Genomic DNA, 57,671 nt, shown 5'->3' on the forward strand with positions numbered 1-57,671 from the left:
AATTGAAAAATCAAGCAGTTACAATAAATTCCCGTCGAAATCAAAGGACAAGGAGTGTGCTCTATGTTTTGCTGACCATTTTTTTATTGTTCTCTTCCACCGGAGCCTATACGGAAGTTTACCCCTGGGTTTGGCTTGGCAAGAATGACATCCAAGTGACTGATCATGCAAAAGTTGAAGCCGAATTTCGACTTTATCTCATCGCAACCGCCCAAGAATCGATTGATATTGCCACCTTTGATCAACGACTCGATGAAGCCGTAGGATTACCTTTGCTTCAAGCGCTAGAAAAGGCAGCTGAGCGAGGAGTGCGAATTCGTTTTGCGGCTGCATGGATTTCAGCGTTGTTAAATGACCCGAGCAGGAAGACGGAGGAATACTTGAATCGAATCGCAAGGCATTACCCCAATTTTAAATTTATTTCAGCAGGTGGCCCCTCAATGTGGAAGAAAGGCTGGGGAGTTTTAGACGGAATTCATGAAAAACTATTTTTAGTCGACAATAAGATTGCTTTATTAACAGGACGGGGACATGCAGGAGAATATTTAAATTGGCTTGATACTGCTTTCTTTTATAAAGGTAATATGGTTAATCAAAGCCTCGATGCTTTCGAGCAAATGTGGCAGACCATTGAGAGAGAAAATGGATTGCAACTTCAGCATGAAGAATTAGGGTTGACAAATGCTGTACTGTCAGCGAAATCCTCCCAGCAGAAAAGTGTATCCAGTACTCTTCCTATAAAGCTAAGCGCTGAGGAACAGCAAGAATTAGATACCCTAAAAACATGGGCTGAAATCCCCGCTTCTAACGATCATGATTATCAAGCACGCTCCATTTATTACAACTTCCTTGAGCAAATGAGAAGAGAGGCTGATCTCCAAGGGCGAACGCCGGGAAGCTTCAGCTACGATGAAAGAGAGAAATTTCTTCAAGACCCTTTTGTCGATACCGTGCTTTTACTTCTTCCTCAGACACATCGTTTCCAAATGAGCATTCTTGCGACTATTCTAGAAGATCGGATTGTCGAGGCGATTTTTAGTGAGAGGCAACGAGGTATGGAAATGGAGCTTATTACTAACGGAAAGAAAGCCCACTCCGTTTTTCCTACAGCTCCGGGCTGGTACGCAGGAATTCATACACTGGATGATCTATTACAAGTCGGTGTAATAGGTCACGAGTTGAAACAAAGAGGCGCTGGAACTAACATTTACCTCCATCGAAAACTCCTTATTTTGGATGATCATGTGTTCTTTGGATCACACAATCTTACTAAAGCCAGTACGCTGACCAATGACGAATACAGCATAGAAGTCGTCAGTCGGGATTTTGCTGATAAAATGGAACAACTTTCACGCCACAGCATCGAAGTCAATACGGTACCTTTTAATATCGAGGCAGTGCATTGGGAGCGTTTAATCACGCCAGTACGGCAATGGTTTGCGAGTTTCTTTGAAATTCTTTATCTGCAGCAGCCTCAGAAACATTAGGCCGAAGATAAAAGAAGGAAGAGCGACTCTGAGCAATTTTCAACGTTATTACTCCTATTTATTTCAGGTTGGAATAGGCCAATATCAAAAATATTAGCCTATCTGACCATCTCTATTTTAATTCTGCTTCAGCAAATACCTTCATACTGCTACTATAAATTCAAGCAATTTAGCATAATGCCTGCGAACCAAAACTTGAACCTCCTTGGGTGAAGGGCTCATCAAATGCTGATAAAATCGCTAAAGGCTTTAAGCGATTATTAAGAGGGCAACTGAGTTTTCGATTAAACTCAATAGAGTCTTACTGTAAAAGAAATTACCGAAAAAACTGAATGTCCGCTAATGTGCCATTCAGCGCCGCATAAAAAATACCCAACAAAATAAGAAGCGTGGAGATCTAAACATTAATGAGCAATCAATTGCAAAAATGGATTTTTTTAGTGGTGCTCTTACTTACTTATGGTTTGCTTTTTTATTTTTTCGTCAATCTCGAGTTAAATTCTGATTTCACTTCTTTTTACGCCTCAAGTTTGGCTTATACTCAAGACAGGAATCCTTATCAAGGAATACCCAATTCTTTTTTACCGCATTCTACTCATTTACTCATCGATTTAAACCCACCTTTTTTCTTGGAATTATTTGCGCCTCTTACTCATCTTACCTTTGTTACGGCTTCCATCTTATGGTTTTTCACTTCATTAATTTTAGGAGGAATTGGAGCTGCACTCAGTTTTTTTATTTTTTCTTCTTCTGCAATGTTTAAAAAATATTGGGGTCATTTTATTCTATTTTATTTAGCAATGTATCCGACAATGATAAATATCATTTTCGGCCAATTGGGTAATTTTTTATTATTTTTTATTGCGCTAGGTTATTACTTTTTTGCTCGCAAAAAGAGAGATTGTTTAGCTGGTTTTTTTTGGGGAATTATCGTTGCTATTAAGTTATTTCCTGCCTTACTTTTTTTCTTTGCCTTGGTACAAAACCGGTATAAACTTTTTTGGGCCATGTTACTTACTGCGGTCTGTGCAAGTCTTATCCCTTTATTGACTCATGGATTTAAGATCTACACGCTTTATTTCAAAACGCTTCACGATGTTTTATGGTTCGGCAATAGCTGGAATGCATCCATTTATGGCTTTCTCTATCGTTCTTTTATCAATGTGGATGCTCAGCCGAATTTTTTACTGATAAAAATGGCTTATCTAATTATTTTTATAGGTTTATTGATCTGGTACATAAAGAAAATTCATTTTTTCCAAAAAATTGCTCAGCCCAATTATGCCTTTTGTTTGACGGTAATCATGATGCTATTGCTGAGTCCTTTTGGCTGGCTTTATTATTTTCCACTGCTGCTCATGCCTTTAATGCTTGTCGAACAAGGTTTAAGCTCTGCTGTATTTTTTAGAAGCCATAAGAAGGTAAACTCATTGTATAACCTATGGATTTTATGCTTATTCTTAATTTGCTTTCCCCTGGGTAATGTTCAAGCCCGTTATATGGGGTTATTCATCTCCAAAATAACAATCTATTCTATTTATTTTTATGGGTTAGTATTGCTTGTGTACCTTTTGAACACCACTTATCATTTTACGCCCCATAAGCGAGAACCACACACTCATGTCGCGGCTCTTTTTCCCCTGAAAATTTTTTTATCGCTGGGGTTAGGCGTCGTTTTAATCATTTTTATCATGCATTTTTATCACATCATCATTTAGGCTTGATGTTTACATTTGATAAGGCCTACTCATTATGTATCAATGGCGATACGAGTGTTCCCTTAAGTACTAAGTTTCATTTTTCACGACAGGTAAATCTGCCCACCGTGTGGTATAGGCAGGTGATTTTAGTTCAGCCCGCATGGCCCAAGGTTTACTGAATCCCTCTGCTGCCAAACGAATTGTCTCATGACCATATCGCTCATTAATTGAATCCAGCACTTGCATTAACTTATCTTTTTTCATTAAATCGCTGTCTGCGGGTTGATTAAATAAATCCATCTGCCTCGGGTTTTTAGGAATAAGACCCTCAAGACAAACCCCTACTTTCTTATAGCGACAACCTTCTCTAAACAATTGTTTTAGGCACCGCTTTGCTACTTTAGTTATAAGGATTAAATCATCAGTAGGATTAATGAGTTTAAATTGGATGCTTTTACAATGCTGCGGTAGATCTTCCCGAAAACGATTCGTTTGTACAAACACATCAACATACTGGGCAACTAAGCGTTGACGTCTTAGTTTTTCGCAAGCCCTCGCGCAATGGGAACTAATGGCCTGTGCAATGAATTCGTAATCCACCTGCATAACACCAAAAGATTTTGATGACATGATTGATTGCTGTGGTTCTCTCTCCTCAAGCCCTGCGCAAGAGATTCCGCGAAGCTCCATCGCTATTCTCATCATCACCACGTTATATTGCTTTCTGAGTAAATGGGGATTTAAATGGGCTAAGTCAAAAGCGGTATAAACACCTTGTCGTAGTAATTTGCTGGCCCATTGCCGCCCAACGCCCCAAACATCCCCCACCTCAATGCGCTCTAGCCATTGGGGTTGATGGGTTATATTGAATACCGGAATCATTAATTCTTTCTTAGCAACATGATTGGCAATTTTTGCTAAAGTCTTTGTTGACCCAATACCAATTGAAGTAGGAATACCAATTTCTTTTAAAATCCGTTTTTGTAAAGCAGAGCAAAAATCATCATGCTGCTCCTTAGGCAGAGAGGATAAATCCAAAAACGCTTCGTCAATGGAATAGATTTCAACGTCTGTGCAGTGATCTTGAATAACCGACATTACCCGATGAGAAATATCCCCATATAAAGTATAATTTGAAGAAAAAATACTCACATTGTGTTCGTCGCAAAGCGCCTTGACTTCAAAAAAAGGGCAACCCATTTTTATTCCTAACACCTTTGCTTCATTAGAGCGGGCAATCACACATCCGTCATTGTTGGACAGCACGACAATGGGCTTATTTCGCAAATCAGGTCGAAATAAGCGCTCACAGCTTGCATAAAAATTATTGCAATCGATTAAAGCAAACACTTGCTTCATCCCAAGGTATGAATAACGTGTTTTACCACTCCCCAGATGACCACATCTTGTTCGTCTGTAATATCGATGGCGGGGTATTTATTATTTTCAGGCAAAAGCTTTACGCGACCGTTTAATTTTGAAAGCCGCTTAACGGTAAGCTCACCATTAATAGCAGCAATCACTATTTTGCCGTGAATGGCTTCAAGACTACGGTCCACAATTAACAAATCACCGGATTGAATGCCTACATCAGACATCGAATCCCCTGACGCTTTCACAATGAAAGTAGCTGCAGGGTGATTGATGAGGTGCTCATTTAAATCGAGAAAATCTTCAATGTCACCCTCCGCAGGCGAAGGAAAACCGGCTCGTACAGAACTGGTATAAAGCGGTAGTCGAGAGGTTGCAGAGTTACGCCTCATTGTGCGCAAAATATTTTCCCTAACCTTATTCTGCTCTTGTCTTGTCTTTAGCCCTGCCTCCCCTATTCTCATGGTTTTACCTTTTGATTTTTGTACCTCATTCAATGATAGAGTTAAAAGGGCTACCCTGTAAATGCAAAAATGGAGCACAAAGAGTAAAATTTAGATAACCATAAGACACAAAAGGCATTTTTCCTACAAAGAAATCCGAGCTAGGAAATGAAGTCCTTGTTCTCTTGTTTTTTTAGTAAAAGCAGTGCTGAAATAATCAATAACCCTCCCCCTATAGCAATCAACCCAGCACTGGATAGAATGGATAATAAATTGGAACCAAACCCCGTGACCATCCAAGCAAATGCCATTACAGCACCTGAAATTCCCATTACCCATCCTTGTGATTGAGCGTCCACGGCATTGGAGAATAACGTTAATAAGCAGGCAAAAGCCATAATATCAAAAACGGCGATAACCACTGCTAAGGGCCATTGCCATAAAGGACTAGGCATCACATAAACCAGTAGTTGCCCTAGACCAGTCAGAGTAAGGGTGGTTAGTGCAATGTGGTGTACTTTATAGCGGTTCACACAGAGAGGCATTCCAATCAGGATGCCAATAGCAAACCCCAAACCAATCATGCCTTGCACTGCCCCCAACTGCCAATTGGTGTAATTATAAGCAGTTCTCATGTGCACAATGATGAATTGAAAGTAAAGACTAAATCCCATTTGCATCAATAAAAACACCAACGCCAGAATGCGGACTGATTGATGCTCAAAAGCTTCAATGAAAATTTGAACAGGCCGGAAAAAAGATATTTTCTTATGCGACAGCGCTAAAACGGTATCTTGATAGCCCAACTTTATCCAAACCCACGCACCAAATGCAAGTAATGCGGCCATCAAAAAGGGGGTAGTCAAAGTAAACCAAGGCAGTAATTGTTGATCCGACATGACACCGCCAAGTAAAGGACCAAGAACAGATCCCAAACTAAAGCTCATGGAAATCAAACTCATGTTTAATGCCTTGGTTTCAGGCGTGCTTAAATCGGCAATAGAAGCTTGAGCGATGGGTTGGCTACCTGCCATTAAACCAGAAAGCGCGCGACCGAGAAGTAATAAACTCAAGTAAGAAAAAGCCACGCCAATCCCCATTAATAGAAAACTCAAGGTGATTCCTAACATGCATAGCAACAATACTTTTTTTCGCCCCCAAACATCAGATAAATCCCCCATGAATGACGTACCAAAAAACATGCATAAAGGATAAAGAATGTAACTTAATCCCAAATAGAAATGTTTCACTGCCAAACTCGCATCTGCACTTAACACTGGGCTATGATCAGCAGTAAAGATGGCAGTCATTACTGGATAAACAAGTCCAAACCCTAAAGCATCAATGACCACTGCAAAGAAACAAGGCGCGGTTTTTCGGAACATGGTTGTCTCTTCTGATGAAGGATATAGTTTTCAATATATTGTTATCCTAGGTGTTTTGTCTACTCTAATGCCACAGTCAAACTTTATCCCAGGTCTTTCTTCAGGATGAAAAAAGCATAGGAAGTCACCCGCTACTTGGAAGTGGACCATCGACTACAAGAGCTTAAATATTTGCTGGGAGTTTTCACTTTTTAATTTAAATTCCAAAAAGGTATAGCATTGCAAATGCTGGGTCAGGGGTGTGATAGTGTCCACTTTTTGAAGTTTAACTTCATTGTGTTTTTTCTCATTAATGCCTATCAATGTGTTGTATGCCGGAGTTCTTTCTACCTTTACAGTAAGAGTCCCTGATAAAGGAAGGAATTGCACCTCAGGGAGTTTGTCGGCAACAATGATATGCGCATCAATTTTAGTGATGTCATTTGCCTCCATAATTTGATTTTTATAATTGTCCAAACAAATTTCGACGCCAATAGTTAGTCCATTGATGGTGATGATATTGCTGTCTTTATGCCCTTTTTTAAAAAAAACATGCTGCCCCAATTTACCCCCTGAGAATTCTAAATCAAAATTTTGGTGGGGATTGCTTTTTCTGTACTTCATCACAGCACCTTGATGCACAAAATAGATCATGTTTCGATAGTAAGTTTTTTGATTGTCTTTACTGTTTTTCTGCCAACAAATTGTTCCCGGAACCAGAATTAAGTCAGTATTTTTAGAGAGTTGCATAAGGGACTCTTTGAATTTATTTTTTTGTTCCGCTGAGAAGTATCTGTCTTTGCCACTTTTAGAAAAATCTTTGAACAAATATTCGGGTGCAATAAAAAGGGCTTTTATTAATCCACTGCTTTGTGTATCTTGCAAATCTTTTTTGACCAATTCAATTTGTTTCTCTAATTCTTTTAATCGATCATCAAAAGGACTTTCATAAAAGCAAGCATCCGGTTGAAAGAAGTAAACTTTAAATTGGGTACTGATAATAGGCAAATTATTATTAAATTCTGCTCTGGGATGATACATCGACTACTCCGCATTGTTTGTGCGCAAATTATACCTTTATTGTGCATTAATGCCACACGTAGCAATAAAATGGGTATTTTTTTACTCCAACTGGCTACCTGCTAAAACTGAATTAAATTTGACGCCAAAGATCATAAAATAAATGCTTTGTGCTTTTTTTATCCATACATGATATAATTTAATTGTTTGCTGCACCTTAATCCATGCAAAAAACGAGCTGTCCTTATTACGTTGTGTTGTAAAATGAAATATGTCCTTGATTATCCTAATATAAACGATCGCACTGCCTTCTTAGATTATGTAAAGCATGATGATGCTATGGCAGAGATTTATTTTGATGATGAGACGGAACAATTAAGTCATCAAACGGAAAAATTATTTGAGAGCAGTGGAAAACGGTTACATCACAATACTCATCAATGCGATTTAATGTTGGTCTTACGCGAAAATGAGAAAATCATTGGCTTTATTGAATTAAGGCTAACCAAGGACCCTCATATGATGTCGCAATTATTTAGCTTATTTGTCGATAAAAACCATCGCCTTAAAGGACTAGCTAATTTAATGATGTTTTATTCCCTTGATTTTTTTGTCAACAGCAACCAAACGACTTTAACAGTAAGCCCTACGGCTGAATCACTTGTTGTTTATAATAAATTTGCTTTTTATCCACCAGATACCACGGAAGAAAAAGATTTAGCCGCTTGGTTTAAACAAACCGAAAAAACACGGCTTGAGCATCTGCAGGACTCCCCTTCAGAATACCTTGTGATGAATTTAGAATCCCCGTCTTGCTATGAAGCGTTTAAAAAACATTGCGATAAAACGGTACAAAATTTTCCTAAACATGAGATTTCTCAAAGGCTAGCGACTGATTTAACCACTGATGTGTTCAATTGGAGAAAGAAAAGCTCGGCTTCGTTAACGGATACGGGTTTAAGCGTTCTCAATACTGAAAAAACAGATAAAAAAAGAAAATTTGAGGATCCTGTGGTTGAAAATGAACAAAATAACACCCCTTGCAACTAAGAACACAGCTGTTGTCGATAGCTATGGCTACATTTGCTTTAGTAAAACTATTACGCCCTGGCTCATCTGCTTTCCAAACCCAAACGAGCACACCCCTCAAATGAGGGATAATTTTATTCTCTAGCAATGGTCTAGAGTTTATGCTAACTTGCAATTGAGCAAAAGAGGCCTCTTCAAGCCTTAATATTTATTATCACTCACCGCTCCTCCAGCAGCTAAAAAAGTTGCTATAAAGCTAAAGTTATGACGAATAAAATTGAAAACGCATTAATCATTGGTTTGCAGATGTGCCTAAGTGGCCTTATCTGCTTGACTATTTCACAATATTTTCATTTTCATGAAGGGTTCTGGTCCGTTGTAACGGTGTCCTCCATTGCTCGCCCTAATTTTTCAGCCACATTTGTTAAAGCATTTCTGCGATTGACAGGTACTTTGTGTGGTGCATTAGTGGGTTTTATCCTCGCAATGCAAATAGGTTATTCACCTTTGGCATTATTTTTTGCCGTTTTACTTTTTTCCACAATAACCACCTATATTGGTTTACAGACAAGACCTTATAACTACTTATCTGTGGTTGCTGGGTTCAGTGCTGTTATTGTCATTCAATCCTTCTTGCTCAATAACATAAAGGCGGTAGCACTTTATCGTACACTTGAAGTCTGTTTAGGAATCATTGTGGTCGGTGTAGTGAGTTGGATCATGTCTAAATTGACTCCCGCAAAGCAGCAGCTGGTTGATCACGAAGCCGCAAAAAAAATAAAATTAGCGTTTAAGAGCATCCATTTTTCTAAAGCGGATTTAATTGATTCCTTTATTATTGGTATTACTGTTTCGCTCACCTTTCTTTCCTGGATGATTTTTCGTTACCCACAAGGCGTATGGGTAACAATTACCTTATTTGTTATCCTCGAAAATACCGTCAAAGGGACTCACGAAAAAGGTTTAGCGCGCTTCTTAGGGCAGTGCTTTGCGGCTATTCTAGGTGGCTCTGTAGCGATCTTATTTCCCAATAGTCTAATAATTATCGGCGCAGTGTTAGCGTTGGGATTTTTCTTGTGCGGTATGTCAATTGGGTATGAAATGAAATTTTCAGCAACCGGAAACCACGCAGGCAGTGCATTAGCCATTATGCTATTGGCCGGATTACCTGGCGATGCAACCGAAGTGGTTATCGGCCGATTTTTAAATGTACTCGCAGGGATTGTTATTGCAACGTTTATCAGCTGGTTAGTTTTTAAAGAGTAGTCGCTCTTTGAGATAGCAAGCTCTCGTTGGTTACTGATTCTTTTTCCGTGGAAGAAGGAGTCAGCAAAGTGAAGGAATTGGAATCCTTAAGAAAAGCATACAGAGTATTGCCTGCAACCCATTAGAAAACAACAAATTGCTTTTCCACATTTTAAAAATTGATTGGGAAAATCGTATAACCATAGCTAAACTTAATTTAATAGGCTTAATAGGGAGTGTTACGGTGAAATTAATCAACGCTTTTATTATGGCCCTTGTTTGTTTTTTCGGTTCCACTCAAAGTTTTGCTGCTAAGAAAATATTAACTTTAGGCCCACCTCCTCGAGGGCTAGAGTGCCAAGAAATTTATGAAATAGCCTCTCCACCTAAGTCAACACAAGAGATTTTCAATTCAACCCAATCTATCTGTACGCAGAAAGGCGGATTAAATGTGCTCAGTGAAACCTATGGGGATTTAAGGCAGCCTCAAGGCGTCATTTTATCTTGTGTTGGAGATACCCCTAATAGAGTCGTTTTTGCCTGTTATTTCCCTGCAAATTAAGACTACTCTTTATTTCTGACTTCAGATTCAGCCGGGCGAGACTTCATTAATTGGTTTTTTCCTTTTAATAATCCGTGATTTCGAGAATTCGATGAAAAAGCTGTTAGAATAATTAAAGCTGCTTGTTAACTTCTATTGCCCACTGCAAATGAACCAGTCGTTAATTGAAAGCGTCCGCAAAAGTCATTGAAATATTGGAGCTAAATGTCATGAACAATTCTGTATTAAACAAATACCAATCGGTTAATGAATCAGAATTGGGTAAAAAATCGGCTTACGATTCAACCTATAATCCTGATCGACTCTACCCTATTCCTCGAGCAGGCAAGCGGCAAGAAATCGGCATTGATCCAGCCAATCCTCCCTTTGTTGGTTTTGATTGCTGGAATCATTATGAAGTCTCTTGGCTCAATGAAAAAGGGAAACCGTTGGTTGGGATTGGTGAAATTTTTTATGATTGTAATTCACCGAAACTTATTGAATCCAAATCATTGAAGCTTTATTTTAACTCTTTCAATAATACCCGAATAAAAAACATTGATGCGTTAGAAAATACAATCAAAAAAGACTTAGAAGAACGTATCGAAGCTCCCGTTTTAGTTAAAATTTATCCTTTGGAGCAAGCTAAACAATCCTCTATTTCTTCAGCGCTTAAGGGCGAGTGCCTTGATCATCTCGATGTCGAATGTTCAATTTATTTAATTGAACCCGCATTTCTTAGTGTTGATGATATCGTGGTGGAAGAAGTTTTGTATTCTAACTTGCTCAAATCAAATTGCTTAATCACCCATCAACCCGATTGGGGGAGTGTACAAATTGCTTACAAAGGGAAAAAGATTAATCGAGAAGGATTATTAAAATACCTTATTTCCTATAGAAATCATAATGAGTTTCATGAACAATGCATTGAACGGATTTTTGTGGACATTATGAATTACTGCAAACCCGAGCAATTAACCGTTTATGGCCGTTACACTCGACGAGGAGGATTAGATATTAATCCTTATCGAACAACGGGGAATACAGCATTTGATAAGGAAAATAACCGATTAGTTCGTCAGTAAGAGATAAACCTCATGTAGCTATTTCCTCAGTAATATTCATTTTTTAATTGTGAGAAAGCATATATTTATTCCCGAGAGGGAATAAATATGGTGTTTCTGCCAAGAATTTTTGTCAGGTTCGAAAAAGAAATACTTCAATTCTTAGAAGATAAGCAAGCGCGATAAAATCCATAAATTAATCAATTTGGCTAAAAAGAATCTATACTATGGATTATCTTACCATGAGTTTATTTTTATGCCTGAAGTAGACGTAATTTTATCTAAAAAAGATAAAAAAGATAAAAAAGAACTCTTCCTTTGCTTAACAGATAGATCAATTCATTTTGAAAAAATTGACGACGCTGTTTGCACATTGAACGAAAATAATTACAGGCACTCTTCAAATAATCAATCGGAATCAAAAAACCCTCTTATTTCCGCAGAATGTGCTGTGTTCTCAGGAAATTTATTAAGGTTTATTCTAGGGGAGTTTCAACCTGAATATTACTTAACAATCAATTCAAACGATAAAAAAATTTATCGCGTGGGTACCGAAGTAAAAAATTACAAAGATTGGTGTGAAGTAATTCGTGTAGATAACACTCAAGAAGGCAGTTTGTTTTTACAATGGGATAATGAAGGTGAACAGAACATTTTAAATTTAAAAATATGGGGTCTGACAGCCATGTTAGTCGCCTGTTATTTTGTCGGCGAAACCGATTGGGCTGATACTAATTTTGGTTTCGCAAAAATTAATGATGGGTTTATTGTTGTAAGACTTGATCCAGGCTATAGCTTTAATTCATTCATTATTAACAATTGCACAGTTAATCTAAGCGATTTTATGAATGATTTGCTGCTGAACTTCATTGGCAAAGAAATAGGAAATGAAAACCCAGAATGTGAATATTTATCTGAACTTATCGATTACGAGCGAGGAGAACTTCGCAATGCTACAGCTAAAACCGTGTTCTCCAACCCAGCTGAAATAGCATTTACTGTTCGAAGAATAGTGCAAATTGAAGCAGAAGACTTACATCAAATAAAAGAATGTTCTTTTGTCAAAAGACATTATGATTTCGCAGATAAATTAATTGATCGATTACTTCAAAGACAGTATCTATTTAAACGATTCCTTTGCCATCTCGATAGTGCACAGGTTCCTCCACTGGTGAGTGGAAATAAGACATCAGCACCAAATAATCCAAGCCAGGAAAATGCACCAAATAATAGCAAAATTTCTAACATCCCTTTTAATTTTTTTCCTAGCGACACAGGTCAAATTTCACATAAACGTAGAGAAGGTGATGCGTCCTTGAGCAATACTGAGCCTCCTAAGAAATGGAGAGGCTAATGACTGTCTAGATGATGTGTTAGTTTAAGCTTATTCTTCCCGAAAACCGCTACTTGCTAACTGCAGACTGCCCAATCCAAATCTTCAATTTCTTAGCCAATCGGCCCTTTCCGCGCAACTGAAGTGATGCGGCTGGATCAATACTTTTGAGTAGGCGATATTCACCTAATACAGCATGAATAGGCCAACATTGCTGAATAAGGGCAATGATTTCAAACAAATGGCTTGGAGACTCCAAAGAAAGCCAATTTTTAAAGGATTTTTCTTGCAATTGCCTGTGTTGGCTCGCTGTCAATGACAAATTTTCTGTCACTCGATGCAAACAATCGACGAATGAAAAGAAAGGATGTGTAATGACGACTTCGCCTAAATCAATCAGCGTAGTTTGATGAGTATATGGATTAACCAGGATATTTTTATCATGAAAATCACCATGCCCAAACGTATCAGGAATTTTATATTGTGCTAATTGATCACAAATCGACAACAGCTTTTTCTTTAGGCTTTGCAATATTTTTAATTCATCAACCGTTAGACCCTCTTCAATTAATAACTGTTCTTCTGCAATCAATTCTTGGTAGAGCGTGGGCAATTTTTCCAAACGCCAATCAGGAACACCCAGACTAAAAAAGAGATTTATTTTATTGACTGCCATAAATTGGAGTGCGGTGTATTGCTGTATCGCATCAATGAATACCTGAGTCTTAAATCCTTGTTTAAAAAAACCATGTAAAGAGACACCTGCATCTTGCATCAAAAAACAATGGTCTTCCCTGTTGTGCGCTAAGACATGAGGAACATTGGCTTGAAATTGTTCTTTCAGTAGCTTGATGACGTTGACTTCCAACGACAAAGCCTGAGGTACTTTTTTTAAATAAATGAAGCCTCGATTCGTTTGAAAACGACAAACGTGAGACCAAGCCGTTTCCAGAATTTTTTCAGGGATAGGATGGTCAACGCAATAGCCCAAATCGTCTAAAATTTTTATAGCCCAGTGGATATAAGGAAGAGTCATGTTTGGGAGATCTATGCTCAAGAAACTTCCAATTTAGCACACCTTTTTAATTGAGCAAAAATCAAAGATAGATTAATGTTGGAGGGGGCAGAAGGGCACTGCTATTCAATGATGAGTATGCCTGTCTATGTCCTGCGACGTAGCTAGGATCAAAAGCCCTAACTTAATGCAGAGGGAGCGGAGTGCACCCAATAACCGAGTAGAAATAAACGGAGTGAAAATTGAGTAGACAACGAGTAGCAATTACAGGCATCGGAATGGTTACGCCACTTGGATTGACCGCTGAAGAAACTTGGAAAAATATTTTAGCAGGCAAAAGCGGCGTGCATAAAATTACTGAGTTTAATGTAACCGATTACTCCACTCAAATATGGGCCAAGGTGAAGAATTTTAATATTGAAAACTACGTTTCCGCTAAAGATAGCCGTAAAATGGATTTGTTTACTCAATACGGTATAGCAGCTGCCGAAGAAGCCATGATTGATTCTGGTTTAGTGATTGATGAGCCTCTGTCTTTGCGGGCTGGAGTCGCTGTGGGTTCAGGCATTGGTGGTATAGACACCATTACTGCTAATTTTGAAAAGTTGCTGCAGGGTGGTCCACGTAAAGTTTCTCCTTTTTTTATCCCAGCTGGCATCATCAATATGGTTGCAGGCCAAATTTCAATTAAGCATCAACTCAAAGGCCCTAATATTTCTGTGGTGACCGCATGTACGACGGGAGCACATAATATAGGTCTTGGCGCACGCCTAATAGCGAGTGGCGATGCAGATGTCATGCTTTGTGGGGGCGCAGAAATGACATGCACCCCCCTTTGTCTCGCTGGATTTGCTGCAGTAAGAGCTTTATCAAAACGCAATGATGAACCTGAAAAAGCCTCCCGTCCCTGGGATAAAGATCGAGACGGCTTTGTCATGGGAGAGGGTGCCGGTACTCTTGTTCTTGAATCTTATGAGCATGCAAAAGCACGTGGTGCCAAGATCTATGCCGAATTAGTCGGCTTTGGAATGTCTGGCGATGCTTTCCATATCACCGCCCCTGACGAAGACGCTGACGGTGCTTCCCGCTCCATGCTTAACGCCCTTCGTGACGCGCAAATTGAGCCTCATTTAATTGATTACATTAATGCGCATGGCACCTCAACTTATTTAAATGACTTAAATGAGACAATTGCAGTCAAGCGGGTTTTCGGTACACACGCTTATAAGTTAGCAATGAGCTCGACTAAATCCATGACAGGGCACTTAATTGGTGCGGCTGGAGCGGTAGAGGCTATTTTTTCAATCTTATCAATACGCGATCAAGTAGCCCCTCCTACTATCAATCTTGATAATCCCGACGAGGCTTGTGATTTGAACTACGTGCCTCATCAACCTCAAGAAAGACGAATTGAGTATGTTTTGAGTAATTCGCTAGGGTTTGGTGGAACAAATGGGAGTTTGGTGTTTAAAAAAGTGTAGTTAGGTGAATATAGGAATTAGTGGGACTTACGACCGAACTCTTATGTACAGGTGGATGTCGGATAATGAGCGTTAGGCGTCTTCATCTAAGTGAAGCTGGCACACGGCTTATTAGTGCTGACCTCCCTTCTGAGATTGTAAGTTGTGTAAGCCCAGCTAATTCTCTAACTTATAATTTAATGCAGGAAAAGATTTTTTTCAATGCATTTTGTTATTTTTTTACACATTTATTACCGCTTTTTTCTTTGCTGTATTTAAATGTTTTGAGACATGATACTTTATAAGGTGTCAATAGAGTACTAAGGAGGGTTTCGATGAACAGCGTTAAATTACTACTAATTTCATTATTGCTGTTTAGTATTAGTGGGGTGTCTCTAGCCAACGATAACAATCAATCTAATGCGGTGGTAATTCCCCAGATTTTTGAGAAAGCCAAGCAAAATGATAATTGGAAACTTGCTTTTTTAACTGCAAAAAATGCTCAAATTGTTTTCATGAACGTTTCACCTGCTACTAACCCAAATAACGAAATTGGCAAAGAAACCCATCCATTTGATCAAATTATTTTTATAGCTAAAGGCCAAGGTAAAGCAATCTTGAACGGCAAAAGCATCATGATTAATCCAGGTGATATTGTTTTTATTCCGCAAGGAGTTGAGCATAATGTTGTTAATCTAAGCACTAAGAATCCACTTAAAATTCTTAGCGTTTATTCGTCAACTGACATTCCTGCAAACTCAACCTATAAGACCAAAGCAGATACTCAATGAGAGAATAAGGCGGATTCAATTTAGCGAATCCGCAACCGCACAACCCATTTATTTTCAGATTTAGATCAATAAGTAGTATAATTACGCTGTAGAAAGGTGTAATTAGGGATATTGATGCGCTCCACTATGATGTTATTTCTTACAAATACGCGCCATTTTATGCTGAGCGCGATCCAAGAAATGTCGTTAATATAGACCCAGGTGAAGGCCACGGTATTTTTACTTCAGGCATGACAGAATGCGTGTCATTTGCCTTTCATGAAACGTTTAGAAGTATTGCATTACGACAAAGATTTTTCTCAAGTCAAAGCAATGCCTTTCAAATTGGAAAAAGAGAATTTTCCTCTTGATGAAACTGCTCAAAGTGATCAGGATTCTTCATCAATCAATTCTGAATCCTCTGATTCCGAATCTCCTAATGGCCCCTAAAGAGCCATTTTACCTCATCTTGTAAGCAAAAATTCGTGAATCTCTCAAAAATACTTATTCTTCACCATGAGTAATAAAGGAATAGCCAATAATTGAATCATCACTGAAAAAATAACAAGTGCCAGCACTGAGATATCGTAAAGCATGCCCATGGATGCACTTCCTAAAAACCAAAAAACACCAAATCCGGTGTTGAAAATACCATAAGCAGAGGCGCGTTGCTCTTTGGGTATCATTTTGGCAACAATGGCACGCATGAGAGATTCATGCGCACCAACGCCAATGCTCCATAAAATAACGCCTAATAAGGCTAGACTGAAATTTCCCAGAAACACAAAAGGTGCAAACAGACAGGAAATCAAGCTGATAACAATTAAAACACTAAAGCCTTTGCGATCATAAAGATGCCCGAGTAACGGTGCACTCATGGTATTAGCCCCCATGGCAATTGAATAAGCAATCGGAATCCAAATGAGTGATAAAAGTCCAGTTTTTTGAAAATGATAAGCCATTAATGGAAAATCAGCATACCCTGCTGCAATTAACGCGGCCCCAGTTAAGTAAAGCCAAAAAGCGGCACTCATCGTTGAGGTTTGCAAATGACTTTGCTCTATTTCCAAATCTTGTGGTCGGGGATAAAGCCATCGTGCAAACAGTAAAGTGATTAAAGCCAGCAAAGCAGGAATCAATAGAATTGCAAAACTGAATTGATACCCTTCTTTAAAATAAAGAGCGATTGCAATGAGGAGAGGCCCCACCATTCCCCCAATTTGATCAAGCGCTTCATGTAAACCAAACGCCCACCCCATGCCCACGTGATTTCCTGCGTGAGATAACATGGCGTCTCGAGCAGGAGCACGTATCGCTTTGCCTACACGCTCTACGAGTATCAGAATCGCAGCAACCCACCAATGCCCTACCAATGCCAGCAAAGGAACCGCTATTAAGTTACACGTATACCCTAGGATAGTGATGGTCCAATATTTTTTTGTTCGATCAGCAAGATAGCCTGAAGTGATACGTAAGACATACCCAAGTAATTCCCCTAATCCAGAGACAAAGCCCACGATGGCCGCATTAGCGCCTAATAACGCCAAATAAGGCCCAATAATGCTACGTGCTCCTTCGTAAGTCATGTCCGCAAATAGGCTGACAACGCCTAAAAGGAGAATAAACTTAAATGCTTTTTTACAGGGAAGATCTGCTTTGTGTTTGAGATTCATGAAAATAAGGCATGGATTTCTTTAGGCTCATCATCACTGACTGGGTATAAATGTGAATCCATTTTCTTATTTCTCCTTGTAACAACGTAACTCATTGACAATATAATTTTTATGCGACGTGCGTTAGTCTTCGTAAGCTTTTTGAAACTTTCTCACGATTTTATTAGTGGTATTATCAATGATTTCTCCGTGGACATCTCCGAAATTTCCATTGGCTTGCAATACCATCCACGCATAGAGTTGATCAATGTCATCCCCCTCTTTCGTTGCAATTTTTTCTTCATTGCAATAGGCATTCGCAGTGTACTGTTTTCCCATGTTATCCCTCCTTTCTAAAGGGGCTTACTACAAGTCTAGCTAGTTTAAGCGAATTTGCTACCTCTTTTTAAGGCGGAGAGCTCCGATTTCGCTATAATTAAGCAATATCGCCTAAAGGAAAATGATTGTGCAGAAAAATGAGCATTATGATTTTGAAATACCCGAAGAAGGATTAGACTACGATATTCTTGATCTCACCTTTAATCCAACAACTCAATCTTTTATCGAAGCGCATGGCATTCAACCCGGAATGCGCCTCTTGGATGTAGGCAGCGGCTCAGGAGTAATGACGCATTATCTTGCTCTTCAAGTGGGTGATCAGGGGCATGTACTGTCGATCGACAACAGCACTGAACAATTGGCGCGCGCAGAGCGCTATTGTCAACAACACGGGGATAAGAATGTCACTTTTAAACCACTTTCTGTCTATGATCTTGATTCCTATCCTGAGACCTTTGATTTAATTTACTGTCGTTTTGTTCTGCATCATCTACACAGCCCAAGACTAGCCATTCGCTTATTTTATGAAGCCTTAAATAAAGGTGGAATTTACATCGCTGAAGAAGGAATTATAAGTGCTGCATTTTCCTACCCACCCTCTCCAGCCTGGCAGTACAATCGTGGCCCTATTCTTTCTCCAGATAAAGAGCAGGACGGTTCCGAGCGAGACGGTGAATTCGGCATGAAACTCTTTTATTGGATGAAAAAATCAGGCTTCACTATACAAGACACAAAGCTCATTCAACCCGTCCTCGTCACTTCTGAGCAAAAAAAGAAATTAGTTAATGGGCACGATGCATTTAAAAAAACAGCGCTCCTTCAAGGTAAAAGTGAAGCCGAATGGGAGAGGGAACGACAAGAATTAATTCGTCTCGCTAAGGATGACTTTTCCATTGTGGGTTTTTATCAATCTTGCCAAGTATGCGGGGTTAAATAAAACATAAACTACTTCCTTTTTATTCCTAAGTCTCGTGCCCAAATGGAAGCTCAACTACCCATCGTGGTACTTACTGAGCGCTTTGACAATTCGCAGCAGTTTAAACCTCTTTTCGACTTTAAAATGACATGTCAGTTTTATTGCATTAAGATCTAATCAGTATCGACTCAATGATAAAACGGTAAACCCCAAAGATGAACTCATTCATGAAAGAAATCATTTTAGCCACTTCAAATAAAGGTAAAATTGCTGAATTAGAAGCCATCCTTTCGCCCTGGCATTGCATTCCCCAAACCAGTTTAGGTATAAAAGACGCTGAAGAAACGGGATTAAGTTTCGTTGAGAATGCAATTATCAAAGCACGACATGCCAGCCAACTTGGTAATAAACCAGCTTTAGCCGATGACTCAGGCCTTGTCGTTCAAGCGCTCAATGGTGCGCCGGGCATTTATTCTGCGCGTTATGCAGGAATGGAGGCCAGCGATAACGATAATATTCAATTGCTATTAAACAATCTTGCTGCAATCCCTGATTCACAGCGCCAAGCCTTTTTCTATTGTGCCATTGCCCTAGTTAAACATGCCGATGATCCGACTCCGCTCATTGCCATAGGCCGATTAATGGGAAAAATCACTCACACGCCAATGGGTGATCAAGGGTTTGGTTACGATCCCATTTTCTATATTGAGAGTCAGCAATGCACAGCGGCTCAATTACCTGCTAAGATTAAAAATAGCATTAGTCATCGCGCGCAAGCTTTAAATCAATTGCGCAAGCAACTTGAAAGCATTTTGTAATTATGTCCACAAATAACTGGCAAGAGGCATTATTTGCACAAGCTCTTGAACTACAACGCAAAGGCGAATTTCGCCAAGCTATTAATCTTTATGAGCAACTATTGAGTGCTCACCCTGAAGACGGTCAAACCTTGCATTTTCTCGGCTTGGCACACGCGCAGCTTGGTGATATGCAACAGGCCATCCTATGGATGGAAAAAGCGCTAAAATCCGACCCTAAAAATGCTGGTTTACATAATAATTTAGCTAACGCTTATAAAAATACTCAACAAATTGACAGGGCTCTTGAACATTATCAAATTGCCATCCAGCTTGCACCGGATTATGCACAAGCCCATCACAATCTTGCCGCAGTTTATGCTTCGCAAGATAAGTATAAGCAAGCACTTCATCATTATCGCCAGGCGGTGCATGCTTCACCTGATTTCACAACGGCTCATTTTAATTTGGGCCTTTTACTGCTGAAAAACAATCAACTGGCTGCGGCTAAAATGCAATTTAACAACGTCCTTACCCTGAATCCCGGTAACCCTGATGCTGAATTTTATTTAGGGTTGCTTCATTTAGAAGAAAATCAATTGGAAGATGCCGAAAGGCATTTTCAAAACGTTTTATTACACCACAGCGAGCACGTACAAGCGCTGACTAATTTAGGCGTGATTGCTTTAAAACGCAATGAGGGACAACTTGCGGTGGATTATTTTACCAAAGCCTTAGCAATTGATAATAGTCATCTGGAAGCGCGTAATAATCTCGCAGCCACCTTTATCCACCATGATCGATTTGAAAATGCATTGATGCATTATGACGTGTTGCTTAAACAAGATCCCAACAATATCGAATACCTGTACAATTCTGGTGTCGCTGAAATGGCTCTGGGGCATTTAAGTGAGGCGATTGTTCACTTTGAAAAACTCTTAAGTTTGGAGGAGCATCATTTTGCGACACTCAATAATTTAGCCGCAATTTATATTCGCCTTGAAGATAAAGAACATGCACGCCATTTACTTCAACGCGCTATCGCCGCAAACCCTAACGATGCATCAAGTCGCCATATGCTTAATGCGTTGACGGGTGAACAGACTAAAGCGGCCACATGCCCTGACTATGCGATGAATTTATTTAATAACTATGCGCTCTATTATGATCAACATATGCAAAACCAATTGCATTACAACTTACCGCAACATATCGCCCGATTAATTCATCAACTTGAGCTTTTTCATATCGAGAATGCAATTGATTTGGGCTGCGGTACGGGTCTAACTGGTGTCGTACTGCGTGAGGTTTGTCGCCATTTAATTGGTATTGATATTGCCGCTAAAATGCTCGCTCAAGCGAAGAAAAAAGGGATTTACGATCAAGTGGTGGAAGCTGACATTATTTCGTTTTTAAAAAAAGATAAACACGACTATGACCTTGTGGTTGCGGCAGATGTTTTACCTTATTTTAGTGATTTAAACAATATCTTTGCTGCTGTGGCAAAACACCTCAATAACAAGGGATATTTTATTTTCTCTACTGAAATTAGCCAGGATGAACCCTGGCAATTACAACCCACGGCTCGTTTCAGTCATCATCCCAACTACATTCAAGAATTATGCACTCAGCATGATTTAAAACTTGTTCATCAAGAACAGGTGATTGCGCGCAAACAAGATCAACAAGCCCTTCCCGTCCTGCTTTTTGCTGCTGAATATGTGGGAACGCCAATTGTTCTCCATTAGTCCTCTTTAGGCAATGCGACCCAGCCGTAAATCACAACGTGACGATCTGATTACGCCCGTTTTGTTTAGCTTGATGCATCGCCTCCTGTGCTCTGGCAAAAAAAGTCTCTAATGTATCCCCATGTTTCAGTGCAGTAAGTCCGAAAGAGAGAGTCAGGTTTATTTTTGTGCCGTGATAATTCAATTCGCATTCTTCGATTGCCGTGCGGAGATTCTCAAGGACTATCGTACCATGGTAGACGGAAGTGCGCTCAAAAATGAGTACAAACTCTCCCCCGCCATACCGCGCAATGAAATCCGCAGCCCGAATAGACGACTTTAGAACAGTGGCTACTTTCTTTAATGCGCTATCACCAATCGAATGTCCGTACTGATTATTTATTTCTTTTAAATGATCGATATCCGCTAACACCAACGACAATTCCCCAAATCCTCGCTGCCATCGATGAAAAGCACCTAAAATGTATTCCTTATACGCCGTTTCATTAGGCAACCCTGTTAACAGATCGTGATTGATTCTGACTTTATGAAAGGACAAATGATTCCGTATTCGCTCAGCGCCACATTCTGCTTCTTCCAATTTATTCTGTAAAATCATGATTTTTTCATTATATTCTTTCGCTCGACTTTGCTCCTCTTCACGGTAAATGCGAATTTGCTGTTCCATTTCTTCCAAGTCATTTTTAACCTTACTGGACAATTCTTCGATTGTTTTTGCTTCCTTAAGATAAGCTTTTATTTGTTGAATACGATTTTGCAATTCTATTTCAAATGCATCAGCCTCTTGTTGAGACTCCGAATTATTGCTATTCGTAAGATCAAGGTACTTACTAAAATCATGTAAATAATCAGCAAATCGATTTAAAAACCCTTTAAATTGGTCATGCTCTAAATTAAACGCTTCAATAACCAAATCCGTTAATGCATCCACAACCTCTGTCAATGAGCTGGTAGTTAATTGCTTTTTTAAATGCATTTTCAGGGCTTGCAGTTTATTAGCCAAATCTTCCGGAATAAGTATGTGTTCGAGCAATTGATTAAGACGGCTGTTAATTTGAAAATCAATAAAGGGTTGGGAAGGTTTGTGAAGTTCTGCGACTTTTCCTAACTGCAGAGAAACTTGCTGATAATTGGTTAATTGCTTAGTAACCCAATTGATCGCATCTTCGAGCAATTTATTAAATTTTTCAATCAGTAAATGCTCATCATCCTCTTTTTTAATGGACTGCGCAGCCTGTCTAAATGCCTTTTTCTCTTGCTCCGTAATTGCTATACGACTTAACAAATCCGTCTCTTGTTTAATAAAATCAGTGAGGTTTGCTTGCGTGAGTTGCTTCTTTTCCTTCAAATTAGACATCGCATTAACCAGCAACTCAACACTTTTCTTAATTTTTTTACTGTCCTTATTTTCTTTAAGATTGGTTCGCAAGTTATGGATCTGTTTATCAAGACTGACATGAATGCCATGAGGAAGGAGACTTAATTGATAAATGGCACTTTTCAGCACATTAATCTCATCCTCTAACTGATGACATTTCAATTTATACTGATTAACAGTATTCGCAATTTTACTTTTCAGTTCTTGTTCAAGCATAGGCCAATTCCATTTAAGTGAATCCAACTTTGCGAAACTATGCTAACTAATCCATTGCTTAAGGTTGGTTATAACATAAGTATATACTATTCACTCTTTTCCTGGCGAAAGGTCTCTGATATAGGTTAGATAACCTGGAAAATCATCCCTTTCACCTTGAACAAGCGCTAAATAGGCTTTTTTTATGGCAGTGGTTACTTTTCTCTCATCTGCCTGAGCCAATTTATTGTCATTAATCGAATTGATCGCGGTTACTTCAGCGGCAGTTCCTGTAAAAAATGCTTCGTCAGCTTGGTAAGCGTCTTCTAAAGAAAGATCTTGCTCAATGACATTGAAACCCATATTGCGCGCCAGCTTGACCACCGTGTCACGCGTAATTCCTGAAAGTATCCCTCCTAATTTGGGGGTATAAATCACGCCATTTTTGACGATGAAAAAATTCTCTCCTACCCCTTCGGTAATATACCCGTTGCTATCCAGAAATAAGGCTTCGTGGTAATGCGTACCTTGCAATTCGAGAGAGGCTAAAATGCCATTGATGTAATGTCCGCATAATTTGGCATCAACAACGGTAGAATCTGGATGAATCCGAATGTAACGACTAATTTTTACATCAATACTGTCGTGCGGGAGATAAGCGCCCCAGGGCCAACAGGCAATGACAAATTCAATCGGATTGCCAATAGGGTTGACACCCATCTTACTGTAACCATAAAAAGCAATAGGCCTTATATACCCGGCCTCCAGGTTGCTATTACGTACGACCTCTTTGATAGCTGAAATAATTTCCTCTTTTGAGTAAGCCAACTGCATTTTTAAGGTCGCAGCGGAATATAAAAAACGATCAACATGATCAATTAAACGAAATATTGCCGGCCCTTGAGCAGTCTTGTAAAAGCGAATACCTTCGAAAGCCCCGCCTCCATAATGTAAGGTATGCGACAACACATGAATTTTCGCATCGGCCCACGGTACAAACTTTCCGTTTTGCCATATTGTTTCTGTCGTTTGCATCATGTCTTTCTCCTAATCAGCCATTCCTGCGCTGAAGAATAAGGGCCGTGTTGGCAATGAATTCCCTTAAAAAGAAACAACTAAATTTTTATCGATTTCTTGTAATTCTGATTTAAACAAAATTTGAATTTGCTTCAGACTTTCGTGATCTTTTGCTTCAAAACGAGCCACTAAACAAGGCGTTGTATTCGAAGCTCGCAATAATCCCCAGCCATGTTGAAATTCAACACGCAGCCCATCGATAGTAATAATATTGGCATTAGGAAATTTAGCCTGTTCGCTAAAGCGTTGCATAAATGCAAATTTTTCCTCTTCAGCGATAGGGATCTTAATTTCAGGGGTATTGACACTATTAGGAATCGTCGCAAATTGTTCACTAACAGATTGTTCGCTCAAGCTGATAATTTCTAATAATCGGCAAGCACTGTAAAGGGCATCATCAAAACCATACCAGCGATCTTTGAAGAAAAGGTGACCACTCATCTCCCCAGCCAATGCTGCGTTTTCCTCTTTCATCACGCCTTTAACAATGGAGTGGCCCGTGGGACACATTTTAGCTACCCCATTAGCATCCTCAATCACCCGCGCTAGGTGACTTGAGCATTTCACATCATAAACAATGGTTGCTCCCTGATTGCGCTTTAGCACTTCGCGCGCGTAGAACATCAGTAAGCGATCAGGCCAAATGACTTCTTCCTGATTTGTCACAACTCCTAAGCGATCTGCATCACCATCAAATGCTAAACCAATATCTGCTTGATGATGCACAATCGCTTTTTTCAAATCAATCAAATTGGCTTCAATAGTGGGATCAGGGTGGTGGTTGGGGAATCGCCCGTCCACATCACAATACAGCGGAATAACTTCGCAACCCAATGCAGCAATCACCTCAGGAACGACTGGTCCGGCAATACCATTGCCACAATCGACAACTACTTTGAGCGGACGATGTACTTTAATATCCCTTATGATGCGGTTGACATAATCGGGGATAATATCAAATGAACGGGCCATCCCTTGACCATCTTGAAACTTTCCAACCACAATGAGCTCGTAAAGCTGCTCAATATCAGCTTGTACAAGCGTTTTGCCAGCCAAAACCATCTTAATGCCATTATAATCGGCAGGATTATGACTACCGGTTACCATTAAACCCGAATCGATTCCTTGCGTGTTCGTAGCATAATACATGACTGGTGTGGCCACGGCACCTAAATCAATCACGGTAATGCCACTATCAAGCAAACCCTGCTTCAGCGCAGCAGCCAAATTATCACTGGTAAGTCGACCATCACGAGCGATAAAAATCTCATGCCGTTTTAAATCGCGAAGACGACAACTGATTGCTCTTCCAATGGTATAAAAATCATCTTCATTTAATTGTTTCCCAATGACGCCACGAATATCGTAAGCTCTAAACACAGAACGCTCTACTTGTTTTTGTCGATAAACCATTTATTCTCTCCCTGAACTACCAAAGCCACCATGCCCGCGGCTCGTTTCTACAAAGCTGTCAACGACTTCAAAAGCAGCCCTCACAACAGGCAAGAAAACCAATTGGGCAATGCGTTCACCAGGGTTCACCGTAAAATGCTCTTGATTGCGATTCCAACAGGAAATTTTTAGTTCGCCTTGATAATCTGAATCGATCAATCCCACCAAATTTCCCAACACAATGCCATGCTTATGCCCTAAACCAGAGCGAGGAAGAATGACTGCTGCCAAATGGGGATCAGCAATATAAATGGCAAGCCCGGTGGGCAATAAAACCGTTTCTTGAGGTGCAATTTGTAATGGCGCATCAATGCAAACGCGCAAGTCAAGACCGGCCGAGCCGGAAGTGGCGTAAGTTGGCAATGGGATTGCATCACCTACGCGCGGATCCAGTATTTTTAGTTGAATGGGTTGTTCCATGCTACTCCCCTGATTTTCGATGGTCGGTATTTTGAATACTTGCAGCGAGGATTGCAATAATTTGGCCCGCCAGCCTTACTTTATGGGTCAAATGAAGCTCGACTTGTTCATTTTTAGTTAAAACAGTCACCTGATGAGTATCCGTATTGAAACCCAAGCCATGGCCAACTTGATTAGCGATGATCATGTCCAGCTTTTTAGCAAGTAGCTTATCTTTTGCATTTTTCACGACGTGAGACGTTTCTGCTGCAAATCCCACCACATAAGCGCATCGGCCACTGGTCGCCACATCGCTAAGAATATCCGCGTTAAGAGCGAGTTTCAGTGTCAATGCGGAGTGAGTTTGTTTCTTTATTTTTTCGCTGGAAGGCGCTTGGACACCATAATCAGCAACAGCCGCTGTGCCTATAAATATCATTCCTTTGTGCAGATGCTGCATGACAGTGTCATGCATGGCCTTCGCCGAATCGACTTGATAACACCTCACACCGATAGGCGGAGAAAGTGCTGTGGGGCCGCTGACAAGAATCACTTTAGCACCGGCTAAATGCGCTGCCTCGGCTAAAGCATACCCCATCTTACCTGAGCTGTTATTACTAATAAAACGAATCGGATCGATAGGCTCACGTGTAGGTCCTGCTGTGATCATAACTGTTTGACCGGCCAAAAGCTGGTTCACTTCATGTAATCTTAGCGCATTAATTATAGAATGAACCTCAGCCATGCGACCAAAGCCTTCTTCTCCACACGCTTGCGAACCCTCCCCCGGCCCGAACAAAATAACGCCTCTTTTAGCAAGGAGTTCGCAATTCGCTTGCGTAGCAGGATGTGCCCACATTGAACGATTCATTGCGGGGCAAACAATAACCGGAGTCTCTGCAACCAAATAAAGCGTCGTTAAGAGATCATCGGCCAAACCGTTCGCCATCTTTGCAATACAATTAGCTGTCGCAGGCGCGATAACGAGATAATCTGCCCATCGGGCCAATTCAATATGTCCCATCGCGCGCTCAGCTTGCTGATCAAACAAATCAAAGCGTATATCTTCCGCTCCCAAGGCTTGTAATGTGAGTGGGGAAATGAATTGTTGCGCGGACTTCGTCATCACTACGCGCACTCGAGCTCCCAATTGGGTTAGCTCACGGACCAGATAAGCTGTCTTATAAGCAGCAATGCCACCACAAATACCGAGGAGAATTTTTTTATTGATGAAATCTTGCATGGTCTCTCGTTTTTGATAAGAATAACTGCGATCAAACCACAAACCTCGTCATAAAGGAATAACGATGACTTTCTCGCAAGCAATTCGCCCCTTGCGTCTACGTGAGAAACTCCTCACGCAAGGCGTGCAAAGCCTTTCCGATATGGAATTATTGGCTGTCTTTATCAGCTCTGGTAGCGGTAAAAAATCGTGCCTGCAATTAGCCACCGATCTAATGAATTACCTTGGTGATTTACGTGCTATTTTAAATGCCGATCAACAAGCCTTTATCCAAGTGTCAGGTCTTGGACTAGTTCGTTATACGCAATTACAGGCCGTGCGCGAAATGTGTCGTCGCAGTGATTTTATTTCTCTGCAAAAAGAGATTCAATTGACCAATTCACAACAAACCCATGTTTATCTTAAACGCCAATTGCGCGATAAAAAAAACGAAACGTTTGTTGGCTTATTTCTTGATAATCAGCATCGCGTCCTCGCGTATGAGGAGTTGTTCACGGGTACAATCAACGCAGCCAGCGTTTATCCGCGCCCTATTGTTGAGCGCGCTCTTCAATTAAATGCCGCAGCTTTAATTCTCGCACATAATCATCCGTCCGGATTAGCGGATGCAAGTGAGCAAGATATTGCCATCACCCAACGGCTTACTCAAGCTTTACAATTAGTGGATGTCCGTTTACTGGATCACCTCATTATTGGTGATAACGAGGTTTATTCCATTACCAGTCAAATAAAATGGGGTTGTCATTAGAGGCTTTAGCAGCTCTGCAAATATTGATCCATACTTCTAAAAGAAAGATTTTGGCGATTAAGGAAGATCTATGCGGATTAAAAGAACGATTTTCTTCTTAGCAAGCGTCTCATTAATTGGCCTAGTGCTTACCGATTTCATCAAAAATAAACCGCTATTTTCTATCACACGCTCAGAGGCAGCAACTCAAGCTGAAGAAATAACTCCATTGGTCACCCCTTCTGTTTACGCCAATGCAAATGCTGGAATGCTTAGTGATGCCACAAAAGACGCACTTCCCCGTGTCTATGTTCCTAATAGTGAAGAAGGGACTGTTTCTGTCATTGATCCCGCTACTTACAAAGTGGTAGACACGTTTAAAACCGGCACACTGCCTCAACATGTCGTTCCCTCTTATGATCTCAACACCTTATGGGTGCTCAATAATCACTCCAATACGGTCACACCGATTAATCCCACTACGGCTAAACCTGGAAAAGCTATTCGCGTTACTGATCCATATAACCTCTATTACACCCCTGACGGACGGTTCGCTATCGTGGTTTGTGAAGCCCATCGCCAGCTGGAATTTCATGATCCTCAAACAATGAAATTAGTGGAAATCATGCCGGCTAAGTGCAAAGGGCTAAATCACATGGATTTTACCCAAGATAACCGTTACGGCGTAGTCACTTGCGAATTTTCAAGCCAACTGATGAAATTTGATGTCGAAAAACATAAAGTGGTCGGTTATTTATCACTAGGCACGCGTAAAACCAGTATGCCTCAAGATATTCGGCTTTCTCCAGATGGGCGTACTTTTTACGTTGCAGACATGATGCGCGACGGTGTTGTTTTGATTGATGCCGACAGTTTCCGTGAAATAGGATTTATCCCCACGGGGAAAGGCACTCATGCTGTTTACCCTAGTCGCGACGGCCATTATTTCTACGTATCTAACCGGGGTTGTCATCAGTTGCATTGTCCCCCCAATGGACCAGGTAGTATCACTGTGATTGATCCTAAAACGCAAACGATTGTTACCAATTGGCCTATCCCTGGTGGAGGCAGCCCAGACATGGGCAATGTGAATGCTGATGGAACAGAGCTTTGGCTCTCTGGTCGCTATGACAGTGAGGTTTATGTGTTTAACACCGCAAATGGAGTGCTTACTCATCGTATTCAGGTAGGTGAAGGCCCTCACGGCCTTACAGTTTGGCCGCAACCAGGGCGATTCTCACTGGGACACACGGGGAATATGCGTTAATCAATCAGCAGGATCATTAAAGCCACAAGTTGACTAATTACAAATCTCCTCAGTATAATCCCGAATTTTTTAGGGGCGTCATTGTGAAGCATCATTTAATCTCAGGGGCTGCTATTTTTCTAGCCTATGGCTTAGCCCAAGCGAATGTTTCTACCATTCTTATAAAAAATTCAGGTGACGATAACACCAGTCAAATCCGCTTTACATTAAACAATCAAGCCAATGCCGACATCCTGTCTGATTCAACGCTAGTTCCGTCCTTCGCTAGAGTGGTTGCTGCTCAAGAAGCTGTCACTTTTAATGTTGAAATCCCTGAAGAAGTGGGAACCCAACGCATTCGCTATTCTAACGGCAAGTTAGGCTGTGACTTTTATATTGATACCCAGAGCCAAAATTCAGGACCCGGTTTTCCACCCGTCTTTTTCTCCTACGTTACAGCAGTACCCATTAGTTTTGACTCACGATGCGATGCAACTTCTATTGGCGGAGTAAACCATCTAGCAGTTTCTTTTATGAAATTCTCAGGGAATGGCCAATAAGAAGATTCACCCCTTATACATTGCATAGGAGTGTATCACTAGAGCAAAAAAGAGCTTTGTTTTTTCAAGCACTTTTCACTGCCACAAAGTGTCTAAAATCCTCTAAGGTGGAATGATTGACATCTTCTGGTCTGCATTAAGCGCTGGCCCTTGACGCGCAGAACAGTGGCTCACTTTCAATGTCTTTTGCGCAGATACCGCGCAAGTTATGAGGTAATCTGACCCACTCGCAATAGTGAGCGTTGCTTCACCGGGGATATCACCCTCAACAAAAATTCGATAATTAAAAGGATTCATCATATTCTTTTTAAACATGTCGGACATGCATTTCGCGAACTCCGCATTCGCCGTATGTTTTACCTCATAGCAATCACGCATAACTTGAATAGCCGCGTTCAAAACAGCCGCGTTTAACTCGTCGGCAGGAGATGCTAGACTACACAATGGGAGAAATAATAAGACGCCCAATAATCTCGCTTTGGCGTTAAGTAGAAGCACAGTCGTCCTTAGCTTAACGGAGAGAATGAATTAATTATAGTTGCTAAATCATTGAACGATCCCATAATTAATTTAAGTGCTTGAGATGCTTAAAGGAAAAATAGGATGACTGCAAAGCAAGTTTCTTTTGAAAATCAAGAAGGTATATTACTCCAAGGGATCATGGAAACCTCAGACAAAAACACGCCTATCTATGCCATTTTTGCCCACTGTTTTACTTGTTCCAAAAACTCGATTGCCGCCTCGCGAATCAGTCGCTCTTTAGCCAAAAAGGGAATCAATGTGTTGCGTTTTGATTTTACTGGCCTAGGTGATAGCAGCGGAAATTTCTCTGAGACGAATTTCACCTCTAACATTAATGACCTAATGGCGGCTTTCCGTTTCCTGCAAAATCAATTTTATGCACCCAAGGTGCTTATTGGTCATAGTTTGGGTGGTGCCGCTGTTTTGGCTGCTCTTAATCATCTACCGACGATTGATGTTACGGTGACGATTGGTGCTCCTGCTTACGCCGCGCATGTGACGCATAATTTTAATGATAAGCTTTCCGAAATAGAGCAGCAGGGTAAAGCAGAAGTTAATCTGGGCGGCAAACAACTGACACTCACCAAACAATTTCTTGATGACTTAGCTCATTATCACAGCCTTTCATTTTTGGGAAAAATCAAAACAGCATTGCTCATTTGCCACTCACCGCTGGACCAGATTGTAGCCATTGAAAACGCACAGGAAATTTTTAAAGCCGCAAAACACCCTAAATCTTTTCTCTCATTGGGCCATGCCGATCATTTAATCAGTAAACAAATTGACGCTACCCTTTTAGCAGAGGTAATCACTGCTTGGAGTACTCGTTGGGTTCAATCGGTCGAATAGACCATTGGTCCTGTTGCGTATTAAGATACATCATTAGATAATCTAGTCTATCTTGACTTGCATCAGCGATTTACAGATATGGAGATTCTAAATGCTCAGACGCCTGATTTTCATCCTATTTGCTTACCTACTTATCCCACCTCTGCATGCTGGAAAAGAAACCATACGCATTGCCCATCAAAATAATTATCCACCCTTTGTCTACGTTAAAAATGGCAAATCAGTGGGTCTGGTGGTTGACATTCTCCAGGCGGTCGCTACAAAACAAAAAATGAGCATTCACTTTGTCCCCGTTCCTTTTGCGCAAGTACAAAAGGCACTTACAGAGGGACAGGCAGAAGCCATCATGCCTCTTGCAATTACTTCAGAACGACGAAAATTGTATGACTTTAGCACACCCTTGGTGATGACCGGTGGCGCCCTTTTTGTGAAATCACCAGAACCTACTCCCACCACTCTAGCTGCTTTGTCAGGTAAGATTGTTGTTACACCCAAAACAGGCCCTTTTGCCAGTTATATTCAGGAAACTGCCCCAGATATCAATCTCGTTATCACCGAAAATTATGAGCGAAGTTTCGATTATATTCTCAGCGGAAAAGCAGATGCGGCAGCGCTTAATTTCCAGGTAGGGAAAGCCATGATTAAGAAAAATTTCTCCGGTAAAGTGACCATGCCCAGAAAAATGTTCACCGAGCTGCCATTGGCAGTTGCCTTAAAAAAAGGACAGCATCCTGAGTTTTTGCATCGTTTAAATGCAGGTCTAGCCATGTTGCGTACTGACGGCACTTTGCAGTGGCTTTATAAAAAATGGAAAATTCGTTAGAAGGGTAACTTAACTCATTGCATCCAAACTATAATTTGAGTAGCTGAGCTCTTAATAAGAAATCATTTTCTGTTAAAAGCTTATTTCTTCACTCTCAAAAGGATAATGCCATCATGTGCCGATTTGTCGCTTATCTTGGTACTGGAGTTTTACTGGAGCATATCTTAGTCCAGCCAAATAATTCGATCATCATGCAAAGTTTACACGCGCGGGAAAGCACTATTCCTACCAATGGGGACGGTTTTGGGGTAGGTTGGTATGCGCCCGAGATTAATCCAGAGCCTGCATTATTCACCTCTGTGTTTCCTGCATGGAATGATCGCAATTTACTGCAATTAACTGCAAAGATTAAATCACCTTGTTTCTTTGCGCATATTCGCGCAGCGGGAGCCGGCGGTGTAACTACTTACAATTGCCACCCTTTTGTTCATGAAAAATGGATGCTGATGCATAACGGTGATATCAGTGATTTTATCTTGGTAAAACGGCATTTGCGCCATTTGCTTGAAGATGATATTTATCATTGGATTCAAGGTGAAACCGATTCAGAACATTTATTCGCATTATTCTTGCAGTTTGCGCGAGGAAGAGATCTCACTACATTGTCGGTTGTCGCCGATGTTTTACAAGAGACCATTTTGCAAATTAACGAACTCGTTGAACATTACAGTAAAAACCATGACTCTTATTATAATCTTTGCCTTACCGATGGAAAACGGATTGTTGCCAGTCGCTATTGCACCGCTAAAGACGAGCAACCTGAAAGTTTGCATTATTTTTCTGGAAAATGCCTTTATCGCCATCTCCATGAAGAACATCACGAAGCCGTGGTGGTTAGCTCAGAAATACTGACTGATTTTAAAGCCGATTGGCAAACTGTTCCTCCTAATAGCTTTCTATTGGTTGACTACGATCGCAGTATTAAAATACGTTCCTTTTAATTAAGAATTAGGACTTGGCTGAGTAATAGCCGTTTAAAAGTAGATATGCTACATTGATTATTCGTTATTAGCGCAAGAGAATTGCATGCGGCAGTTTGTTCTTTTTCTTATATCAGTATTTACCCTTATTTCGGTAAGCTCAGCACAAGAAGTACTGACTATAACAATTGATGATCGACAAACCACCTATACCCCCGAAAGTTTATTCAAACATCCGAACCTGGTTATTGTTAAGCAGGTCCATCTACCGACCTACCCTGGCCAATCCTTTGATTTGAAAGCGATTCCTTTATGCAATTTACTGAACATCAATGATAAAACAGTCGGTAGCATATTGAAAATTCGTGCCTCCGATAAATACGTTTCTTACTTTAACCTGCACCGAATTCATCCCTGTGATAAAACCAGAGCCTCAACTGCTTATATTGCCATTGAAGACCCCAATAAGCCTTGGCCTATTGTCAGTAAACTTAAACGTTCAGCAGGACCCTTTTATTTAATTTGGCAAGGCGAAAAAGTATCGCAAACCGATTGGATTTTTGGAACCGAAGCGATTAGCACCACCACACACAACCCCTTCTCTACCCTTCTACCGGCTAACAGCACAGGCCAGGAAGCGAAGGGTCTTGAGATCTTTTCCAGCAAATGCGGGGTTTGCCATTCGATTAATCTCGTGGGCAATTTGGAATTAGGCCCTGACCTTAATTTTCCTATGAATCCTACTGAATATTTTTCCGAAGCTTTATTGCGTCAATTTATTCGTAATCCTCAATCAGTACGCTTTTTAAAAAACGACAAAATGTTTCCTTTTTCTGAAAAATTGTTACCCAACGAAGAATTGGATGCGATCATCGCCTTTTTAAAATTAATGCGTGCTTATAAAATACAAACTGTCCCTAAGAATTTACTTTCGAGCAATGATTCGATGGAATCATTTAAATAAGAAGAGCCCTCATGCGTGCGTTCTGACATGTTCATTTCCTTTCTTCACGGGCAGTTCACGAAAATGAATTGTCACTTAGTCTATCTTTAATCCGATCAAAGACAGAGGCTTGTATACCAATCTGGAAAAACCCAGAAAAAGTGTATAATGGGACATTCATAACTCTGGCAAAAGTATGATAGATCGAATTACTGTTGATGGAGGCTGATAAAGGGATTCTAAATCCACCAGCAGGGTAATTCAGATCAAGCGCATTGATTGCCTCAACGGCTTTAATTGCCCGCAGCCAATATTGAATACACTTGTCCCCTTCATACACCGTATGATACGCATCGATGGGTAGGGCGTAATTTCCTCTTTGTAAATGATATTCTCTAGCAAAATGCGCATTATAAATCACACAGTGCGCTTTCAAACTGTGATCTTTCTTATACCCAATAGGGACTATTTTACCCGTTTTTCTTGACGTGGCAAGACCGTGCAACTGCGCTATAACGGTGTTGCTTTCACTCTCTCTTAACACCCAAAAATTGTGGGCAAAACACTTAAGAAATGGAATCGGCAACTTAAACAATGCTGCCTGAATACAATAATTCGACATGACGGCAAACCTCTGTATTAGTTTCAGTTTAGTTCATTGTGAGGATTCCTAATAATTTTTCAAATAAAAACAAAGCGATTTGCTTTTTTTATGCGGAAAGGTTAAAATATTGCACGTTTTGTCCAGTCAGTTCCTCAAAATGCAAGAATCGCCGGATTATTTTGATTTTTCGCAATTGTCCTCGGATGAAATTGCCTGCCTGCTTAAAAAACACCACTTGCGACTTACCGTTGATGAAGCCCTCACTATCCAAAATACGCTCTTGAAACGCCCACCTACTTATGCGGAATGCGTCTTGTGGTCTATTCAAGGTTCCGAACATTGCTCATATAAAAGCAGCCGCAAGCACTTAAACCAATTCATTACCAGTGCGCCTCATGTGATTCTTGGACCCAAAGAAGACGCGGGAATTGTTGCTGTAGCAACCGATAAGCACAATCGACGCTACGGGATCGTAGTCAGCCACGAATCGCATAATCATCCTTCACAGCTTGTACCCTATGAGGGCGCGGCCACAGGTGTTGGGGGTAACGTTCGAGATGTTTGTTGCATGGGCGCTGAGGTGATCGCTGTGGCAGACAGCTTGCGTTTCGGGGATATCAATCGTCCAAAGACGAAATGGCTTCAGCAGGGGGTAGTTCGCGGTATTGCAGGGTACGCTAATCCACTCGGCATTCCTAACTTAGCGGGCGATACCTATTATGACGAAGCTTACAATGAGAATTGTTTGGTTACTGTAGTAACGCTTGGTGTCGTCCGAGAAGATCAAATTATCCATTCATACGCACCAGCCAACGCGCAAGATTACCAATTTATTTTAGTGGGCAAACCCACTGACAACAGTGGATTTGGCGGTGCTGCCTTTGCTTCAGCAACGCTCAGCGAAGAAGAGCAAGAAAAAAATAAAGGCGCAGTGCAAGAGCCCAATGCCTTTTTACAGCGGCATATCCTTAAATCGAACTACGCCATGTTTGAATGGTTGCGCGAGAATAATTTAACTGATCGTGTTGGCTTTAAAGACTTAGGCGCAGGTGGCGTTGCCTGTGCGAGCGTTGAGTTGGCTGAGGCCGCAGGCTATGGCGCGGAAATTAACCTTGACCTTGTGCCCACGAGCATCAAAAATTTATTGCCTGCTGTCGTCTTATGTTCTGAAACGCAAGAACGATTCATGTGGGTTGTTCCGCAAGATTTAACTGAAATTTTCTTAAACCATTACAACAAACGTTTCGCTTTACCTGAAATTTGTGATGGTGCACAAGCTACCGTTATCGGTAAGCTGCGACAGGATGGTTTATATGTTGTCAAAGCCAATGGCAAAGAAATTGTATCGGCTAAGGCAGAAGATATTACCAAAGGCATTTTATATGATCGTCCCTACTGTGCTAAACAACAGGTCAATACGGAACCCCCGGCTTTTGTCGTTGAAGATTACAACGAACTGCTGCTTAAGCTCTTAGCGCATGAAAACATCGCTTCGCGCTCCCCCATTTATGAAACATACGATAAACAAGTTCAAGGCCGCTCAGTCATTGAACCGGGATGGGCTGACGCAGGCGTTATGGCTCCTTTCAATGAAGAGAAGTACCCTGTGGAAATCCGGCAAACAGGCGTTGCCCTGTCCGTTGACCATAACCCACGCTACAATAAAATTGATGCGTTTTGGGGAGCAGTTAACGCGGTCGTTGAATCCGTGCGTAATGTGGTTGCCGTTGGCGCTTGGCCACTCGCACTAACTGATTGCCTTTGCTTCGGCAATCCAGAAAACCCAGAGCAAATGGGCGAGTTTGTGGATTCTGTACGTGGCATTACCGAAGCCTGTAAAGCAATTAAGATGCTTGATAATCCGGAAAGTAGCCTCCCTATTATTTCAGGAAATGTCTCCCTTTATAACGAATCAGCGCAAGGTTCTATTCCTCCGAGCCCTATTATTAGCTGTGTGGGCGCCATGACGGATTACACTAAAGCCATTCGTTATGATTTGAAACAGCCTAACTCAATCTTGCTAATGGTTGGCGAGCGCAAAGATGAGTGCGGTGGCAGTGTTTATTATCAACTTTATCATCAACTAGGTAGCCGTCTCCCTAAGCCGGACCTCACCGCGTTGACCAACGAAATTGCTGCTGTGCATTTAGCCATTCAAAAAGGGTTGATTTTATCTGCTCATGACATTGCAGATGGTGGGATCGCTGTGACGCTGGCTGAGATGAGCTTTAACAATAAAATTGGTGTGAACGTGACCATACCCGGTGACTTACCCAATGATAAAAAACTGTTTTCTGAAAGCGGTGGTTTTGTTCTCGAAGTTTCCCCACAAAATTTAGCCGCAGTTGAACAATTGCTGAATGATTATTCTGTGTTCTTTAAAGCGATCGGTGAAACGATGGAAGCACCTCAGTTGATATTCAATTCTATTATCAATTTACCTATCAGTGCAGCAAGTACGGCCTGGGAAAAAGGTTTAGCTGGGAGACTCATCTAATGTCAAGTATTGATTATAAAGCGGCAGGTGTAGACGTCGAGGCGGGTAACGAAGCCGTTCGTCGTATCAAAAAAGCAGTGGAAACCACCTTTTCCCCTCAAGTATTGACAGGAATTGGTAGCTTCGGTGCCATGTATGACATTAAAAACCTCATGCAGGAGTATGAACACCCTGTTCTTGTACAGAGTATTGATGGTGTGGGTACGAAAATGATGGTGGCCAAAATGATGCAAAAATTCGATACGATTGGTATCGATTTAGTCAGCGCAACGACCAATGACATCATTGTTCTCGGTGCAAAGCCACTCACGCTTCTTGATTACATTGCCAATGATAAGCTAAATCCTGATATTGTTGATCAAATCATCCGCGGTATCGTCCTTGCCTGTAAAGAAAATAATATTTCCTTAGTGGGCGGAGAAACCGCCGAAATGCCTGGTACTTATCTTCCTGGCGAAAATGATTTAGTGGGTGTAATTACAGGTGTAGTAGACAAAGCAAAAGCTATTGAAGGAAAAGGCATTGTTGAAGGGGATATAGTGGCCACTTTTCCCTCCAGCGGTTTACACACGAATGGTTATTCCCTCGCTAGAAAATTGCTTTTTGAGGTGGCTGGATACCGTGTTGAATCACAATTCCACGATTTCACTCACAGTATTGGCGAAGAGCTGCTCATTCCTCATCTCAATTACACTAACCCTGTTTTAAGTATTTTACAAAAAAACATCCCCATCAAAGGAATGGCTCATATTACAGGGGGAGGGCTGCTAGAAAATATACCTCGTGTATTACCAAAAAATTGCTCCGTTGAAATTCACAAAAACAAAATTCCTGAACGTCCCCTATTTAATCTTTTACGTAAGCTAGGTAACTTGAATGATGATCAAATGTACCGCACGTTTAATATGGGAGCAGGATTAGTTCTAATATTGGCGCCAGAGACGCTATCTCCCATTCGTGACGTTTTAACCCATTTCCCTTCGTTCCCACTCTATGAGATTGGTCGAGTAGTCAAAGGGGATCAACAGGTAAAATTGCTATGATACGAATCGGATTAATTCAATTTCCAGGGTCAAATTGCGAACGCGAAACCTCGTTAGCAGTGAAACGTGCTGGAATGGAGCCTGTCGAGTTCTTATGGAATGAGCCCTTAGATAAACTCCGTCATTTGGACGGTTATATCCTTGTCGGTGGTTTTTCCTATGAAGATCGTTCCCGAGCTGGAATTATTGCCGCCTTAGATCCGGTTATTCAAGAAATCCGAACACAAAGCGAAGCAGGAAAGCCGGTATTAGGGATTTGTAATGGCGCTCAAATTCTTGTGGAATCGGGTTTAGTTCCAGGCCTTGAAAAGAATAATGCGCCTATTGCTCTCACTGAAAATAAGCGAATATTAGACGGCAAAATTGTAGGAACAGGATTTTATAATGCCTGGGTTCACATGCGCTTAAGTACCCAGCATCAGCATAATGCATTCACACGCTACCTTACTCCCATGGATTTTATTCATCTTCCGACTGCTCATGCTGAAGGGCGCTTTCTCATGCCAGAAACGTTGTTAAGCGCGATAGAGAATCACGGATTAAATCTTTTTCAATATTGTGATGCGAAAGGGAATGTGATTGATAATTTCCCGATTAATCCTAACGGTTCGATGGGCAATATTGCAGCCATTAGCAATCTAAAAGGAAATATCTTAGCCATGATGCCTCATCCCGAACGCACTCCAAATGGGGATGCTCTTTTTAAATCGATGCGCGATTATATTGCAGACAATCATCACAAAGTAACAACTCATATCCCTACTTCACTTCCACATCCAGCATTAAGAGGAAATGAGCTATTACCTTTTAAAAAAATTCCTGGTAGCCATTTATGTTTAGTGAAATTAATTATCACCGATAACCAAGCTTTAACAGTGCAAAAAACCCTAAGACGTTTAGGTTTTCCAGTCACCGTGAATCGCTTTGAGCACTGGGAAATTGATTGCGACTCAGCAGAAGCACTCGACATACTTAAAAAATCCGAGCTCTTGTATTCAGCGCGAAAAGAACGCGAAGTGTCTTCGAGTGAAGTTTGCACTAACGATACGTTGTCTTTTCTAGTACGCTCTAAAGAAGATCTTAAAGGCCAACAAACGCTGCAAACGCTTAAAACGCACTATTTCGTCCAGCAGGTCCATCAAATTAAACATGGTGTTGTATGGCAATTTCAATCTGAGGAAGCCGACCTCACAGGGTTAATAGACAATATTTTATTAACTAACATTATTGGGAATCCTTATGCTCACGAACACTACCTCTATCCATCCACAGTATGAGAACAAAATTCGGGCCGCGCTCCCATTTTGTCTTAATCAGACCGATTTACCCATCGGCGATCAATACCGTGGAAAAGTAAGAGACTCTTATGATTTGGGCGAGCATATTTTATTGATTACGACAGATCGACTCACGGCTTTCGATAGGCATCTGGCACTTATCCCCTATAAAGGAGCAGTGCTCAATCTAACGAGTGCGTGGTGGTTTGAACAAACCACAAACTTAGTGCCTAATCACATTGTCGCCGTTCCCGATCCGAATGTGGTTGTGGCGAAAAAATGCCGCGTTTTTCCTATTGAATTTGTGGTAAGAGGCTACATTAGCGGAACCACAGGCACGTCTTTGTGGACGCAATACCAAAGCGGTGTGCGCAACTATTGTGGGATTACATTTCCTGAAGGATTAAAAAAGAATCAGCAACTTGAACAACCTGTTCTAACACCGACAACTAAAGAAAAAATTCATGATCGTCCTATTTCTCCTGCCGAAATCATCTCCGAAGGTTGGATGAAGGAAGAAGATTGGTTAGAGGCAAGTAGTCTAGCCATTCAATTGTATCAACGTGGTGTAGAACTTGCTCAAGAACATGGTTTGATTTTAGTGGATACCAAATATGAGTTTGGCCGCGATGCGAATGGAAGAATAGTGGTCGTGGATGAAATACACACACCGGATTCAAGCCGATATTGGCTAGCGGATAGCTATCAAGCCCGCATTGCTGAAGGCTTGGAACCTGAGAATATAGATAAAGAATTTTTGCGATTGTGGTTTGCCAAAAACTGCGATCCTTATCACGATAAAGAGCTACCCCAAGCCCCAGAAAACCTCGTGGTGGAGTTGTCTTCGCGTTACATTCGACTCTACGAAAGAATCACGGGTAAGCCCTTTAGTTTTGCAGATCATGAGGAACCCGCAGAACAGCGCATCGCAAGGAATATTGCAAATTTTTTAAGGTAATTCAAACATGTGTGGGATAGTTGGTATTTACAGTCATGAACAAGTCGCCTATGAGCTCTATGAGAGCCTCATCCATTTGCAGCATCGAGGCCAAGACGCCGCGGGAGTGCTTACTTGTGATCAACGCTTCTACACCAAACATGGTTTGGGATTGGTACAAGAAATTTTCACACCCGAGAACATCTCAGCCCTTAAAGGCAACATTGGCGTGGGCCATGTGCGTTATCCGACTGCAGGTGGATATTCAGAATCTGATGTACAACCTTTATGGATAGGGAGCCCGCGAGGTATTGCTCTTGCTCATAATGGTAATATTTCCAATTACCCTGAATTAGCTGATGAAATTCGTTTAAAACAGCATCGACACCTTAATTCTTCACTCGATTCCGAAGCGATTTTATTGATGCTTGCGGATCAATTATCAAACATCTCTTATGACAACGAAGATGAAGAAACCTTCTTTGAGTTGTTATGCAAGGGAGTTAACCACATTTTTCAGCGAATGGAAGGAGCTTACTCCATCGTATCGGTCATTATCGGCAAAGGGCTCGTCGCTTTTCGCGACCCTCACGGGATACGTCCTTTGGTTTGGGGAACACGGGAAAACCCTGACGGAACAGTGGATACAATTTTTGCTTCTGAAACAACACCTTTTTACGCATTAGGCTTTAAACCGCAAGGTGATATTCAGCCTGGCGAAGTGGCCTATATTGATCTGTCCGGTAAACTTCATCGTCGGGTTGTAAAAACCGCTGAGTTTAGACCTTGCGTTTTTGAATACGTTTATTTCGCACGTCCTGATGCAACACTTAACAATGTGAGTGTTTACCGGGCCCGCTTACGCATGGGGCAAAACCTAGCCCAGCAATGGAAGAACAAATACCCGCACTTAATTCCCGATGTTGTCATTCCGGCCCCTTCCACAGCGAATACCGCAGCACTTTCTTTCGCACATGAGCTGGGCGTGAGGTATTCTGAGGGATTATATAAAAATCCTTTTATCGGCCGCACGTTCATTATGCCTAATCAGAAAGCGCGTAGTCGAAGTATTCGTTACAAATTAACCCCTCAGCGCACCGAAATTCAAAATAAAATTGTCATGATTGTGGATGACAGTATTGTTCGCGGCACGACTTCACGTGAAATTGTGAAAATGGTGAGAGAATTTGGGGCCAAAGAAATTTATTTTGCTTCCACTTCGCCCGCGTTGAAAAATCCTTGTTTTAGTGGCATTGATCTTCCTTCTCGAAAAGAATTGATTGCCGCGAATCAAACGGAAGAGGAAATTGCCGCTTACTTAGGTGTGGATGCATTAATGTATCAATCGCACGAGAATTTAATTGAAGCGGTCACTCGACGAGGACAACATCAAATTAAAAAGCCTTGTATGGCCTGCATGGACGGTGATTATTTTTGCAATAAAATTACGACAGCAAGAATGCAGCAATTAGAGCAACACCGCCAAGAAGGTCGACTCGCTCATCTTGAAAATAAAGGGGACTTTGCTGAATGAAAATTCTGGTGATTGGCTCAGGCGCACGCGAGCATGCAATGATTAAAGCGTTAAACCGCTCACCGCAAACCACTTCCTTGTACTGCTATGGCACAACGGTAAATCCGGGAATAAAGCAATTCACCACAGACTATCGTGCCGGGGATATCACTGACTGCAGTGCAGTGCTCGCAATGGCTAAAGTATGGGATATTGAACTAGCCATTATCGGTCCAGAAGCACCACTTGAAAAAGGGATGGCGGACCAATTATGGCAAGCAGGCATACCGGTTATCGGCCCTAAAAAAGCGTTAGCTCAAATTGAGACCTCTAAAGAATTTGCACGAGACCTAATGCAAAAGTATCAAATTGCTGGATTACCTCGCTACCAAAAATTTGCAAGCTTGAACAACATAGAAGCTTTTCTTCATCAACTGGGCGAGGGTAACTATGTCATCAAAGCGAATGGATTGATGGGAGGAAAAGGCGTAAAAGTCGCCGGTGAGCACCTTCACTCTATCGCCGAAGCAAAGGCTTTTTGCGCAGAAATTCTGGCAAAGCATCAAACCTTCATTATCGAAGAAAAACTTGTTGGGCAAGAATTCTCCTTTATGTGTTTCGCGGATGGAAATCAGTTAATACCCATGCCATTAGTCCAAGATCACAAGCGAGCTTATAACGGGGACTTAGGGCCTAATACTGGCGGGATGGGGAGCTACTCCGACACCAATCACGCCTTGCCATTTTTAACTCCTCAGGAAATCGAAGAAGCATTAGCTATTAACAACGCTGTTTTCCAGGCTTTAACGACAGAATGCCATGAAAACTATATAGGCATTTTATATGGCAGCTTTATTGCAACTAAGAAGGGCGTTTTTGTCATCGAATTTAATGCTCGATTCGGTGATCCAGAGGCATTAAACGTTTTATCCATTTTAGAATCTGATTTTCTTGCTATTTGTAAGGCAATAGTCAATGGCAACTTAACACAAGACCTGGTCAAATTCGCTAATCAAGCAACCGTGTGTAAATACGCTGTTCCCGAAGGTTACCCTGATAGCCCTAAGAAAAATTTCCCTGTCAATTTCTCAAAAATAAGCTGTCAATCCCATTTATACCTTGCTTCTGTTGATGAAATCGATCATCAACTCCTCGCCGCAGGTTCACGCACAGCTGCTTATGTGGGTGTTGCTGATACTCTTTTTGAAGCCGAAAAACGTGCTGAAAAAGAAATTACTCAGATAGAAGGATCTTTGTTTCATCGTGAAGATATTGGCACAAAACAATTAATTCAGCAGCGAATAGACAACATGTCAAGGATAAGATCCTCATGATTCGCCTCGCTGTGTTAGGGTCAACCCGAGGGACTAATCTTAATGCCCTCGTTGAAGCAATTAGTAATCAAGAATTATCCGCTTCAATCGAACTTGTTATCAGTAACAAAGCTGATGCATTTATTTTAGAACGAGCAAAACAATTTGGTATTAACTCGTTATTTGTTAATCCGCAAGGTTTAAGCCGGGAAGATTTTGATAGCCACCTATCCAGCACGCTGAAAGAACATAAGATTGAACTGATTGTTTTAATAGGATACATGCGCATTTTATCAGCCTCATTCGTTGCGGCATGGAAAGAGAAAATCATTAATATTCATCCGTCTCTTTTACCCGCTTATTCGGGATTAATGAATCTGGACGTTCATCAAGCTGTTCTCAAAGCACGCGAGACCGAAACAGGATGTACTGTGCACTTTGTCACTGAAGAAGTGGATGCAGGGCCTATTATCTTACAGAAAAAATGCCCAGTTTTTACAGAAGACTCGCCTGAAATTTTGCGCGATCGAGTACAACAACTTGAAGGAAAAACACTGGTTGAGGCTATAAACAAACTCCTTGCTTCGGGGATACTTTCATGTCAAAAAACCTAGAGTGCCAACTTATCCCAGCAACAAGCAATGATTACTTCACTCTACAAAATCTTGCCCGATTTTACGTGTATGATATGTCACGTTATTGTGGGTTTTTACCCCATTGGGAATGCCCGGAAAATGGCTTGTATGAAGCTTATGATTTTGAAAGCTATTTTATTGAAAGTCATCGCTATCCCTTTCTTGTTCGAGTAAATCATGAATTAGCAGGTTTTGTTTTAGTCAACAAAATGGGCTTAACAGCGGATACCGATTGGAATATAGCTGAGTTTTTTATCACTGCGAAATTTCAACACCGAGGAATAGGACAAAAAATTGCCAATCAATTATGGCAACAATACCCTGGTAAATGGCAAGTTTCGGTGCTACCTCAAAATGAACGAGGACTGCAATTTTGGCGAAAAGCAATTAGCGAATTTACAAAAAACCAATTTAGCGAAACAACTCAAAAAGTCGGTTATGATCCCGATAATCCCCGCGTTATTTTTAATTTTGCCACTTAAAAAAGCCATGAGTTAACCTGGCCAACATTTAAAAATAGCGCACGGTTCTCCAAGCCTCTTTTTATCAATTAAGGAAAGAGTTGTTGCGCCCTCTCAAAAAAGGCTATATTTTAAACGAGCTCAGATCATAAGATTATTAAATCGGATTCTCACCAATGATAGCACTTCTGTATCTACTTTACTGGCTCGTCGGTTTACAAATTATTTTTAAGCCCAACCGCTTTTTAAAAATTCAATTCTTATCATGCCTTCTACTGACATTATTTTGCTTTGATTTTCACAGTCATTTGGTGATCCATGATTAACCAAAATAAATTTCATTTTTGGGGAAATGCGCTCGGGTTATTAATCATTTGTCTCATCCTCATGATTGCCTTTTATGAGCAATTAGTCGCTCACCAATTGCCTTGCCCCCTCTGTTTATTGCAGCGTCTCTGTTTTATCGGTGTGGGTCTCGGGGTAAGTATGAATTTAAAATTCGGTATTAAGATTGCTCATTATGGTCTAATGATTCTTTCTGCCTTACTAGGGTTTGCCATTGCGTTGCGGCAGGTATTTTTGCATGTCTTACCTGGCGATTTGGGCTATGGTTCGCCTCTGCTTGGCTTGCACCTGTATACTTGGGCCGCACTCAGCTTTGGTATTGTTATTGGTTTAATTGCCTTTGCTCTTTTGTTTGAGCGAGGCTTTACTGTGAAAAACCTTTCGCTGAATTATTGGCATTACTTCTTGATGTGCTTTTTTCTTATCTTGATTCTTGCTAACGGAATCAGTACATTTCTAGAATGTGGTCCTTTTATATGCAAAGATAATCCGATCCATTACTATTTATTGGAATCAACAGGCTAGGAAACAACAATGCGCTCGCTCATTTTTTCATTTACTCTTTTAAGTTCTTTATACGCACAGGCGGATACCATCGATAATTACATGAATATTTCCAATAACATCCCCCAGATGGAAATGAAAGCTGATCCACAATCCCAAGCTTGGGCTCGATCAGCGCGGAATGTGTTAACTATCACGAGTGAAAGCATCGCTGAAACACTAATCCAAGCCAATGATCTTGCTAAAAATCAAGGCAAACCGCTTTTTTGCCTTCCCGCTAATGTCAACTTAGATGCAGCGACTTTAAATTCGCTTATTCTTCAGACCTACAAAGAAATCCCCAGCCAACAAAGCGATAAAAATAAAATGACCGTTTCTCAAATTGCCTGGCTCGGTGTCACTAAAAATTATCCGTGTCAACAAAATAAACCCTCTCCACAAATGCAGCATATGAGTGAATTATTAAGTCATTAACAATGGTAAAATCAGAAGCAAATTGTGGTTTTTTTGACAGAAAAAGAATTTCTGATTAAAATGCATTTACTATTCTTCTCATTACAACCATGGCCACTTTACTCCAGTTCATGCAAAATCATCTCGCTATAGGTTTGCATGATACTTTTGCAGAGGATATTGGAACCGTAACCGCGGAAGAAGCACTAAGTAATGCATTCATTAAACTGCATACGGCCTTAACCCCCCATCACTACCTCAAATCACCAGTGGTTTTTAGTGCTGACTCTTTTGATGAAACCTTAATTGGCTTATTAGAATCCCAAGAGGATAAATTTGCTGAGCAAATCGTTTTAAATCTGGGTAATCCACATGCAAAAATTTGCCATATGCGCCACTATACGACCGAAAAAGGCTCACACTGGCATGCCTTATTTGCTCAACTTGACGAGACAGGGGAAATTCAAAAGATAACCCTAACTGATTCACGTACCCTTACTTCCCAAGGAATTACGGCCTCTAGAGATATCCAACTCAATCCTTTTTTACAAGCTCAGAGAAAGAAAATTGAGTTTATTCCAGGATTGCAGCAACCTTCTAAAACACCCATTTGCTGGATATATAGTTTAGCCAATTTAGCCTCGCTTGCTAGTACTGGAAGAGTATATGAGCCACAGCAAGGAGGCGATCTGGGAGAAGAACTAAGCCAATTCTTGAAACAAGAGCCCCCACTGCGAACACAAGCCAAAGCCTCTGCAAAATCGAGCAAACCCATAAACAGTACCACTTTTTTTTATCAGCCATCAACAAGCATTCCCCCCACCATAGAAGAGGAAACTCAGTTTTTTATCGATAACACTCATTCGCTGCAAAAGAAAAAAAGCAGTTCTTTAAACGTGATTGGTGGCAGTTTATTGTTATTTGGCGCTGGCACCCTAGTGGCAGGTGGCTTGGTCTTGACCGCAGCCTTAGCCATTAGCATCCCCCTCGGATTTTCTCTCATCGCACTCGGTCTCATTTTAACACTGACTGGTGCTATAGTACTGACCGCAGGCTGTATCAAGAAAGCAGAAGTGGTTGAGGAATCGACCCTCACGATGTTGAATGGATACTGCGCTTAAAGCGCAGTACATGGTCCAATTCGCGATTTCTTAATGGCTGCTCACTAATTACTAAACTCTTCAAATGCCTCCAAAGCTTCTGCAGCATACATCAGTGAAGGTCCGCCCCCCATATACACAGCCATTGCCAAGGTTTCCATTAATTCTTCACGACTGGCTTGTAATTTGACCAACGTTTGAGAGTGAAAGCCAATGCAGCCTGGGCAATGATTTGCAACGGCTAAAGCCATCGCGATGAGTTCCTTAGTCTTTTTATCAAGCGCTCCGTCTTTTGTGGCAGCCTGCGCTAGTGAGGAAAATCCTGCCATGACCTCCGGCATTTCTTTGCGCATCTTTGCGAGTTGCACGCTAATTCCTTTAGTGACTTCATTGAATTTATTCGACATGTATTCGACTCCCTTGAGTTAGTATTCGCATGAATTTATATCACGAAATTCTCCTCGGCTGTAGCATGTCCCGATGTGAATGCGTGACTTGTTCAATTTGACAATCTTGCGTTAACTCAATTCAAAAGAATGGGGGACTGATGAATACTCACTCTCTTCCCGCGAAACACGTTGATAAAATAAAAGGGAGCTAATCTTGTCCAGCTTAAGTTTATTGGATTGAAGCGATTCTGATCGCCAGTCCTGATACAGCTCGGAAGGCTTAGAAACCTTAGTCGGAAGTGGTTCAACCTTTTCCTTTTGTTTGTCCAAATTCATTTCAGCATCGAAATGGTCATTAATGTGTTTAAAATTTTTATAAAGTTGTATTTTCTGAGTTTTTTCGCTGTTTGAATAAACGGATAAAACTGCCCCACAAACTCCCAAAACAAATGCCGCACAAAGAATTGCAACACCTAAAAAAGGGATTGCACTAAGGCCTGAGATTAATCCCAAACCGGCAAACACGCCCATAACCCCTGCACTACATCCTGCAACAGCACCAAACACTCCTACAAAATTAAGGAACGCTCCCTCCAGTAATTCACGCATGGAAGGCACAGCACTATTTTCTTTGAAATCAGCGGAATTAATAAACGCTTTAATTATTTCCTCTGCCTCTTCTTTCTTTTCAATGGCTGTATATTGATGATAATTGTAAAAGAAATCGTTCTGGTTATTCTTTATAAACTCAAGAAACAGCGCTTGAATGGTCATCTTTTCGCCAGCTCCTTCACAATCGATCTGCCTTAGGTAACTAGAAAAATCAAGCTGAGTAGCTTCTTCTATATAGCAACGGTATAACCTCTCCATAAAGTTAAGCAAATGGGTATTCAATTTCTTATTTAACCGCATTTCTTCAAGTTTATTTTTTTTATAGGATAGATAAAAAACAGGGATACCCACAATGAGAAATAAGCCGCAGCAAATAGAACCTAAACTAACCATTGCGACGCCGCCTATTCCTAAACTTAAAGCCGATGAAAGAATACCAAATAAAGGCCAAGCTACACCGGCACCTGTTCCAATCGCATCAAACGCGGGTTTAAATACTGACATATCGTTTAAATAAGCTCAGGAATGAGTTCTTTGCAATGCTTCATGAGACGTTGATCCTCAGGCGGTAGGCGCATGTAATCCCCGTAAAGATCGGTCAACATGAGATCGTATCGATTGGGTATATTAAATTCTCTTGTTTCAAAGCGAAAGCGTTTTAAAGGAAAAATATCGGAATAAGCTACCAAATTACTATTTACGCATTGATAACCAGTACCCAAATAAGGGCTGCCGCTGGTATTTGCTTTATGAATAATTTGCTGTAAGCCTTTTTCCAACATTTGTTTTGAAAACAAAGAACTTAAGAATTGATAAAATTTGGCCCCATGCCCTGCATCCACCGCACTGTATTTAGGGCGCAACAATCGCAATATTTTTTTTGCTAGAACTTTATAAAACTTACGCTGAACAGCAGACACAGGCATGCTGTCATAAACAAAAACATCAATGAATATCCCCTGCTGATAAGGCTCATTGCCTTGTTCATGGGTTTCAACAAAACGACTGTTTCGGTCCCTTATTTTTAATGGCACCGATAAATTAAAAAAACCAGGATCGGTTTGTGCGGTTTGCAACCACATATTGGCTGGCATTTCTGCGGGGGCAACCCGAAGAAAATGTTCATAACTCGAGCGAGGCATCGAAATGTCAAGATCATCATCCCAAGGAATAAAGCCTTGGTGGCGGACAGCACCTAAGAGAGAGCCACCATCAAGCCAATAATCAATTTTGTGCTTTGTACAAATTTCATCGATGGCTTCCAGCATTGCAAGCATCTTTAATTGAGCTTGCCTTAATCGGCCATCATGTTGTGCATTGGCGATAAAATTAGGCTCAGTTTGAATCACAATAATCCTTTTATCTTTAAGCTCTGATAGACATTGACTTCTAAATTCATCGATGGATTCTAACTTCTTTATCTTTTAAAGTCGAATTCATTTAATATTTAACAAACAGATTGACCAGATAATACTCCACTCGATATAAACCTTCTCATGAGAAAATGAAAATTGTTCCTCTAATAAGGACTTCATGATATAAAATGCAACCTTATTATTACAGCTTATGCACGGAGGAGAGTGAGATGCCAAGTTATTTGAAAGCAACCTATCACGTTAAGTCGGCTAAAATCAAAGAAGCAGCAGACGCATTAGTCATTGGTCAATCCATAGGTAATCCCTACCTCCGCTCCAAGTATGAAACACCAGAAATGCTGGAACGCTATTCAGCTCGCGTTACCAACATTACTGAACTCCCTAATGGCTTGTTCCAAGTTGAAACCATTTTCCCCTTGGATCTGTTTACTCCAAATTCATTCACCCATCTTCTCACGGTGGTTATGGGCGGACAAATGGATATTGACCTCATTAAGGGTTGCCGCCTAGTAAACTTGGATATTCCTGAAGCATTGATTAAATCTTTTCCTGGTCCTAAATTAGGCATCCAAGGAATTCGCGATAAAATTTCGGTTTATGGAAGACCGCTTATTGGTGGAATCGTTAAACCTAAAACCGGTTTATCTATCGATATGCTTTGCCGAATGGTCGAAGCGATGGTCGAAGGGGGCATCGATTTCATCAAAGAAGATGAAATCTTAGGTGAAATAGAAGGTGCTCATGTATTACAACGCATCGAAGCCGTGAATAAAGTATTAGGTGGCGCGAAAGTGATTTACGCACCTGCCATTAATGTGTCAATCGCCCAGTACGGCGAAGTCGCGGCGGCATTGAATGAAAGTAAAAATATTTATGGTTACCATCTGAATGTATGGGCAGGTCTTGATGCGTTTGCATACCTTTCATCCCTTGCTAATAAAGTCTCTTTCTATCAAAAATCGGGCGATGGAGTTATCACAAAAGAAGACAACGACTACTCAATAGCCTTTGATGTATGGTGTTTGCTTGCACGCCTTGCAGGGGCTGACATGATCCATATCGGGATGATGGGTGGCTATTTGGATGAAAGCAAAGAAGTATTACAAAAACGTTTAGATGCGTTACAAAATCCTTGCTACGGCCATAAAGGGACCATTCCAAGTTTCAGCTGTGGCGCTACACCTGCGCATGTACCCATTCTTCACCAAGCGTTTGGAAATGATATTATGGTTTCTGCAGGCGGTTCGATTCACTCGCATAAAGACGGCACGACAGCAGGCGTAAAAGAGTTTCGTCTTATGGCTGACCGTTGTGCTGCAAGTGAGTTAAGCGTGGAAATTTAGGAATGCTCCTATTGCAACACCATCAGCTATGTCATCGGTTTAACTTTTATTGTGGATAAATAATATGCGAATAGTGGTTATACCGATGGCAGGATTTGGCACGCGCTTTCTTGAGGTCTACCCTGATAAGAAACTAACCCCAGTTCCTCCGAATAATGAACCGATGTTCATTCATGCTATTCAAAAATTGGGGTTTTCTTACGACAAAATCATCTTAGTCTCGCGAGAAGCCGACTCCATTCGACCAGTACTTCTAGATTATCCCTCTATTTCTGGCTGTGCGACGATTGTGGCCACTCATAATGAGACAAAAGGCCCCTTGGACACCGTGATGCATGCAAAATCCATTTTACTTGAAAATTTGGATGCTGAACTCGTGATTTGCAACTGCGACCAAGTCCTTGTTTGGCCAGGCGATTGGGCACTCTCTTGGTTAAGAGCGCGCGGAGCTGTTGGGGGTATTCCTACCATAGAAAGAAAAAGCCAGCGTCATTCGTATGCCGAAATTGATGAGAAATACCCTTGCAAAATCACTCGTGTCAGAGAAAAAGAAAGAATTTCGAATCGAGCAACAATAGGTGTCTACTGGTTCGGGACAATTGCTGACTTTTTGCCTGCTGCTGAAAAAGTATTCCTCAATAAAGACACTGCACCCAATGGCGAATATTACGTCTCTCACGTATACAATTACCTTGATGGGCTAATTCTTGAATACCCTTTATGCGAATTTTGGTCGCTCGGCGAACCCGATAATTTCAATAAATACATCAATAAAAATTATTTACTTGGGGAAGACATCTAATTCCACCCATAGAACCTTAAGCTGCTTACAACAGTGATTCTTTTGACTACTTGCAGTAATCCCAATGGAAGACATGCGGTGGGCTTCCTAAAACCTCTAAACCAGAGCTCTATTACGATGGAGTCGATGTACCCGCCGAATTAAGCGTCTATTGACTTCACGATGCTTTACAAACTTCTTATTCGCATTCAGCATAAGTGGTCTTCGGATTTTTTCAGCCGTTGAGCTCTCATCACTTGAGATAGTCTCGGTACCCGTTGCCGATGCAGAAACTACGGTCTCTTTTTTAGAAGTACAGGCGGTGAAATTGAAGCTAAGTAACAAGACCAACAAGCAAATTCCATATTTTCTCATGGGGATTCCTTAAGTGTTAGAAATAAGCATTGACAGCAAATAAAACAGTATTACTCTTCCGTCCCAAATTCAACCGGTCAATAGGTAAATAAACAGGTAACAATTGTCCCGTTGCTGTACTAAACACATTGTAATTGACATCGTGTTGAAAACCCAAGCTTTGTGTCGTATTTCGCCAAAGAGAAGTCGTGAATGTGATGGTGTATTCACGTGTAGGCAATAACATGGCTAAAGCCTGTTTTGTGAAACCATAACCAAGCGAAATACTGCTCGGCTTGTCAAATAACCTGAAAGCATAAGCTCCTTCGAGATCGAAAGCCTTAGGTTTTGCACCGCGACCATCAAAAGTCATGTCGATGGGTGAGAACCGACGTGTAGCCGTGAGGTATTCAGCCACAAGACTGTAGCGACCGATGGTCAAATTACCATAAATATCGAATCCCGGCACTTTATGAATGAGTACATTTCTTGTTTGACAAGGGAAAGCGAAACCAGCAAAGAGAGTGCAACCTTGCGAAAGCTGCCCATTTAATAGAATGCCTTCCGCATCGGCGATATTTGCTATATATCCCAGCCCGATTCCGGCACTCCAATCGTCTTTGTTGATAAGATAATCAAAACTCGCTCCCCATTCATTAATTGCACTTGAATGAGAGGAAGTCACCGTATCGCCACGGTAGCCATACACGGTCGCATCAAATTCCATAGTATCCGTGCTATGACTGTACCCAAACAGAACAGGGCGTTCGGAAGTGGTGAACAGAGACGCGGTTAAAGGGCTGTTAATCATGTAGCTATTGTATTGACCAAAAGGCAAATACATTTGGCCGATCGAAGCATACCAATCAAATTGATTCAAATTTCCAACGGTAATAAAGCCTTGATCGACATAAACGCGCGAATTACCCACGCGCGGACCAAATCGCGGTGGAGTCAAATCTTCTAAAGCAATATTGTCATAGTCAAAGCTGAAAAACCCGGTTACCCATTTACCAATTCCCGCAAGACCGGTAATGTTGGCAACCGTTAAATCGATATCACTGTTTGAACGTCCCAAATAAGGCGTTAGCCAATCCGCTTGCGCAGATAATGTTCCACTTAAAACCAGATAATAGTTAGACATGTTCCGTTTAGCGAACGCATTCTCCAATTCTTGGCGATATTGCAAAGCCAAAAGATCGGTGTTTTGCTGAGAAAAATTGGTTATTAAATCCGACCCATCATAAGCAGAAGGTTGGCCTAAATAAGGATTAATAACAGGGAAATACCCCCCTAACCTCCGTACATAATCCTTGACACTGAGAGAGTTGTTTTTATTAACGGCCCTATCCTTAGACGTTTGGGCACGGGTGTTTTGGTTAGCATTTACCGTCTCTCTTGCGGCAGGCGCAATGATGGGTTTTTGTAAGAATACTTTCTGAGCTTGAACCTGTTTTTTCTGTGGATTAGATGGAAGTTGCTGTGTTGATCTTACTATAGGCTTATCTGCGTGCTCGCGTTTATGCTCTGCAAGTTCTTTTTTTAATTGCGCAACTTCTTTTCGCAAAGCACGTGTTTCTTTAAGAAGGGCTCGTATTTCCTCTGTACTTAACGTTTCAGCAAAAGCGTTTTTTACGGCGGGGATGAAAAGGAGCGTTATTGCAAACATGAGCTGCAAAATTCGTTGCAGGATATCCCTATTTTCTTTAACCATTTTGCAATAACTATTATAAAAAAAGACGGTGAAGTACCCTACTAACGGCACGCTGCAGAGAAGCTATTAGACAAATATTTCCTGGAGAAAATTGGTCATTGCTTGCCAAGCGCGGCGCTCTGCTTTGGCATTATAAATCAATCCCAGCTGACTATCATGAGCATGAGGATTAGTAAAAGCGTGTTGAGTATGGCCATACACGTGAACCTGCCAATCAACTTTAGCCATGGTCATTTCGAGACAAAATTCATTGACCTGTTCTGGCTGAACCATCGGGTCATCATAGCCATGCAAGGCTAAAATTTTGGCAAAAATGGTTTCATTCGCAAGATTTTTAGGTTTGTTGAGAAGCCCATGAAAACTAACAACCCCTTTTACTTCTGCGCCGCTCCGGGCTAAGTCAAGGGCACATAAACCACCAAAGCAGAATCCAATAACGGCTATTCGATTAATATCCACTTCTGACATGGCCACTAAAGCATCAAACGCTGCCCGAATGCGATCTCTTAATAAGCGCCTATCATTCACTAAAGGTTCCATGAGAGCCGATTTTTCAGGTGTAGACGCACCTATACGCCCATTTCCATACATATCCACTGCAAATCCAAGATACCCCATTTTGGCTAGCATTTCCGCTTTTTCACAAGCAAAGTCATTACGACCTGACCAATCGTGGACGACTAAAACCGCGGGCCGCTGTTTATCAGTGGTGTCATCATAAGCGAGAAATCCATGTAATTCTTGTTCACCATGATGATAGAGATAAGTCGATGTGTGCATGAAAAATCCTTGTTCAGCAATAGAGTCTGTTATTGAATGAAGTAAAACCAAATTTTGCCAGACGCATTAAAAAAATGCGAGTCATAACTGAGTTAATTTGCTTAAATTTTTAATTCAAAAACAAATTAATTCATCAATAACCATTTAAGATTAAACTAAACTGTATCTAAGAGACTTCACATGCTATTTTGCGCTATGAAACCGATTCGTGCCTTTTTCGCGATTAGTCTACCTGAATCACACCGAAACGCTTTAAGGAAAATTGTATCTTCGCTTAAGCAAGAGCTTCCCATGAAATCAATCCGTTGGAGCGCCATAGAAAACTTACATATTACCTTACAATTTCTGCGTGAAATGCAATATGCTCATCTCGTTCAATTAATTGAAAAAGTACGAAGCGAATTACAACCTGCAACTGCTTTTCAATTAGAGCTCGCTAATCTGCAGCTATTTCCGTCTCTTAGACACCCGCGAGTTATTGCGCTGGATGTAGAACCCCATGATGTCTTAGCGGAACTTTCACGCCGAATTGGTTTGGGAATTGCTGCACTAAACTATCCCCTTGAACGAAAGCAATTTCGCGGCCATTTAACGCTCGCCCGTGTAAACCACCGCGATCAAAATCTTAGTCGTGTGGAAACGATTCAAATACCCCAAATTCCAAAAATTGCAATCGAGGAAATTTGCTTGTTTGAAAGCAGAACAGGACAAAAAAGCCAAATTTATATTCCATTAGAACACTTTAAGCTTTCACCTACCCCCTTTTTTTCGACGACTTCGAGTACTTGCAAAAAATAATTCCAATCTGTTTTTTTTGAACTATGATCAATTTATAAACTCCAGGAAGGAGAATAACTATGCGTACAAAAATACTGACGGAATTTTGGGACTTAATTCATGCGCAGTTGTGTTACCAACTATTTATTACCCCACTCCATTTGCCAATCGAAAAAGAATACCGCCATTTTGCCCGAAAAGCCTGTGAGTTTTTTGTGGCAACCCGCAGCCATTCAATAAGCATTGACACACCTCGCCATCATGTCATTCATTGCTTTGAACAAGTTGACAATCCCCAAGCCAAAAAAGTACTCATTGCTCATGGATGGATATCAAGAGCAGCCTATATGGCCCGTTTAATTCGTGCTCTGCATCGGCAAGGTTATCATGTTTATGCCATCGATTTTCCAGCCCATGGCGAAGCAAAAGGCGTACAATTGACTTGGACTGATGCAGTGATGATTTTACAACAGACCATTAATAAATTAGGTCCCTTTTATGCAGTCATTGGGCATTCATTTGGAGGGTCAATGCTGCTCAATACATTAAATCTGGCTTGCCAATTTCCTGAGTGGAAACTTGACCAAGAACCTGAACGCATGGTTTTAATGTCATCACCGACTCGCATGCGCACTCCTGTTAGTCAATTGGCAAGGCGTCTTAAACTCAGTGGCAAGGGTTTTATCTTCTTACGCGAGCTTTTTCGCCAACATGCTACTACTGATTTAAAGCATCTGGATTTTCGTCATTTTATCAAGCAATCAAAAACCCCTGTCCTTTGCATTCATGGGGAAAAGGACGATTCGATAAGTCCTTACGAATCAATCATTTTTTGTGCACAGTATCCGCATGCTTCTCTCGCTTTATTACCGGAGGCTAATCACGTTAGCGTGCTGATTGACGAACGCGTGGAATCCAAGGTTTGCGACTTCTTAGCTTAACCTCTCTCCACATAAGCGGCTTGTCCGCAAGACCGCCTCTAATCAAGCGTTTGACGATATCGTTTAACGCCAATCGCCATCACTACGACCATAAAGACGGTAATGCGAATTAACTCAGGCCAAACCTCTAAAAATCCACTTCCCTTTAATAAAATACCCCGCACAATAACTAAAAAATGGGTTAAAGGGAGAAGATTTCCTATCCATTGTGCCCAATCGGGCATGCCACGAAAAGGGAACATGAAGCCAGACAAAAGCATTGAAGGCAGAAAGAAAAAGATCGACGCTTGCACGGCTTGCAACTGATTGGTAGCAATCGTTGAAAAAGTTAATCCCACCGCCAAATTGGCTGCAATAAATGGCAAACAAAGAACCAATAAAAGGAGGACACTGCCTTGAATAGGTACACTAAATAAAAGCGTAGCAATTATTAAAATAAGTAATACTTGGATATAACCTACAATGATGTAGGGTAAAATCTTACCCACCATCACCTCTAAAGGCCTAACCGGTGTAGCAAGCAAATTTTCCATTGTTCCTCGCTCATATTCTTTAGTGATAGCAAGCGCGGTAATGAATACCATGGTCATCGTTAAGACAACTCCAAGTAAACCTGGCACAATGTTATATGCAGTGATTGCCAATGGGTTATAAACACTATGGACAAGCGGTTGATAGGCGGGAGAATCAACCGATAAATTCTTTAACGGACCAATCAGTTCCTCTGTTAAAACGTTATAGGCCAAATCATTAAAAACGGCAATCGCATTGCTGGTAGCAGCCGGGTCGCTCGCATCAGCTTCCAACAGCAAAGTAGGTTTCGATCCTTTAACTAAGTCACGCGAAAAATTAGGGGGAAAATTGACAACGAATTGCACTTTGCCTTTTTGTAATAATTCATGGGCTTCCCTTTCGCTCGAGGAAGGACTAACAAAACGAAAATAAGTTGAGTTTTCCATCCCCACAAGAATTCTGCGGCCAAAATTGCTGTAGTCGGGATTAACAATCGCTGTGGGTAAATGACGAGGATTAGTGTTGATTGCATAACCAAACAACATCAATTGCATCAAGGGAATGCCAATAATCATCGCAAATGTCCCTTTATCACGACGCACTTGCACAAACTCTTTTGCCATAATGGCATACATTCGCGTAGCTGACCAAAATTTCAACCGAGTCCCCCTTGTGATTCCCTTACTAAACTAATAAAGGCATCCTCTAAAGTCGTGTCTATTTGCTGCCAACTCATCATTGGATGGTGTTTGGCCAAATGCGTTAGACCGGATTCTATTTTTGCGCTATCAAAACCGCAAATATGAATTCGATTACCAAAAAGAGCGGCCTGAGTAATTTCTTCAATTTCTTTTGTTTGACCTAACAATGCCGTGGTCACATCACCGGAAATTTCCCATGTTTTAAGTTTGGTGGAGGCAATCACCTCTTTGACCGTCCCTGTGATTAATAACTTGCCTCGCGCAAGGTAAGCCAACCGTGTACAGCGCTCTGCCTCATCCATATAATGAGTGGACACAAGGATTGTTACGCCTTGCTCACTTAACTCATGAATCTTATCCCAAAATTCACGCCGAGCAATGGGATCAACCCCCGCAGTGGGCTCATCAAGTAATAACAATTGGGGCTCATGCAATAAACAGGCTGCTAAAGCAACTCGCTGCTTCCATCCACCGGATAATTCGCCAGTGAGCTGCCGCTTTCTTGCTATTAACCCCAGCTCTTCTAAAGCGCTATTGACCCGAACCCTTCGCTTGTCAATGCCGTAAATACGGGACATTAATGTTAAATTTTCTTGAATGGTCAAATCATTATAAAGACTAAATCGTTGGGTCATATAACCCACATGCTGCTTAATTTTTTTCGATTCTTTGATGATGTCATAACCCAAACAAGTTCCCTGTCCATCATCTGGTGTTAAAAGGCCGCATAACATACGAATTGTGGTGGTTTTGCCACTTCCATTAGGTCCTAAAAATCCAAACACCTCTCCTTTTTTAATGTGCAAATCAATGTGATTAACCACGACATTGTTATCAAAAGATTTCGTTAAACCCCTAACATCAATAACCTCTTCACTCATGGCAAAATCACCGAAACAGGTTGACCTGGTTTAAATTGATAAGGATGCTCAATAACCGCTTTTACACGAAAAACCAGTTTATCATTATTTTCACGAGTATAGACAAGCGGAGGGATATACTGAGCTTCCGGAGAGATATAAGTAATCGTCGCTTGATTGGGATTATTACACCCCTCACAATTAAAACTAATTTTTTGCC

At 41.1% G+C, this 57,671-nt stretch carries 58 protein-coding genes and 1 other RNA gene (1 of these 59 only partly in view); 35 read left to right on the forward strand and 24 right to left on the reverse strand.

All coding sequences use genetic code 11. The annotated features are described in order from the left end of the window. The first annotated feature begins 56 nt into the window (after window positions 1-56). Together B5D33_RS11065 and B5D33_RS11070 are read left to right on the forward strand one after the other, a co-directional pair. A complete protein-coding gene (locus B5D33_RS11065) occupies window positions 57-1,487 on the forward strand; it encodes a phospholipase D-like domain-containing protein (protein WP_058452196.1) in 1,431 nt (476 codons plus the stop codon). A 407-nt stretch (window positions 1,488-1,894) separates the two neighbouring features. After that, on the forward strand, window positions 1,895-3,205 hold the full coding sequence (locus tag B5D33_RS11070; protein ID WP_058452195.1) for a glycosyltransferase family 87 protein: 1,311 nt from the start codon (window positions 1,895-1,897) through the stop codon (window positions 3,203-3,205). A gap of 69 nt (window positions 3,206-3,274) precedes the next feature. Here B5D33_RS11070 and B5D33_RS11075 read toward each other — a convergent pair whose 3' ends face one another. From B5D33_RS11075 to B5D33_RS11090, 4 genes are all read right to left on the reverse strand, one after another. Continuing rightward, window positions 3,275-4,546, reverse strand: a complete 1,272-nt coding sequence (locus B5D33_RS11075) for a Y-family DNA polymerase (protein WP_058452194.1) — start codon at window positions 4,544-4,546, stop codon at window positions 3,275-3,277. Continuing rightward, complete coding sequence (locus B5D33_RS11080; RefSeq protein WP_058452193.1) at window positions 4,543-5,022, reverse strand: LexA family protein; 480 nt, start codon at window positions 5,020-5,022, stop codon at window positions 4,543-4,545. The genes B5D33_RS11075 and B5D33_RS11080 overlap by 4 nt, the downstream gene beginning before the upstream one ends. Before the next feature lie 140 nt (window positions 5,023-5,162). Beyond that, window positions 5,163-6,386 (reverse strand): MFS transporter, encoded by a 1,224-nt coding sequence (locus tag B5D33_RS11085; protein WP_058452192.1) that lies wholly within the window; start codon window positions 6,384-6,386, stop codon window positions 5,163-5,165. Between the two features lie 153 nt (window positions 6,387-6,539). Beyond that, window positions 6,540-7,406: a nitrilase-related carbon-nitrogen hydrolase gene (locus B5D33_RS11090; RefSeq protein WP_058452191.1), complete on the reverse strand. Its 867-nt coding sequence runs from the start codon at window positions 7,404-7,406 to the stop codon at window positions 6,540-6,542. A gap of 243 nt (window positions 7,407-7,649) precedes the next feature. On the opposite strand from B5D33_RS11090, the gene B5D33_RS11095 reads away from it, so the two are divergent. From B5D33_RS11095 to B5D33_RS11115, 5 genes are all read left to right on the forward strand, one after another. After that, complete coding sequence (locus B5D33_RS11095; RefSeq protein WP_058452190.1) at window positions 7,650-8,435, forward strand: GNAT family N-acetyltransferase; 786 nt, start codon at window positions 7,650-7,652, stop codon at window positions 8,433-8,435. A 243-nt stretch (window positions 8,436-8,678) separates the two neighbouring features. Next, window positions 8,679-9,680, forward strand: a complete 1,002-nt coding sequence (locus B5D33_RS11100; protein WP_058452189.1) for an FUSC family protein — start codon at window positions 8,679-8,681, stop codon at window positions 9,678-9,680. 223 nt (window positions 9,681-9,903) lie between these two features. Further along, on the forward strand, window positions 9,904-10,221 hold the full coding sequence (locus tag B5D33_RS11105; RefSeq protein WP_058452188.1) for a hypothetical protein: 318 nt from the start codon (window positions 9,904-9,906) through the stop codon (window positions 10,219-10,221). 209 nt (window positions 10,222-10,430) lie between these two features. Further along, a complete protein-coding gene (gene queF, locus B5D33_RS11110; RefSeq protein ID WP_058452187.1) occupies window positions 10,431-11,285 on the forward strand; it encodes an NADPH-dependent 7-cyano-7-deazaguanine reductase QueF in 855 nt (284 codons plus the stop codon). Between the two features lie 184 nt (window positions 11,286-11,469). After that, a complete protein-coding gene (locus B5D33_RS11115) occupies window positions 11,470-12,618 on the forward strand; it encodes a hypothetical protein (RefSeq protein WP_133140996.1) in 1,149 nt (382 codons plus the stop codon). Window positions 12,619-12,667: 49 nt separating this feature from the next. On the opposite strand, the gene B5D33_RS11120 is transcribed toward B5D33_RS11115, so the two are convergent. Continuing rightward, window positions 12,668-13,654 (reverse strand): aminoglycoside phosphotransferase family protein, encoded by a 987-nt coding sequence (locus tag B5D33_RS11120; protein WP_234802500.1) that lies wholly within the window; start codon window positions 13,652-13,654, stop codon window positions 12,668-12,670. 200 nt (window positions 13,655-13,854) lie between these two features. On the opposite strand from B5D33_RS11120, the gene fabF reads away from it, so the two are divergent. After that, the gene (gene fabF / locus B5D33_RS11125) at window positions 13,855-15,093 is read left to right on the forward strand and encodes a beta-ketoacyl-ACP synthase II (RefSeq protein WP_058452184.1); all 1,239 of its coding nucleotides are present in this window, start codon (window positions 13,855-13,857) and stop codon (window positions 15,091-15,093) included. A 36-nt stretch (window positions 15,094-15,129) separates the two neighbouring features. Here the strand turns inward: fabF and ssrS are convergent. Next, a non-coding RNA gene (gene ssrS, locus B5D33_RS17130) (6S RNA) lies at window positions 15,130-15,237 on the reverse strand. 170 nt (window positions 15,238-15,407) lie between these two features. On the opposite strand from ssrS, the gene B5D33_RS11135 reads away from it, so the two are divergent. Beyond that, window positions 15,408-15,863: a cupin domain-containing protein gene (locus tag B5D33_RS11135; RefSeq protein ID WP_058452182.1), complete on the forward strand. Its 456-nt coding sequence runs from the start codon at window positions 15,408-15,410 to the stop codon at window positions 15,861-15,863. Window positions 15,864-16,121: 258 nt separating this feature from the next. After that, a complete protein-coding gene (locus B5D33_RS16630; protein WP_156415005.1) occupies window positions 16,122-16,292 on the forward strand; it encodes a hypothetical protein in 171 nt (56 codons plus the stop codon). 44 nt (window positions 16,293-16,336) lie between these two features. Here the strand turns inward: B5D33_RS16630 and B5D33_RS11140 are convergent, their stop codons facing one another. After that, a complete protein-coding gene (locus tag B5D33_RS11140) occupies window positions 16,337-17,515 on the reverse strand; it encodes an MFS transporter (protein WP_058452181.1) in 1,179 nt (392 codons plus the stop codon). A 123-nt stretch (window positions 17,516-17,638) separates the two neighbouring features. After that, complete coding sequence (locus B5D33_RS11145; RefSeq protein ID WP_058452180.1) at window positions 17,639-17,833, reverse strand: hypothetical protein; 195 nt, start codon at window positions 17,831-17,833, stop codon at window positions 17,639-17,641. Window positions 17,834-17,960: 127 nt separating this feature from the next. On the opposite strand from B5D33_RS11145, the gene B5D33_RS11150 reads away from it, so the two are divergent. The 3 genes from B5D33_RS11150 (at window position 17,961) to B5D33_RS11160 (ending at window position 21,294) form a co-directional block, all read left to right on the forward strand. Continuing rightward, window positions 17,961-18,770, forward strand: coding sequence for a class I SAM-dependent methyltransferase (locus B5D33_RS11150; protein WP_160158682.1), 810 nt, complete (start codon window positions 17,961-17,963; stop codon window positions 18,768-18,770). A 206-nt stretch (window positions 18,771-18,976) separates the two neighbouring features. Beyond that, the gene (gene rdgB, locus B5D33_RS11155) at window positions 18,977-19,567 is read left to right on the forward strand and encodes an RdgB/HAM1 family non-canonical purine NTP pyrophosphatase (protein ID WP_058452178.1); all 591 of its coding nucleotides are present in this window, start codon (window positions 18,977-18,979) and stop codon (window positions 19,565-19,567) included. Between the two features lie 2 nt (window positions 19,568-19,569). Continuing rightward, complete coding sequence (locus B5D33_RS11160; protein ID WP_058452177.1) at window positions 19,570-21,294, forward strand: tetratricopeptide repeat protein; 1,725 nt, start codon at window positions 19,570-19,572, stop codon at window positions 21,292-21,294. Between the two features lie 31 nt (window positions 21,295-21,325). On the opposite strand, the gene B5D33_RS11165 is transcribed toward B5D33_RS11160, so the two are convergent. From B5D33_RS11165 to coaBC, 5 genes are all read right to left on the reverse strand, one after another. Beyond that, on the reverse strand, window positions 21,326-22,888 hold the full coding sequence (locus B5D33_RS11165) for a GGDEF domain-containing protein (RefSeq protein ID WP_058452176.1): 1,563 nt from the start codon (window positions 22,886-22,888) through the stop codon (window positions 21,326-21,328). A gap of 90 nt (window positions 22,889-22,978) precedes the next feature. Next, on the reverse strand, window positions 22,979-23,905 hold the full coding sequence (locus tag B5D33_RS11170; RefSeq protein ID WP_058452175.1) for a branched-chain amino acid transaminase: 927 nt from the start codon (window positions 23,903-23,905) through the stop codon (window positions 22,979-22,981). 63 nt (window positions 23,906-23,968) lie between these two features. Beyond that, a complete protein-coding gene (locus tag B5D33_RS11175; RefSeq protein ID WP_058452174.1) occupies window positions 23,969-25,357 on the reverse strand; it encodes a phosphomannomutase/phosphoglucomutase in 1,389 nt (462 codons plus the stop codon). Continuing rightward, entirely contained in the window at window positions 25,358-25,816 is a 459-nt protein-coding gene (dut, locus tag B5D33_RS11180) for a dUTP diphosphatase (RefSeq protein ID WP_058452173.1), read from the reverse strand. Window position 25,817: 1 nt separating this feature from the next. Further along, window positions 25,818-27,038, reverse strand: coding sequence for a bifunctional phosphopantothenoylcysteine decarboxylase/phosphopantothenate--cysteine ligase CoaBC (gene coaBC / locus B5D33_RS11185; protein WP_058452172.1), 1,221 nt, complete (start codon window positions 27,036-27,038; stop codon window positions 25,818-25,820). 64 nt (window positions 27,039-27,102) lie between these two features. Here coaBC and radC point away from each other — a divergent pair, with 64 nt between their 5' ends. The 3 genes from radC to B5D33_RS11200 all read left to right on the forward strand — a co-directional run bounded on the left by radC (window position 27,103) and on the right by B5D33_RS11200 (window position 29,571). Next, on the forward strand, window positions 27,103-27,786 hold the full coding sequence (radC, locus tag B5D33_RS11190) for a RadC family protein (protein WP_058452171.1): 684 nt from the start codon (window positions 27,103-27,105) through the stop codon (window positions 27,784-27,786). 70 nt (window positions 27,787-27,856) lie between these two features. Beyond that, window positions 27,857-29,032: a YncE family protein gene (locus B5D33_RS11195; protein ID WP_058452170.1), complete on the forward strand. Its 1,176-nt coding sequence runs from the start codon at window positions 27,857-27,859 to the stop codon at window positions 29,030-29,032. 83 nt (window positions 29,033-29,115) lie between these two features. Continuing rightward, a complete protein-coding gene (locus B5D33_RS11200; RefSeq protein ID WP_058452169.1) occupies window positions 29,116-29,571 on the forward strand; it encodes a hypothetical protein in 456 nt (151 codons plus the stop codon). A gap of 102 nt (window positions 29,572-29,673) precedes the next feature. Here B5D33_RS11200 and B5D33_RS11205 read toward each other — a convergent pair whose 3' ends face one another. Next, window positions 29,674-30,069 carry a hypothetical protein gene (locus B5D33_RS11205; protein WP_058452168.1) on the reverse strand — a complete coding sequence of 132 codons (396 nt, stop codon included), beginning with the start codon at window positions 30,067-30,069 and terminating at the stop codon, window positions 29,674-29,676. A 105-nt stretch (window positions 30,070-30,174) separates the two neighbouring features. Here B5D33_RS11205 and B5D33_RS11210 point away from each other — a divergent pair, with 105 nt between their 5' ends. From B5D33_RS11210 to B5D33_RS11225, 4 genes are all read left to right on the forward strand, one after another. Next, entirely contained in the window at window positions 30,175-30,942 is a 768-nt protein-coding gene (locus tag B5D33_RS11210; RefSeq protein WP_058452167.1) for an alpha/beta hydrolase family protein, read from the forward strand. Between the two features lie 91 nt (window positions 30,943-31,033). After that, window positions 31,034-31,765, forward strand: a complete 732-nt coding sequence (locus B5D33_RS11215; protein WP_058452166.1) for a substrate-binding periplasmic protein — start codon at window positions 31,034-31,036, stop codon at window positions 31,763-31,765. A gap of 113 nt (window positions 31,766-31,878) precedes the next feature. Continuing rightward, window positions 31,879-32,706 (forward strand): class II glutamine amidotransferase, encoded by an 828-nt coding sequence (locus B5D33_RS11220; protein WP_058452165.1) that lies wholly within the window; start codon window positions 31,879-31,881, stop codon window positions 32,704-32,706. 85 nt (window positions 32,707-32,791) lie between these two features. After that, the gene (locus tag B5D33_RS11225; RefSeq protein ID WP_058452164.1) at window positions 32,792-33,649 is read left to right on the forward strand and encodes a c-type cytochrome; all 858 of its coding nucleotides are present in this window, start codon (window positions 32,792-32,794) and stop codon (window positions 33,647-33,649) included. A 55-nt stretch (window positions 33,650-33,704) separates the two neighbouring features. On the opposite strand, the gene B5D33_RS11230 is transcribed toward B5D33_RS11225, so the two are convergent. Beyond that, complete coding sequence (locus B5D33_RS11230; RefSeq protein ID WP_058452163.1) at window positions 33,705-34,250, reverse strand: hypothetical protein; 546 nt, start codon at window positions 34,248-34,250, stop codon at window positions 33,705-33,707. Window positions 34,251-34,389: 139 nt separating this feature from the next. On the opposite strand from B5D33_RS11230, the gene purL reads away from it, so the two are divergent. From purL to B5D33_RS11285, 11 genes are all read left to right on the forward strand, one after another. Beyond that, window positions 34,390-36,729, forward strand: a complete 2,340-nt coding sequence (purL, locus tag B5D33_RS11235) for a phosphoribosylformylglycinamidine synthase subunit PurL (protein WP_058452162.1) — start codon at window positions 34,390-34,392, stop codon at window positions 36,727-36,729. Beyond that, window positions 36,729-37,772, forward strand: coding sequence for a phosphoribosylformylglycinamidine cyclo-ligase (gene purM, locus B5D33_RS11240; protein WP_058452161.1), 1,044 nt, complete (start codon window positions 36,729-36,731; stop codon window positions 37,770-37,772). Before purL ends, purM begins: the two co-directional genes overlap by 1 nt. Next, window positions 37,769-39,049 carry a phosphoribosylformylglycinamidine synthase I gene (purQ, locus tag B5D33_RS11245; protein WP_058452160.1) on the forward strand — a complete coding sequence of 427 codons (1,281 nt, stop codon included), beginning with the start codon at window positions 37,769-37,771 and terminating at the stop codon, window positions 39,047-39,049. Before purM ends, purQ begins: the two co-directional genes overlap by 4 nt. Further along, window positions 39,012-40,007, forward strand: a complete 996-nt coding sequence (locus B5D33_RS11250) for a phosphoribosylaminoimidazolesuccinocarboxamide synthase (protein WP_058452159.1) — start codon at window positions 39,012-39,014, stop codon at window positions 40,005-40,007. The genes purQ and B5D33_RS11250 overlap by 38 nt, the downstream gene beginning before the upstream one ends. 7 nt (window positions 40,008-40,014) lie before the next feature. Further along, window positions 40,015-41,520 carry an amidophosphoribosyltransferase gene (gene purF / locus B5D33_RS11255; protein WP_058452158.1) on the forward strand — a complete coding sequence of 502 codons (1,506 nt, stop codon included), beginning with the start codon at window positions 40,015-40,017 and terminating at the stop codon, window positions 41,518-41,520. Beyond that, window positions 41,517-42,833, forward strand: coding sequence for a phosphoribosylamine--glycine ligase (purD, locus tag B5D33_RS11260; protein ID WP_058452157.1), 1,317 nt, complete (start codon window positions 41,517-41,519; stop codon window positions 42,831-42,833). Before purF ends, purD begins: the two co-directional genes overlap by 4 nt. Continuing rightward, a complete protein-coding gene (purN, locus tag B5D33_RS11265; protein ID WP_058452156.1) occupies window positions 42,830-43,426 on the forward strand; it encodes a phosphoribosylglycinamide formyltransferase in 597 nt (198 codons plus the stop codon). Before purD ends, purN begins: the two co-directional genes overlap by 4 nt. After that, the gene (locus tag B5D33_RS11270; RefSeq protein ID WP_058452155.1) at window positions 43,411-43,929 is read left to right on the forward strand and encodes a GNAT family N-acetyltransferase; all 519 of its coding nucleotides are present in this window, start codon (window positions 43,411-43,413) and stop codon (window positions 43,927-43,929) included. The genes purN and B5D33_RS11270 overlap by 16 nt, the downstream gene beginning before the upstream one ends. Before the next feature lie 297 nt (window positions 43,930-44,226). Continuing rightward, on the forward strand, window positions 44,227-44,778 hold the full coding sequence (locus B5D33_RS11275) for a disulfide bond formation protein B (protein WP_058452154.1): 552 nt from the start codon (window positions 44,227-44,229) through the stop codon (window positions 44,776-44,778). Window positions 44,779-44,787: 9 nt separating this feature from the next. Then, window positions 44,788-45,231 carry a phosphatase gene (locus B5D33_RS11280; protein ID WP_115304946.1) on the forward strand — a complete coding sequence of 148 codons (444 nt, stop codon included), beginning with the start codon at window positions 44,788-44,790 and terminating at the stop codon, window positions 45,229-45,231. An 89-nt stretch (window positions 45,232-45,320) separates the two neighbouring features. Further along, entirely contained in the window at window positions 45,321-46,331 is a 1,011-nt protein-coding gene (locus B5D33_RS11285; protein ID WP_058452153.1) for a hypothetical protein, read from the forward strand. A 44-nt stretch (window positions 46,332-46,375) separates the two neighbouring features. On the opposite strand, the gene B5D33_RS11290 is transcribed toward B5D33_RS11285, so the two are convergent. The 3 genes from B5D33_RS11290 to B5D33_RS11300 form a co-directional block, all read right to left on the reverse strand. Beyond that, the gene (locus tag B5D33_RS11290; protein WP_058452152.1) at window positions 46,376-46,717 is read right to left on the reverse strand and encodes a carboxymuconolactone decarboxylase family protein; all 342 of its coding nucleotides are present in this window, start codon (window positions 46,715-46,717) and stop codon (window positions 46,376-46,378) included. A 111-nt stretch (window positions 46,718-46,828) separates the two neighbouring features. After that, a complete protein-coding gene (locus tag B5D33_RS11295) occupies window positions 46,829-47,815 on the reverse strand; it encodes a hypothetical protein (protein ID WP_058452151.1) in 987 nt (328 codons plus the stop codon). A 5-nt stretch (window positions 47,816-47,820) separates the two neighbouring features. Further along, window positions 47,821-48,660 (reverse strand): LicD family protein, encoded by an 840-nt coding sequence (locus tag B5D33_RS11300; protein ID WP_234802501.1) that lies wholly within the window; start codon window positions 48,658-48,660, stop codon window positions 47,821-47,823. A 236-nt stretch (window positions 48,661-48,896) separates the two neighbouring features. Here B5D33_RS11300 and B5D33_RS11305 point away from each other — a divergent pair, with 236 nt between their 5' ends. Next, window positions 48,897-50,030, forward strand: coding sequence for a RuBisCO large subunit C-terminal-like domain-containing protein (locus tag B5D33_RS11305; protein WP_058452149.1), 1,134 nt, complete (start codon window positions 48,897-48,899; stop codon window positions 50,028-50,030). Between the two features lie 64 nt (window positions 50,031-50,094). After that, window positions 50,095-50,832, forward strand: a complete 738-nt coding sequence (locus B5D33_RS11310) for a glycosyltransferase family protein (RefSeq protein WP_078767428.1) — start codon at window positions 50,095-50,097, stop codon at window positions 50,830-50,832. Window positions 50,833-50,928: 96 nt separating this feature from the next. On the opposite strand, the gene B5D33_RS16360 is transcribed toward B5D33_RS11310, so the two are convergent. From B5D33_RS16360 to B5D33_RS11320, 3 genes are all read right to left on the reverse strand, one after another. After that, the gene (locus B5D33_RS16360; protein ID WP_133140995.1) at window positions 50,929-51,186 is read right to left on the reverse strand and encodes a hypothetical protein; all 258 of its coding nucleotides are present in this window, start codon (window positions 51,184-51,186) and stop codon (window positions 50,929-50,931) included. Window positions 51,187-51,202: 16 nt separating this feature from the next. Continuing rightward, a complete protein-coding gene (locus tag B5D33_RS11315; protein ID WP_058452147.1) occupies window positions 51,203-52,879 on the reverse strand; it encodes an LbtU family siderophore porin in 1,677 nt (558 codons plus the stop codon). A 66-nt stretch (window positions 52,880-52,945) separates the two neighbouring features. Then, complete coding sequence (locus tag B5D33_RS11320) at window positions 52,946-53,659, reverse strand: dienelactone hydrolase family protein (RefSeq protein ID WP_058452146.1); 714 nt, start codon at window positions 53,657-53,659, stop codon at window positions 52,946-52,948. A gap of 195 nt (window positions 53,660-53,854) precedes the next feature. On the opposite strand from B5D33_RS11320, the gene thpR reads away from it, so the two are divergent. Together thpR and B5D33_RS11330 are read left to right on the forward strand one after the other, a co-directional pair. Beyond that, entirely contained in the window at window positions 53,855-54,457 is a 603-nt protein-coding gene (gene thpR / locus B5D33_RS11325; protein ID WP_065239998.1) for an RNA 2',3'-cyclic phosphodiesterase, read from the forward strand. A gap of 59 nt (window positions 54,458-54,516) precedes the next feature. Then, a complete protein-coding gene (locus B5D33_RS11330) occupies window positions 54,517-55,377 on the forward strand; it encodes an alpha/beta hydrolase (RefSeq protein WP_058452144.1) in 861 nt (286 codons plus the stop codon). Window positions 55,378-55,415: 38 nt separating this feature from the next. Here the strand turns inward: B5D33_RS11330 and B5D33_RS11335 are convergent, their stop codons facing one another. The 3 genes in view from B5D33_RS11335 to B5D33_RS11345 are tightly spaced (each overlapping or abutting the next) and all read right to left on the reverse strand, a layout consistent with a single transcriptional unit that may run on beyond the window. Further along, on the reverse strand, window positions 55,416-56,549 hold the full coding sequence (locus tag B5D33_RS11335; protein ID WP_234802502.1) for an ABC transporter permease: 1,134 nt from the start codon (window positions 56,547-56,549) through the stop codon (window positions 55,416-55,418). Next, window positions 56,546-57,472: an ABC transporter ATP-binding protein gene (locus B5D33_RS11340; protein WP_058452143.1), complete on the reverse strand. Its 927-nt coding sequence runs from the start codon at window positions 57,470-57,472 to the stop codon at window positions 56,546-56,548. The genes B5D33_RS11335 and B5D33_RS11340 overlap by 4 nt, the downstream gene beginning before the upstream one ends. Beyond that, on the reverse strand, window positions 57,469-57,671 hold the 3' end of the coding sequence (locus B5D33_RS11345) for an HlyD family secretion protein (RefSeq protein WP_058452142.1). Its footprint extends 745 nt past the window's final position; only the last 203 of its 948 coding nucleotides appear in the window; its start codon lies beyond the right edge, outside the window; it ends in the stop codon at window positions 57,469-57,471. The genes B5D33_RS11340 and B5D33_RS11345 overlap by 4 nt, the downstream gene beginning before the upstream one ends.

This window comes from Legionella maceachernii, from assembly GCF_900167045.1.
Lineage (GTDB): Bacteria > Pseudomonadota > Gammaproteobacteria > Legionellales > Legionellaceae > Tatlockia > Tatlockia maceachernii.

Bases quoted from the DNA above. Each gene is read 5' to 3' on its own strand.
- B5D33_RS11070 (WP_058452195.1), top strand. From the start codon at position 1,895: ATGAGCAATCAATTGCAAAAATGGATTTTTTTAGTGGTGCTCTTACTT.
- B5D33_RS11075 (WP_058452194.1), bottom strand. From the start codon at position 4,546: ATGAAGCAAGTGTTTGCTTTAATCGATTGCAATAATTTTTATGCAAGC.
- B5D33_RS11080 (WP_058452193.1), bottom strand. From the start codon at position 5,022: ATGAGAATAGGGGAGGCAGGGCTAAAGACAAGACAAGAGCAGAATAAG.
- B5D33_RS11085 (WP_058452192.1), bottom strand. From the start codon at position 6,386: ATGTTCCGAAAAACCGCGCCTTGTTTCTTTGCAGTGGTCATTGATGCT.
- B5D33_RS11090 (WP_058452191.1), bottom strand. From the start codon at position 7,406: ATGTATCATCCCAGAGCAGAATTTAATAATAATTTGCCTATTATCAGT.
- B5D33_RS11095 (WP_058452190.1), top strand. From the start codon at position 7,650: ATGAAATATGTCCTTGATTATCCTAATATAAACGATCGCACTGCCTTC.
- B5D33_RS11100 (WP_058452189.1), top strand. From the start codon at position 8,679: ATGACGAATAAAATTGAAAACGCATTAATCATTGGTTTGCAGATGTGC.
- queF (WP_058452187.1), top strand. From the start codon at position 10,431: ATGAACAATTCTGTATTAAACAAATACCAATCGGTTAATGAATCAGAA.
- B5D33_RS11135 (WP_058452182.1), top strand. From the start codon at position 15,408: ATGAACAGCGTTAAATTACTACTAATTTCATTATTGCTGTTTAGTATT.
- B5D33_RS16630 (WP_156415005.1), top strand. From the start codon at position 16,122: ATGAAACGTTTAGAAGTATTGCATTACGACAAAGATTTTTCTCAAGTC.
- B5D33_RS11140 (WP_058452181.1), bottom strand. From the start codon at position 17,515: ATGAATCTCAAACACAAAGCAGATCTTCCCTGTAAAAAAGCATTTAAG.
- B5D33_RS11145 (WP_058452180.1), bottom strand. From the start codon at position 17,833: ATGGGAAAACAGTACACTGCGAATGCCTATTGCAATGAAGAAAAAATT.
- rdgB (WP_058452178.1), top strand. From the start codon at position 18,977: ATGAAAGAAATCATTTTAGCCACTTCAAATAAAGGTAAAATTGCTGAA.
- B5D33_RS11160 (WP_058452177.1), top strand. From the start codon at position 19,570: ATGTCCACAAATAACTGGCAAGAGGCATTATTTGCACAAGCTCTTGAA.
- B5D33_RS11165 (WP_058452176.1), bottom strand. From the start codon at position 22,888: ATGCTTGAACAAGAACTGAAAAGTAAAATTGCGAATACTGTTAATCAG.
- B5D33_RS11170 (WP_058452175.1), bottom strand. From the start codon at position 23,905: ATGATGCAAACGACAGAAACAATATGGCAAAACGGAAAGTTTGTACCG.
- B5D33_RS11175 (WP_058452174.1), bottom strand. From the start codon at position 25,357: ATGGTTTATCGACAAAAACAAGTAGAGCGTTCTGTGTTTAGAGCTTAC.
- dut (WP_058452173.1), bottom strand. From the start codon at position 25,816: ATGGAACAACCCATTCAACTAAAAATACTGGATCCGCGCGTAGGTGAT.
- coaBC (WP_058452172.1), bottom strand. From the start codon at position 27,038: ATGCAAGATTTCATCAATAAAAAAATTCTCCTCGGTATTTGTGGTGGC.
- radC (WP_058452171.1), top strand. From the start codon at position 27,103: ATGACTTTCTCGCAAGCAATTCGCCCCTTGCGTCTACGTGAGAAACTC.
- B5D33_RS11195 (WP_058452170.1), top strand. From the start codon at position 27,857: ATGCGGATTAAAAGAACGATTTTCTTCTTAGCAAGCGTCTCATTAATT.
- B5D33_RS11210 (WP_058452167.1), top strand. From the start codon at position 30,175: ATGACTGCAAAGCAAGTTTCTTTTGAAAATCAAGAAGGTATATTACTC.
- B5D33_RS11215 (WP_058452166.1), top strand. From the start codon at position 31,034: ATGCTCAGACGCCTGATTTTCATCCTATTTGCTTACCTACTTATCCCA.
- B5D33_RS11220 (WP_058452165.1), top strand. From the start codon at position 31,879: ATGTGCCGATTTGTCGCTTATCTTGGTACTGGAGTTTTACTGGAGCAT.
- B5D33_RS11225 (WP_058452164.1), top strand. From the start codon at position 32,792: ATGCGGCAGTTTGTTCTTTTTCTTATATCAGTATTTACCCTTATTTCG.
- B5D33_RS11230 (WP_058452163.1), bottom strand. From the start codon at position 34,250: ATGTCGAATTATTGTATTCAGGCAGCATTGTTTAAGTTGCCGATTCCA.
- purL (WP_058452162.1), top strand. From the start codon at position 34,390: ATGCAAGAATCGCCGGATTATTTTGATTTTTCGCAATTGTCCTCGGAT.
- purM (WP_058452161.1), top strand. From the start codon at position 36,729: ATGTCAAGTATTGATTATAAAGCGGCAGGTGTAGACGTCGAGGCGGGT.
- purQ (WP_058452160.1), top strand. From the start codon at position 37,769: ATGATACGAATCGGATTAATTCAATTTCCAGGGTCAAATTGCGAACGC.
- B5D33_RS11250 (WP_058452159.1), top strand. From the start codon at position 39,012: ATGCTCACGAACACTACCTCTATCCATCCACAGTATGAGAACAAAATT.
- purF (WP_058452158.1), top strand. From the start codon at position 40,015: ATGTGTGGGATAGTTGGTATTTACAGTCATGAACAAGTCGCCTATGAG.
- purD (WP_058452157.1), top strand. From the start codon at position 41,517: ATGAAAATTCTGGTGATTGGCTCAGGCGCACGCGAGCATGCAATGATT.
- purN (WP_058452156.1), top strand. From the start codon at position 42,830: ATGATTCGCCTCGCTGTGTTAGGGTCAACCCGAGGGACTAATCTTAAT.
- B5D33_RS11270 (WP_058452155.1), top strand. From the start codon at position 43,411: ATGTCAAAAAACCTAGAGTGCCAACTTATCCCAGCAACAAGCAATGAT.
- B5D33_RS11275 (WP_058452154.1), top strand. From the start codon at position 44,227: ATGATTAACCAAAATAAATTTCATTTTTGGGGAAATGCGCTCGGGTTA.
- B5D33_RS11280 (WP_115304946.1), top strand. From the start codon at position 44,788: ATGCGCTCGCTCATTTTTTCATTTACTCTTTTAAGTTCTTTATACGCA.
- B5D33_RS11285 (WP_058452153.1), top strand. From the start codon at position 45,321: ATGGCCACTTTACTCCAGTTCATGCAAAATCATCTCGCTATAGGTTTG.
- B5D33_RS11290 (WP_058452152.1), bottom strand. From the start codon at position 46,717: ATGTCGAATAAATTCAATGAAGTCACTAAAGGAATTAGCGTGCAACTC.
- B5D33_RS11295 (WP_058452151.1), bottom strand. From the start codon at position 47,815: ATGTCAGTATTTAAACCCGCGTTTGATGCGATTGGAACAGGTGCCGGT.
- B5D33_RS11305 (WP_058452149.1), top strand. From the start codon at position 48,897: ATGCCAAGTTATTTGAAAGCAACCTATCACGTTAAGTCGGCTAAAATC.
- B5D33_RS11310 (WP_078767428.1), top strand. From the start codon at position 50,095: ATGCGAATAGTGGTTATACCGATGGCAGGATTTGGCACGCGCTTTCTT.
- B5D33_RS16360 (WP_133140995.1), bottom strand. From the start codon at position 51,186: ATGAGAAAATATGGAATTTGCTTGTTGGTCTTGTTACTTAGCTTCAAT.
- B5D33_RS11315 (WP_058452147.1), bottom strand. From the start codon at position 52,879: ATGGTTAAAGAAAATAGGGATATCCTGCAACGAATTTTGCAGCTCATG.
- B5D33_RS11320 (WP_058452146.1), bottom strand. From the start codon at position 53,659: ATGCACACATCGACTTATCTCTATCATCATGGTGAACAAGAATTACAT.
- thpR (WP_065239998.1), top strand. From the start codon at position 53,855: ATGAAACCGATTCGTGCCTTTTTCGCGATTAGTCTACCTGAATCACAC.
- B5D33_RS11330 (WP_058452144.1), top strand. From the start codon at position 54,517: ATGCGTACAAAAATACTGACGGAATTTTGGGACTTAATTCATGCGCAG.
- B5D33_RS11340 (WP_058452143.1), bottom strand. From the start codon at position 57,472: ATGAGTGAAGAGGTTATTGATGTTAGGGGTTTAACGAAATCTTTTGAT.